The 53,981-nt window shown below is 71.7% G+C and carries 53 protein-coding genes and 1 tRNA gene (2 of these 54 only partly in view); 23 read left to right on the top strand and 31 right to left on the bottom strand.

Annotated elements, in window-relative coordinates:
- The 3 genes from glyA to WDZ95_RS12310 all read right to left on the bottom strand — a co-directional run.
- Positions 1 to 497, bottom strand: the 5' portion of a protein-coding gene (gene glyA, locus WDZ95_RS12320; protein ID WP_425778786.1) for a serine hydroxymethyltransferase. The gene continues 748 nt to the left of window position 1, outside the view; the window shows 497 of its 1,245 coding nt (coding positions 1-497); the start codon lies at positions 495 to 497; its stop codon lies off the left edge, out of view.
- Positions 498 to 731: 234 nt separating this feature from the next.
- Positions 732 to 1,595 (bottom strand): transglycosylase SLT domain-containing protein, encoded by an 864-nt coding sequence (locus tag WDZ95_RS12315; protein WP_425778785.1) that lies wholly within the window; start codon positions 1,593 to 1,595, stop codon positions 732 to 734.
- A 208-nt stretch (positions 1,596 to 1,803) separates the two neighbouring features.
- Entirely contained in the window at positions 1,804 to 2,100 is a 297-nt protein-coding gene (locus WDZ95_RS12310; protein ID WP_425778783.1) for a hypothetical protein, read from the bottom strand.
- Positions 2,101 to 2,270: 170 nt separating this feature from the next.
- Between WDZ95_RS12310 and WDZ95_RS12305 the strand changes: the two genes are divergently transcribed.
- Together WDZ95_RS12305 and WDZ95_RS12300 are read left to right on the top strand one after the other, a co-directional pair.
- Positions 2,271 to 6,029 carry a DUF748 domain-containing protein gene (locus WDZ95_RS12305; protein ID WP_425778781.1) on the top strand — a complete coding sequence of 1,253 codons (3,759 nt, stop codon included), beginning with the start codon at positions 2,271 to 2,273 and terminating at the stop codon, positions 6,027 to 6,029.
- 137 nt (positions 6,030 to 6,166) lie between these two features.
- Positions 6,167 to 8,821, top strand: a complete 2,655-nt coding sequence (locus tag WDZ95_RS12300; protein ID WP_425778779.1) for a DUF349 domain-containing protein — start codon at positions 6,167 to 6,169, stop codon at positions 8,819 to 8,821.
- Here the strand turns inward: WDZ95_RS12300 and WDZ95_RS12295 are convergent, their stop codons facing one another.
- Genes WDZ95_RS12295 through WDZ95_RS12275 form a run of 5 tightly spaced genes read right to left on the bottom strand, consistent with a single transcriptional unit; the run spans position 8,822 to position 12,114 of the window.
- A complete protein-coding gene (locus tag WDZ95_RS12295; protein ID WP_166225124.1) occupies positions 8,822 to 9,670 on the bottom strand; it encodes a zinc-dependent peptidase in 849 nt (282 codons plus the stop codon).
- On the bottom strand, positions 9,667 to 10,455 hold the full coding sequence (locus WDZ95_RS12290) for a UDP-2,3-diacylglucosamine diphosphatase (protein ID WP_166225127.1): 789 nt from the start codon (positions 10,453 to 10,455) through the stop codon (positions 9,667 to 9,669). Before WDZ95_RS12290 ends, WDZ95_RS12295 begins: the two co-directional genes overlap by 4 nt.
- An 8-nt stretch (positions 10,456 to 10,463) precedes the next feature.
- Positions 10,464 to 10,970 carry a peptidylprolyl isomerase gene (locus tag WDZ95_RS12285; RefSeq protein WP_166225130.1) on the bottom strand — a complete coding sequence of 169 codons (507 nt, stop codon included), beginning with the start codon at positions 10,968 to 10,970 and terminating at the stop codon, positions 10,464 to 10,466.
- 2 nt (positions 10,971 to 10,972) lie between these two features.
- Positions 10,973 to 11,551: a peptidylprolyl isomerase gene (locus WDZ95_RS12280; RefSeq protein WP_166225133.1), complete on the bottom strand. Its 579-nt coding sequence runs from the start codon at positions 11,549 to 11,551 to the stop codon at positions 10,973 to 10,975.
- An 11-nt stretch (positions 11,552 to 11,562) separates the two neighbouring features.
- Positions 11,563 to 12,114: a tetratricopeptide repeat protein gene (locus WDZ95_RS12275; RefSeq protein WP_425778776.1), complete on the bottom strand. Its 552-nt coding sequence runs from the start codon at positions 12,112 to 12,114 to the stop codon at positions 11,563 to 11,565.
- Positions 12,115 to 12,380: 266 nt separating this feature from the next.
- Here WDZ95_RS12275 and cysS point away from each other — a divergent pair, with 266 nt between their 5' ends.
- From cysS to WDZ95_RS12240, 7 genes are all read left to right on the top strand, one after another.
- On the top strand, positions 12,381 to 13,763 hold the full coding sequence (gene cysS, locus WDZ95_RS12270; protein WP_425778774.1) for a cysteine--tRNA ligase: 1,383 nt from the start codon (positions 12,381 to 12,383) through the stop codon (positions 13,761 to 13,763).
- On the top strand, positions 13,763 to 14,416 hold the full coding sequence (locus WDZ95_RS12265) for a DNA-3-methyladenine glycosylase family protein (protein WP_425778772.1): 654 nt from the start codon (positions 13,763 to 13,765) through the stop codon (positions 14,414 to 14,416). The genes cysS and WDZ95_RS12265 overlap by 1 nt, the downstream gene beginning before the upstream one ends.
- Positions 14,417 to 14,438: 22 nt before the next feature.
- Positions 14,439 to 15,425: an acetyl-CoA carboxylase carboxyltransferase subunit alpha gene (locus WDZ95_RS12260; protein WP_425778770.1), complete on the top strand. Its 987-nt coding sequence runs from the start codon at positions 14,439 to 14,441 to the stop codon at positions 15,423 to 15,425.
- Positions 15,379 to 16,404 (top strand): tRNA lysidine(34) synthetase TilS, encoded by a 1,026-nt coding sequence (gene tilS, locus WDZ95_RS12255; RefSeq protein ID WP_425778768.1) that lies wholly within the window; start codon positions 15,379 to 15,381, stop codon positions 16,402 to 16,404. The genes WDZ95_RS12260 and tilS overlap by 47 nt, the downstream gene beginning before the upstream one ends.
- A 66-nt stretch (positions 16,405 to 16,470) precedes the next feature.
- Positions 16,471 to 17,751 (top strand): aspartate kinase, encoded by a 1,281-nt coding sequence (locus tag WDZ95_RS12250; RefSeq protein ID WP_425778766.1) that lies wholly within the window; start codon positions 16,471 to 16,473, stop codon positions 17,749 to 17,751.
- Between the two features lie 42 nt (positions 17,752 to 17,793).
- Positions 17,794 to 17,886 (top strand) — tRNA-Ser (locus tag WDZ95_RS12245).
- Positions 17,887 to 17,956: 70 nt separating this feature from the next.
- Positions 17,957 to 18,853 carry a DMT family transporter gene (locus tag WDZ95_RS12240; RefSeq protein ID WP_425778764.1) on the top strand — a complete coding sequence of 299 codons (897 nt, stop codon included), beginning with the start codon at positions 17,957 to 17,959 and terminating at the stop codon, positions 18,851 to 18,853.
- A gap of 10 nt (positions 18,854 to 18,863) precedes the next feature.
- Here the strand turns inward: WDZ95_RS12240 and WDZ95_RS12235 are convergent, their stop codons facing one another.
- The 3 genes from WDZ95_RS12235 to WDZ95_RS12225 are packed head-to-tail and all read right to left on the bottom strand — an operon-like array spanning position 18,864 to position 21,381.
- Positions 18,864 to 19,295, bottom strand: coding sequence for an RNA-binding S4 domain-containing protein (locus tag WDZ95_RS12235; protein ID WP_425778762.1), 432 nt, complete (start codon positions 19,293 to 19,295; stop codon positions 18,864 to 18,866).
- Complete coding sequence (locus WDZ95_RS12230) at positions 19,292 to 20,716, bottom strand: sensor histidine kinase (protein WP_425778760.1); 1,425 nt, start codon at positions 20,714 to 20,716, stop codon at positions 19,292 to 19,294. Before WDZ95_RS12230 ends, WDZ95_RS12235 begins: the two co-directional genes overlap by 4 nt.
- Positions 20,713 to 21,381 carry a response regulator transcription factor gene (locus WDZ95_RS12225; RefSeq protein ID WP_425778758.1) on the bottom strand — a complete coding sequence of 223 codons (669 nt, stop codon included), beginning with the start codon at positions 21,379 to 21,381 and terminating at the stop codon, positions 20,713 to 20,715. The genes WDZ95_RS12230 and WDZ95_RS12225 overlap by 4 nt, the downstream gene beginning before the upstream one ends.
- A 131-nt stretch (positions 21,382 to 21,512) precedes the next feature.
- On the opposite strand from WDZ95_RS12225, the gene WDZ95_RS12220 reads away from it, so the two are divergent.
- From WDZ95_RS12220 to WDZ95_RS12200, 5 genes are all read left to right on the top strand, one after another.
- A complete protein-coding gene (locus tag WDZ95_RS12220; protein WP_425778756.1) occupies positions 21,513 to 22,472 on the top strand; it encodes a Bug family tripartite tricarboxylate transporter substrate binding protein in 960 nt (319 codons plus the stop codon).
- Between the two features lie 13 nt (positions 22,473 to 22,485).
- The gene (locus WDZ95_RS12215) at positions 22,486 to 23,007 is read left to right on the top strand and encodes a tripartite tricarboxylate transporter TctB family protein (RefSeq protein WP_425778754.1); all 522 of its coding nucleotides are present in this window, start codon (positions 22,486 to 22,488) and stop codon (positions 23,005 to 23,007) included.
- A 13-nt stretch (positions 23,008 to 23,020) separates the two neighbouring features.
- Positions 23,021 to 24,535, top strand: a complete 1,515-nt coding sequence (locus tag WDZ95_RS12210) for a tripartite tricarboxylate transporter permease (RefSeq protein ID WP_425778752.1) — start codon at positions 23,021 to 23,023, stop codon at positions 24,533 to 24,535.
- 103 nt (positions 24,536 to 24,638) lie between these two features.
- Positions 24,639 to 24,869 (top strand): hypothetical protein, encoded by a 231-nt coding sequence (locus WDZ95_RS12205; protein ID WP_425778750.1) that lies wholly within the window; start codon positions 24,639 to 24,641, stop codon positions 24,867 to 24,869.
- A gap of 31 nt (positions 24,870 to 24,900) precedes the next feature.
- Positions 24,901 to 25,167, top strand: a complete 267-nt coding sequence (locus WDZ95_RS12200; RefSeq protein WP_425778748.1) for a hypothetical protein — start codon at positions 24,901 to 24,903, stop codon at positions 25,165 to 25,167.
- Between the two features lies 1 nt (position 25,168).
- Here WDZ95_RS12200 and WDZ95_RS12195 read toward each other — a convergent pair whose 3' ends face one another.
- The 3 genes from WDZ95_RS12195 to WDZ95_RS12185 all read right to left on the bottom strand — a co-directional run bounded on the left by WDZ95_RS12195 (position 25,169) and on the right by WDZ95_RS12185 (position 27,168).
- Entirely contained in the window at positions 25,169 to 25,717 is a 549-nt protein-coding gene (locus WDZ95_RS12195) for a DUF6622 family protein (RefSeq protein ID WP_425778747.1), read from the bottom strand.
- A 114-nt stretch (positions 25,718 to 25,831) separates the two neighbouring features.
- Positions 25,832 to 26,644: a 2-keto-4-pentenoate hydratase gene (locus WDZ95_RS12190; RefSeq protein WP_425778745.1), complete on the bottom strand. Its 813-nt coding sequence runs from the start codon at positions 26,642 to 26,644 to the stop codon at positions 25,832 to 25,834.
- Between the two features lie 41 nt (positions 26,645 to 26,685).
- Entirely contained in the window at positions 26,686 to 27,168 is a 483-nt protein-coding gene (locus WDZ95_RS12185) for a hypothetical protein (protein ID WP_425778743.1), read from the bottom strand.
- 150 nt (positions 27,169 to 27,318) lie between these two features.
- On the opposite strand from WDZ95_RS12185, the gene WDZ95_RS12180 reads away from it, so the two are divergent.
- From WDZ95_RS12180 to WDZ95_RS12150, 7 genes are all read left to right on the top strand, one after another.
- Complete coding sequence (locus WDZ95_RS12180; protein ID WP_425778741.1) at positions 27,319 to 28,806, top strand: sigma-54 interaction domain-containing protein; 1,488 nt, start codon at positions 27,319 to 27,321, stop codon at positions 28,804 to 28,806.
- A gap of 162 nt (positions 28,807 to 28,968) precedes the next feature.
- Positions 28,969 to 30,165, top strand: a complete 1,197-nt coding sequence (locus WDZ95_RS12175) for a substrate-binding domain-containing protein (protein ID WP_425778739.1) — start codon at positions 28,969 to 28,971, stop codon at positions 30,163 to 30,165.
- Positions 30,166 to 30,202: 37 nt separating this feature from the next.
- The gene (locus tag WDZ95_RS12170) at positions 30,203 to 30,964 is read left to right on the top strand and encodes an ABC transporter ATP-binding protein (RefSeq protein WP_425778737.1); all 762 of its coding nucleotides are present in this window, start codon (positions 30,203 to 30,205) and stop codon (positions 30,962 to 30,964) included.
- Entirely contained in the window at positions 30,961 to 31,698 is a 738-nt protein-coding gene (locus WDZ95_RS12165; protein WP_425778736.1) for an ABC transporter ATP-binding protein, read from the top strand. The genes WDZ95_RS12170 and WDZ95_RS12165 overlap by 4 nt, the downstream gene beginning before the upstream one ends.
- Entirely contained in the window at positions 31,695 to 32,681 is a 987-nt protein-coding gene (locus WDZ95_RS12160) for a branched-chain amino acid ABC transporter permease (RefSeq protein ID WP_287468223.1), read from the top strand. The genes WDZ95_RS12165 and WDZ95_RS12160 overlap by 4 nt, the downstream gene beginning before the upstream one ends.
- Positions 32,682 to 32,695: 14 nt before the next feature.
- The gene (locus tag WDZ95_RS12155) at positions 32,696 to 33,793 is read left to right on the top strand and encodes a branched-chain amino acid ABC transporter permease (protein ID WP_425778734.1); all 1,098 of its coding nucleotides are present in this window, start codon (positions 32,696 to 32,698) and stop codon (positions 33,791 to 33,793) included.
- Entirely contained in the window at positions 33,790 to 34,653 is an 864-nt protein-coding gene (locus tag WDZ95_RS12150; protein ID WP_166225207.1) for an alpha/beta fold hydrolase, read from the top strand. Before WDZ95_RS12155 ends, WDZ95_RS12150 begins: the two co-directional genes overlap by 4 nt.
- A 24-nt stretch (positions 34,654 to 34,677) precedes the next feature.
- On the opposite strand, the gene kdsA is transcribed toward WDZ95_RS12150, so the two are convergent.
- From kdsA to hemH, 6 genes are all read right to left on the bottom strand, one after another.
- A complete protein-coding gene (gene kdsA / locus WDZ95_RS12145; protein ID WP_425778731.1) occupies positions 34,678 to 35,526 on the bottom strand; it encodes a 3-deoxy-8-phosphooctulonate synthase in 849 nt (282 codons plus the stop codon).
- 128 nt (positions 35,527 to 35,654) lie between these two features.
- Positions 35,655 to 37,043, bottom strand: coding sequence for a sensor histidine kinase (locus WDZ95_RS12140; protein WP_425778729.1), 1,389 nt, complete (start codon positions 37,041 to 37,043; stop codon positions 35,655 to 35,657).
- Positions 37,040 to 37,732, bottom strand: coding sequence for a response regulator transcription factor (locus WDZ95_RS12135; RefSeq protein ID WP_425778727.1), 693 nt, complete (start codon positions 37,730 to 37,732; stop codon positions 37,040 to 37,042). The genes WDZ95_RS12140 and WDZ95_RS12135 overlap by 4 nt, the downstream gene beginning before the upstream one ends.
- 35 nt (positions 37,733 to 37,767) lie before the next feature.
- Positions 37,768 to 39,294 (bottom strand): tripartite tricarboxylate transporter permease, encoded by a 1,527-nt coding sequence (locus WDZ95_RS12130; protein ID WP_425778725.1) that lies wholly within the window; start codon positions 39,292 to 39,294, stop codon positions 37,768 to 37,770.
- A gap of 24 nt (positions 39,295 to 39,318) precedes the next feature.
- On the bottom strand, positions 39,319 to 39,765 hold the full coding sequence (locus WDZ95_RS12125; RefSeq protein WP_425778723.1) for a tripartite tricarboxylate transporter TctB family protein: 447 nt from the start codon (positions 39,763 to 39,765) through the stop codon (positions 39,319 to 39,321).
- Positions 39,766 to 39,808: 43 nt separating this feature from the next.
- The gene (gene hemH / locus WDZ95_RS12120; protein WP_425778722.1) at positions 39,809 to 40,909 is read right to left on the bottom strand and encodes a ferrochelatase; all 1,101 of its coding nucleotides are present in this window, start codon (positions 40,907 to 40,909) and stop codon (positions 39,809 to 39,811) included.
- Between the two features lie 19 nt (positions 40,910 to 40,928).
- On the opposite strand from hemH, the gene WDZ95_RS12115 reads away from it, so the two are divergent.
- Both WDZ95_RS12115 and WDZ95_RS12110 read left to right on the top strand, forming a co-directional pair.
- Positions 40,929 to 41,678 carry an HAD family hydrolase gene (locus WDZ95_RS12115; protein ID WP_425778720.1) on the top strand — a complete coding sequence of 250 codons (750 nt, stop codon included), beginning with the start codon at positions 40,929 to 40,931 and terminating at the stop codon, positions 41,676 to 41,678.
- Positions 41,660 to 42,319, top strand: a complete 660-nt coding sequence (locus WDZ95_RS12110; RefSeq protein ID WP_425778718.1) for a glutathione S-transferase family protein — start codon at positions 41,660 to 41,662, stop codon at positions 42,317 to 42,319. Before WDZ95_RS12115 ends, WDZ95_RS12110 begins: the two co-directional genes overlap by 19 nt.
- A gap of 89 nt (positions 42,320 to 42,408) precedes the next feature.
- Here WDZ95_RS12110 and WDZ95_RS12105 read toward each other — a convergent pair whose 3' ends face one another.
- The 11 genes from WDZ95_RS12105 to WDZ95_RS12055 form a co-directional block, all read right to left on the bottom strand.
- The gene (locus tag WDZ95_RS12105; RefSeq protein ID WP_425778716.1) at positions 42,409 to 42,873 is read right to left on the bottom strand and encodes an SH3 domain-containing protein; all 465 of its coding nucleotides are present in this window, start codon (positions 42,871 to 42,873) and stop codon (positions 42,409 to 42,411) included.
- 59 nt (positions 42,874 to 42,932) lie between these two features.
- Complete coding sequence (gene hpnE / locus WDZ95_RS12100) at positions 42,933 to 44,261, bottom strand: hydroxysqualene dehydroxylase HpnE (protein WP_425778714.1); 1,329 nt, start codon at positions 44,259 to 44,261, stop codon at positions 42,933 to 42,935.
- Positions 44,258 to 45,124, bottom strand: coding sequence for a presqualene diphosphate synthase HpnD (gene hpnD, locus WDZ95_RS12095; protein WP_425778712.1), 867 nt, complete (start codon positions 45,122 to 45,124; stop codon positions 44,258 to 44,260). Before hpnD ends, hpnE begins: the two co-directional genes overlap by 4 nt.
- 70 nt (positions 45,125 to 45,194) lie before the next feature.
- Positions 45,195 to 46,925, bottom strand: coding sequence for an ArnT family glycosyltransferase (locus tag WDZ95_RS12090; RefSeq protein WP_425778710.1), 1,731 nt, complete (start codon positions 46,923 to 46,925; stop codon positions 45,195 to 45,197).
- A complete protein-coding gene (locus WDZ95_RS12085; RefSeq protein ID WP_166225241.1) occupies positions 46,922 to 47,611 on the bottom strand; it encodes a TVP38/TMEM64 family protein in 690 nt (229 codons plus the stop codon). The genes WDZ95_RS12090 and WDZ95_RS12085 overlap by 4 nt, the downstream gene beginning before the upstream one ends.
- Complete coding sequence (locus WDZ95_RS12080) at positions 47,608 to 48,963, bottom strand: glycosyltransferase (RefSeq protein WP_425778707.1); 1,356 nt, start codon at positions 48,961 to 48,963, stop codon at positions 47,608 to 47,610. Before WDZ95_RS12080 ends, WDZ95_RS12085 begins: the two co-directional genes overlap by 4 nt.
- A gap of 100 nt (positions 48,964 to 49,063) precedes the next feature.
- Positions 49,064 to 49,930: a hypothetical protein gene (locus WDZ95_RS12075; protein ID WP_425778705.1), complete on the bottom strand. Its 867-nt coding sequence runs from the start codon at positions 49,928 to 49,930 to the stop codon at positions 49,064 to 49,066.
- Between the two features lie 230 nt (positions 49,931 to 50,160).
- Positions 50,161 to 50,661, bottom strand: a complete 501-nt coding sequence (locus WDZ95_RS12070) for a Csu type fimbrial protein (protein WP_425778703.1) — start codon at positions 50,659 to 50,661, stop codon at positions 50,161 to 50,163.
- Positions 50,658 to 52,958, bottom strand: a complete 2,301-nt coding sequence (locus WDZ95_RS12065; RefSeq protein WP_425778701.1) for a fimbria/pilus outer membrane usher protein — start codon at positions 52,956 to 52,958, stop codon at positions 50,658 to 50,660. The genes WDZ95_RS12070 and WDZ95_RS12065 overlap by 4 nt, the downstream gene beginning before the upstream one ends.
- Positions 52,939 to 53,622 (bottom strand): fimbrial biogenesis chaperone, encoded by a 684-nt coding sequence (locus WDZ95_RS12060; protein ID WP_425778699.1) that lies wholly within the window; start codon positions 53,620 to 53,622, stop codon positions 52,939 to 52,941. The genes WDZ95_RS12065 and WDZ95_RS12060 overlap by 20 nt, the downstream gene beginning before the upstream one ends.
- 8 nt (positions 53,623 to 53,630) lie before the next feature.
- Positions 53,631 to 53,981, bottom strand: the 3' portion of a protein-coding gene (locus WDZ95_RS12055) for a Csu type fimbrial protein (protein ID WP_425778697.1). It continues 162 nt past the right edge of the window; 351 of the gene's 513 nt are visible here — the last part of the coding sequence; its start codon lies off the right edge, out of view; it ends in the stop codon at positions 53,631 to 53,633.

Genomic DNA, 53,981 nt, shown 5'->3' with positions numbered 1-53,981 from the left:
TTGGCCTCGTGGGCCTTGCGCTCCATGGCGTCGTAGTCGATCTCTTCCTTGTCGTTGAGGCCGTAGGACACCACGTTGAACCACTTGCCCGACATGTTCAGCGGCATGCCGTGCGTGAGGTGGCCGCCTTCGGCCAGGCTCATGCCCATGATGGTGTCGCCGGGCTTGAGGAAGGCCAGGAACACGGCCTCGTTGGCGGAGGCGCCGCAGTGGGCCTGCACGTTGGCGGCGTCGGCGCCGAAGAGCTGCTTCACGCGGTCGATCGCGAGTTGCTCGGCCACGTCCACGTGTTCACAACCGCCGTAGTAGCGCTTGCCCGGGTAGCCTTCGGCGTACTTGTTGGTGAGCTGGGTGCCTTGCGCGGCCATGACGGCCGGGCTCGCGTAGTTCTCGCTCGCGATGAGCTCGATGTGGTGTTCCTGGCGCGCGTTTTCGGCCTGGATGGCGGCAAACAGCTCGGGGTCGGTCTGTTCGATGAGGATGCGGCGGTCGTACATGGCAGTCCTGTGAGAGTGGAACCTTGCGCGGTGACAAGGGCTGCCCAGGCGAACGGCGGAACGCCCGGCCTTGCGGCGCGGGCAGCACGCTTCCCAGTGGTTGTCCCGGAGGGGGTGGCCGTTGGCCGTTCCGGGGGTCCACGTCAGCCGCCGACCCGCTCGCGCGGGTGGTGGCCTATCGCCAGTCGCGTACCGGCGCGTAGTTTAGCCGAGCACCGATGCCCGCCAGGGGCATCAGGACGGCAGGGCCGCGTGCGGCGCAGGGCGCACCTCGGCCTCGACCTCGACCGAGGGGGCCGGGGCGTTGACGGGAATGGCGCGTGCCGGCGGCACGTAGCGCTGCACGGGCTTGCCCATGGCCACGCTCTTGATGCGCAGGTGCTCGGCCATCACGCGGTCGATGTACCAGCCGCCGTCGCTGCTGACCGCGCCCACGTAGAGGCGCAGGCCGCCTTCCACCGAGCCGGCGCGCTTGACGGCGTCTTCGAGCACCTTGGCGCCCACGCGCAGGTTGGACAGTGGGTCGAAGGCCGCGAGCTCGCCGCCGAAGTCTTCGTATTTGTCGGTGTGCACCCGCGTGAGCACCTGCATCAGGCCCTGAGCGCCCACGGGGCTCTGCGCGAAGGGATTGAAGCGCGACTCGATGGCCATCACGGCCAGCAGCAGCGTCGGGTCGATGCGCGCGCGCTCGCCGATGTTGTAGGCCTCGGTCACGAGCGCCGCGAGCGGCTCGGGGGCCACGCGGTACTTGCGGCTGAGCCACTGGGTCACCTTGGCCTGCTGCTCGGTCAGGTCGCGCAGGCTGGTGGCGGTGACGCGCTCGATCGCGGTCGGTTCGACATCGACGTCGCGCTCGACCACCTGCTGCGCCTCCTGGCGCTGCAGCAGCCAGCTCAGCAGCCGCTCCTCGGCGCTGGCGCGCAGGTCGGCGCGCATGCCGAACACGAGCAGCGTGACCGCGGCGACCGTGCCGAGCAGGGCCAGGCCGTTCTGGGTGGTGTGCAGGAAACCCTGGTACACGTCGGACGCGGCGTGTTTCAGGGACGTTGCCAGGGCACTGGGCGTGCTCTTCTGCGGCGTCTGCGAGTTGGTCCTCATGGATCGCTCCTTGCTGGTCGGGCAGCGGCGCACAGGCACCGCCGACCGGTCGTTGGGGTCGCCATCGAACGCTTCATGGGGCAAAGCGTCGAGTTAGCCCTTGCGGGCAGCGTTGGGGGTTTACCCTCGCGTGGGCAAAAGTCGGCGGATGGTAGGGAGCGGTTAATAACAAGTCAATGTTTTAAACCTCGATCAAAAGAACAATTTGTCATTTGCGATTGCCGGCCTGCGTGCGTTTCGTCATCTTTCCGCTCGCGGGCCCAATGGCGACGCGGGCTTGCGCCACATGACGCCGTGATGACCGCTTGTCGGTTTGTGCCTGCCTTTCGGTTCGCGAAACGCGCATCCACCGCAACAAAATGGGCGAAACCGGCGCGATTGAAAAGTTCCATGACGGATCGACGATCGTGGCTTGAACCGCGGCCCGGGCCGGCGTAGTCTTCGCCTGCCGGGCTTGAAGTCCGGCATCTGCCGACAGCGCGGCGAACCGCAAGTCGGCCCCCATCGGGAGCAATCTCTTGCTTCCAGGCTGGCGGGACCCATACCCTCCCACCGCCAAAACCGACGGCAAGTGCCTTGTTGCCCGCCGTCCGCCCCGGCAGGTGCCCCCTGCCGGGGTTTCTGTTTCTGGGGCCGTCATGCCGGGCGGTGACGGCTTGCGCGACACTGCGCGCCATGGCCGCCGACCTGTCCTTGAATCCCGCTTCCCGTTCTGCCGCCCGCCGTTGGGCCCGCCGCCTGGCCTGGGCGCTCGCCTCGCTGCTGTTGTTGTGGGGGCTGCTCTGGCTGGCGTTGCCGCCGCTGTTGAAGTGGCAGCTCGAGAAGCAGGGCAGTGCGCTGCTGGGGCGCACGCTCACCCTCGATCGGGTCGACCTGCGGCCCTGGTCGCTGAGCCTGGCGCTCGAGGGCTTGCGGGTGGCGCGCGCCGCGGGCGATCCGGCCGATGTGGGCCCGCAGTTCGAGTTCAAGCGCCTGTTCGTCGATCTGGAGCTGCAGTCGCTGCTGCGCCTCGCGCCGGTGGTGGATGCACTGCGGCTCGAAGCGCCCCGCCTGCACCTGCGGCACCTGGGCGAGGGGCGGCTCGATGTGGACGACGTGATTCAGCGCCTGCGCGGGCCCGAGCGGCCCGGCGACGCCCAGCCCGAGCCCCTGCCGCGCTTCGCGGTGTTCAACATCGAGCTGGTCGATGGCGCGCTCGACTGGGTCGACACCCCGGTCGGCGTGACCCACCAGCTCGAAGGCCTGCACCTCGCGGTGCCGTTCCTGAGCAACCTCGGCTCGCGCCGCAACGTGGTGACCGAGCCGCGGCTGGCCTTCACGCTCAACGGCAGCGCCTTCGACAGCCGCGCCAGCACCACGCCCTTTGCCGACGACCACCGCACGCGCGTGCGGCTGCAGGTGCCCGGGCTCGACGTGCAGCCTTACCTCGCTTACTGGCCGCGTTCGCTGCCGGTGCAACCCACCGCCGCGCGGCTGAGCCTGGACCTCACCCTGGACTTCGAGTCGCACGCCGAACCAAGCCTGGTGCTCGCCGGGCAGATCGGCCTGTCGGACGTGCGCTGGGCCGAGGGCGGCCAGCCCGTGCTGGGCTGGCAGCGGCTCGACCTGGACCTGCGCCGCGCCGAGCCGCTGCGCCAACGCGTGGAGATCGCCCGCATCGCCTGGCAGGGGCCCTCGCTCGACGTGTCGCGCGATGCGCAGGGGCGCATCAACCTGCTGCGCCTGGCCGAGGCCGGTCAGCGCGGGGCGCCGCGGCCGGCCGCGGCGCCGGCGTCCGGCGCGCCCGCCGGCGCCCGGCCGGCCTGGCAGGTGGTGGTCGACGCGTTCAGCGTCGATGGCGCAACCGTGCGCTGGCGCGACGCGGCCGTGAAGCCCGCGGCCGACCTGGCGCTGACCGATCTGCGCCTGAAGGCCACGGGCCTGGCCTGGCCGGTGCAGCAGGCGGCCCCCGTCGAACTGCACGCCCGGCTCGGCGACACCCCGCTGAGCCTGCGCGGCAGCGCCACCGACCGCGCGGCCCAGGCCCGCCTGACGTTGGGCGAGCTGCCCCTGTCGGTGGCCAGCCCCTACCTCGTGCAGCAGCTGGTGCCCGCGCTCGACGGCCGCCTGCAGGGCGAGTTCGCGCTCGATTGGCGGGCGGCGTCCGGCGCCGACGCGGGTGCCCTGCGGCTCGACGCCACGCGCCTGCAACTGGCCGACCTGCGCCTGGGCCCGGCGCGCGCGCCGCTCGCGCGCCTGCAGGGCCTCACGGTTGCGGGCGCACAGGTCGACCTGCTTGCACGGCGCGCCGAGGTGGCGCAGATCGCCGTTCAGGCGCCCGATCTCGACGTGCTGCGCCGCGCCGATGGCCGCTGGATGGCCCAGGACTGGCTGCGCGGCGATGCCGCCACGCCCGACGCCCGTTCGGCCGATGCCGCCCGGCCCGCTGCCCCCGCGGCGCCCGCGCCCGACCCCTGGCGCGTGCTGCTCAAGGAGGTCCAGCTGCAGGACGGCCGCCTGCGCTTCAGCGACCAGAGCACGCCGCAGCCGGTGGCGCTCGCGGTGCAGGGCCTGTCGCTGCGCCTGCAGAACCTCGAGCCGATGGCCGTGCGCGCGCCGCCGGCGCCGATCAGCCTGCGCCTGCAGCTCGATCGCGGCGACCGCGGCCGCCGCGCCGCCGAGGGCGGGCGCATCGCCTTCGACGGCCAGTTGCAACTGCCTGGCCAGGGTGTGGGCGCGGGCGCGCGGGGCCGCGCGCAGGTGGAGCGGCTGCCGCTGCACGCCTTCATGCCCTACCTGGCCGACCGTGTGAACTTCGAGCTGCTGCGCGCCGACGCCAGCCTGCGCGGTGACGTGGCCGTGGGTCTGGCGGAGGCGGGCGCCACGGTCGAGCTCGCGCTGGAGGCCGCGCTCGAAGACCTGCGCGCCCAGTCGCTGAACCCCAACGAAGAACTGCTCGCCTGGAAGAGCCTGCAGGTGCGCGGCCTGCGCGTGCGCAGCGCGCCAGGTCAGGCCGCCTCGGTGCAGGTCGCCGAAACGGTGCTCAGCGACTACTTCGCGCGCGTGCTGATCGACGAGCAGGGACGCATCAACCTGCAAGGCCTGCTCAAGCCCCCGCCCGAAGCGCCATCGGCCGCCACGCCCCCGGCCGCCGCGCCGGCAGCCCCTGCAACGGCGGCACCCGCGACCGCGACCGCGACCGCCCCCTCGGGCCCCACGCCCGACATCCGCGTCGGCCCGATCAGCCTGGTCAATGGCCGTGTGCGCTTCTCCGACCGCTTCGTGCGGCCCAACTACACCGCCAACCTGAGCGAGGTGACCGGCTCGCTCAGCGCCTTCAGCAACCGCCCGCCCGCGCCCGGTCAGCCGCTGGCGCTGGCCGAGCTGTCGCTCAAAGGCCGCGCCGAGGGCACGGCCACGCTCGACGTGAGCGGCCAGATCAACCCGCTGGCCCAGCCGCTCGCCATGGACGTGCGCGGCCTGGTGCGCGACCTCGAGCTCTCGCCGCTGTCGCCCTACAGCGCCAAGTACGCCGGCTACGGCATCGAGCGCGGCAAGCTCAGCATGGACGTGCGCTACCGCATCCAGCCCGACGGCCAGCTCGATGCGAGCAACCAGGTCGTGCTCAATCAATTGAGCTTCGGTGAACGCGATCCCAACAGCAGCGCCAACCTGCCGGTCAAGCTCGCGGTGGCCCTGCTGGCCGACCGCGACGGCGTGATCGACATCAACCTGCCCATCAGCGGCTCGCTCAACGACCCGCAGTTCCGCCTCGGGCCGGTCATCGTGCGCGTGATCGTGAACCTGATCGGCAAGGCCATCACGGCGCCGTTCTCGCTCATCGCCAACGCCTTCGCCGGCGGCGGTGCCGACGCCAGCCAGATCGACTTCGAGCCCGGCCGCGCCACGCTCGACGACAACGACCGGCGACAGCTCGAGGCCGTGGCCCGGGCCCTGCAGAACCGGCCCGCGCTGCGCCTGACCATCCACGGCCATGCCGAGCTGGCGTCCGAGCGCGAGGGCTGGCAGCGCGCGCGCCTGGACAGCCTGCTGCGCGCCGAGAAGCGGCGCCGCCTGGCGCGCGCCGGCGCCGAGGTGCCGGCGGAGCCCGAGATCGCCCCGGCCGAGCGCGACGAGCTGCTGCGCGAGGTCTACCGCCGCGCCGACATCCCCAAGCCGCGCAACGCCATCGGCCTCGCCAAGGACATCCCGCCCGCGGAAATGGCCGCGCTGCTGGCCGCCTCGCAGGTGCCCGGCGAAGACGCCATGCGCGATCTCGCCGTGGCGCGCGCGGTGGCGGTGAAGGACTTCCTGCTCGGCCTGAAGCTGGGTGAAGACCGGGTGTTCCTGGGCGCACCGCGCCTGGGCCCGGTCAAGGCCTCGGAGGCCACGGAAACCACCACGCGGCCCCAATTGCCCTCGGCGCGCGCCGAGCTGCAGCTCGCGCCACGCTGATCGCTGCACCGGGCGCCGCACCGGGCGCCGCAATACCCGCCTTCACGCCGCCGCACCGCTGCGGCGACAATACGCGTTTTCCCGCGCGCGGCCCCGTCCGCGCGAACCGGTCGCCCCGACCGCCTCTGCCCCTCCACATGTCGCTGTTTTCCCTGCGCCAGAAGCCCGTCACCGAACCCGCCGTGAACACGCCCACCTCCCCCAAGCCCGCCAACGCCCATCCGCTGGACGCCCTCACCGGCGGCGTTTTTTCGGCCGCCACCTCGGGCGATCGCAGCGCGCGCCTGCGCGACTGGCTCGCCCAGGCGCCCACGGCCGAGCAGATGCAGGAGGTGTTCAAGGAGCTGAGCCAGCGCGACCGTGGCGCGGCCAAGCCCCTGAAGGAAAAGCTCGACGAGCTCAAACGCCAGAAGGCGCAGGAGCAGGCCGCCACCGAGTGGAGCGCCAAGGCCGAGGCCCTGCTGGGTGCGTCGCGCCTGAATCTCGCCGATGCCCTGGCCTGGCAGCGCGACGCCGCACGCGCCGGCGCCCCGCTGTCGCGCGAGCCGCTGGCCACGCTGCGCCAGCAACTGGCCGAGCGCATCAAGTCGATCGAAGACCTGCAGCACGCGGTGCAGGTCGAGCGCGAGGCCGCGGTGCTGATCGCGCAGCGCATCGAGGTCCTGTCCACCAAGCCCTGGCGTGAAGCGCAGCAGGCCGCCGACGCGCTGCGCAACGACGTGGCGCAGTGGCAACAGCAGGTCGAGGGCCTCACGCAGGACCCGCAATGGGCCAGCGTCGAGCCCAAGTTCCCGCCCATGCTCGACGCCTCGCGCCAGCAGCTGCAGCTGGTGTGGGAAGCCTTCTCGGCCGCGCTCGCGCAGGCCGTGGCGGCCGATGCCGACGCCCAGGCCCCGCTGCCCGCCGTGCCCGTGTGGGCCGACGAACTGCGCGTGGCGCGCGGTGAACCCGCCGCCGCCGCCGAAGCCGCCGCCGCCGCCGACGGCCAGGCCCAGACCGAGCGCCGCGAGCGCGCCAACGCCGAGCTCGAGGCCGCGGTGGCCGCGCTCGAAGCCGAGGTGGCCCAGGGCCATGGCAAGGCCACGCCCAAGGTCGCCAACGAGGTGCGCCAGCAGCTCAAGAAGCACGGCCGTCTGGTCGCGCCCGCGCTCGACGCGCGCGCGCAGGCCGCGCTGGCCCAGGCCGGCGAACTCGAAGGCTGGCAGCGTTGGCGCGCCGACCAGCTGCGCGAAGAACTCGTGGCCAAGGCCGAGGCGCTCACCAAGGCCCCCGAAGGCCAGCGCCTGGGCGGGCGCAAGCTGCAGGACACCCTGCGCCAGCTGCGCGAGCAGTGGAAAACCACCGACCAGGGCGGCGCGCCCAACCACGCGCTGTGGAAGCGCTTCGACGAGGCCTGCACCGAGGCCCACAAGCTGGTCGAGGTCTGGCTCACGCAGGTGCGCCAGCAGGCCGACGCCACGCGCGCCCAGCGCATGGCCATCATCGACGAACTCAAGGCCTGGACCCAGGCCCACGCCGAGAGCAGCGACTGGAAGGCCCAGCTGCGCGAACTGCACGCCTTTTCCGAGCGCTGGCGCCAGGCCGGCCACCTGAGCGAAAAGGCCTTTGCCGAGATCCAGCCGCAGTGGAAAGACGCGATGCACCAGGCCCATGCGCGCCTGGAGGCCGCACAGGCCGAGAGCACCGCGCGCCGCAAGGCGCTGATCGAAGAGGCCACGGCGCTCGCCGAGGCCCGGCCGCTGCGCATCGACGCGGTCAAGGCCCTGCAGCAGCGCTGGCAGGCCGAAGCGCATGCCGTGCCGCTCGACCGCAAGCAGGAACAGAAGCTCTGGGAGGCCTTCCGCGCCCCCATCGACAGCGCCTTCGAGCGCAAGACCCAGGAGCGCCAGCAGCACGGCCAGGCCCTGAGCGAGCACGACCAGCGCGTGCTCGACGCCGCGCGCGAACTCGAGGCGGCGAGCCAGTCGGGCGACGCCGCGCGCATCCGCGCCGCGATGGCCGCGCTCGAAGCCGCCACGCAGGCCGCGCCGGCTGCCGCCCCGGCCGCAACACCCGCACCGGCGACGCCGGCGGGCGAAGGCGAGGGAGCGGGTGAAGGCGCCGCCGCCCCGGCCCCGCAGGCCGCGCCGCGCAAGCTCGTGGCCATGCGCGGCGACGACCGTCCGGGCCAGAAGCGCGCCGAAGCGGCCCCGGCCGGCCGCGACGCCCGCCGCGACGGCAAGCCCGCGGGCCGTGGCGATGCGCGCGGCCCGCGCGAAGGCAACCGCTTCGGCCGCGACGACCGGGGCTTCGGCGACCGCGGCTTTGGTGGCCGCGACGACCGCGCGCCGCGCGGCCCGCGCCTGGGTGACGCCGCGTTCCGCGCGCAGCGCCAGGCCCTGGACGCCGCCCAGGCGAGCCTCAAACGCCTGGCCGAACAGGCGCATGGCGAGGTGCTCACACAGCTCGTGGACGCCTGGCGCGCGCGCGACGCAGAACAACTGCCCGCGGCCCAGGCCCTGGGCCCGCGCGTGGGTGCCGCGCAGCGCAACGCCTGGGGTGCGGCGCTGGCCAAGCCCGCGGCCGATGCCGGCGACGCGCTGCTGCGCCTGGAGATCGCGGCCGAGGTGCCCACGCCCGCCGAGCAGCTGAGCGAGCGCCGCCTGCTGCAGCTGCAGCTGCTCACGCGCCGCCACGAGGCCGCCCCGGCCGACACCTGGGCGCAGGACGTGGCGCGCGTGTTCGCGGGGGCGCACGACGAGCGCGCCGCGCGCCGCCTGCAGGCGGTGCTCAAGGCGCTGCTCAAGCGCTGATCAGCCCGCTTTCGCCGCGTTGAAGAAGCCGTCGTAGAGCGGCATCAGCGCCGCGAAGTCCTGCGCGAAGCGCTCGCGGTTCACGAAGTAGGCCTCGCAGGTCACGGCGAAGAACTCGGCCGCGTTGCTGGCCGCGTAGGCGTCGAGCCACGGGGGCTCGCCCCCGAAGCGCTCGGCCATGGCCACGGCCTCGCGAAAGCCCGCGTAGGCCTCGCCCATCACGCGCTGCCAGTGCGCGGCCGCGGCGCGGCGGTCGTTCAGGCCCAGGAATCCGTCGGGCAGCACGGGCGCGCCCTGCGGCTCTTCGCCCGGGCTCAGCTCGCGCATGTCCATCTTGTGCACGAACTCGTGGATCACCACGTTGTGGCCGATGGCCGCGCGCTCGCCCGCGCTCGCCACGTCTTCCCAGCTCAGCATCAGCGGGCCGCCGTCCATGGCCTCGCCGGCCAGGGCCTCGGTGTACTGGTGCACCACGCCCACGGGGTCGCGCACCTCGCGCCGCGCGAGCACCGCGCCCGGTTGCACCACGATGCCCACGAAGTCGCCGTACCAGTCGAGCCGGTCGGCGCTCTGGCGCACGGCGCGGCCGTCGGGGCCGTGCATGTGCAGCAGCGGCCGGCAGGCCTGGGCCGCGATCGACAGCGCCATGGCGTCGGTGATTTGCAGGCCGTTGGCGCCGGTGAATTCCTTCTCGGCCAGGAAGTGCGCGCACAGCCCGCGCAGCGTGTTCCGCTCGGGCGCCGACAGCGCCTGCAGGAACGGCAGCTGCTGCAGCGTGTGCGCCCACAGCGCGTCGGGCACCGGGGTGGGGCGGCGCCAGCGCCGCCGCAGCGACGACCACCAGCTCACAGCGCCACCCGCCGCGCGCCCGCGGCCGTCAGGCGCAACACCTCGGCACGCGGCGGGCTGGCCTGCAAGTCCCAGTCGCTGAGCACCAGGCGGCGCAGGCCGTCGCCCAGCGCGTGCTCGGCGGGGCGGTGCGTGTGGCCGTGGATCAGCGTGCCGGCGTTGGCCGCGCGCAGCGCCTGCCGCGCGGCGGCGGCGTCCACGTCGGCCCACAGGCCGGGGTCGTGGCCCAGTTCGCGCTTGCGCGCTTCGCTGCGCGCGCGCAGGTCGGCCGCAATGGTCTCGCGCGCGGCCAGGGGCCGCGCGAGAAAGGCCGTCTGCCAGGCCTCGCCGCGAACCTGCGCGCGGAACGCGAGGTAGTCGGTGTCGGCCAGGCACAGCGCGTCGCCGTGGCTGAGCAGCCAGCGCTGGCCGCCGAAGGCCAGCACCGTGGGGTCGGCCAGGCCGCGCATGCCGCTGGCCGCGAGCGCCTGCGTGCCGAGCAGGAAGTCGCGGTTGCCGGCCATGAAGAAGAGCGCCGCGCGCTTTGAGAAGCGGTGCAGCGCGGCCACGCAGTCGCGCACGAAGGCGCGCTCGGGCGTGTCGGCGTGGTCCAGCACATCGTCGCCCACCCAGACCTCGAACAGGTCGCCGAGGATGAAGAGCGCGTCGGGCGCGGGCGCGGCGTCGAGGTAGGCGAGCCACGCGCGCTGCGTGGCCGGCTCGGACGCTTGCAGGTGCAGGTCGGAGATGAGGTCGACCGTGCGCCAGGTGGACGGCGCAACGAGCTCGTCGGTGCGCTCACCCATGGGTGCGATCAGAGGGCGACGGCCTTCTCGATCACCACGTCGGCCTTGGGCACGTCGTCGTGGAAGCCCTTGCGGCCCGTGGCCACGCCTTCGATCTGCTTGACGATCTCGCTGCCCGAGACCACCTTGCCGAACACCGCATAGCCCCAGCCCTGCGCGCTCGGCGCGGTGTGGTTGAGGAAGCCGTTGTTGGTGACGTTGATGAAGAACTGCGCGGTGGCCGAGTGCGGGTCGTTGGTGCGCGCCATGGCCACGGTGTAGACCTCGTTCTTGAGGCCGTTGTTGGCTTCGTTCTCGATCGGCTTGTCGGTGGGCTTCTGGTTCATGCCCGGCTCGAAGCCCCCGCCCTGGATCATGAAGCCGGGGATCACGCGGTGGAAGATCGTGTTGTTGTAGTGGCCCTTGTTCACGTAGGCCAGGAAGTTGGCGGTGGACTTGGGGGCTTTCACCGCGTCGAGTTCGAGCGTGATCACGCCCATGCCGGCGATGTGCAGTTCCACTTGGGGGTTGGCCATGTTCATTTCTCCAGGCTGGCTTTGTTGATGGTGACGGGGGTGGCGGGCACGTTCTGGTGCATGCCGCGGTTGCCGGTGGGCACGGCGCGGATCTTGTCGACCACGTCCATGCCCGCGACGACCTTGCCGAAGACGGTGTAGCCGTAGCCATCGGGCGAGGGCGCGTTCAGGCCGGCGTTGTCGACGACGTTGATGAAGAACTGCGAGGTGGCCGAGTTCGGGTTCGAGGTGCGGGCCATGGCGATGGTGCCGCGGTCGTTCTTGAGGCCGTTGCCCGCTTCGAGCGGCACCGGCGCGCGCGTGGGCTTTTGCTGCATGTCGGCGGTGAAGCCGCCGCCCTGGATCATGAAGTTGCCGATGACGCGGTGGAACACCGTGCCGTCGTAGTGCTTCTCTTCGACGTACTGCAGGAAGTTCTCGACCGTCTTGGGCGCCTTGGCGGCGTCGAGTTCGACCACGATATCGCCCAGCGAGGTGCTGAGCTTCACGCGCGGCTTGGCGTTGGCGCCTTGCGCGTGCGCGGCGCCCGAGAGGGTGAATGCGGCCAGGAGCGCGAGCAGCGCGCGGCGGGAGAAGGTCATGGGCGAAGTCCTCAGCGGTTGGGGTTGGCGGGCATGTCGAAGATGCCCTGCACGGCCTTGAGCTTGGGTTCGAGCCGGCGGTTCCCGGCGTCGATCTGCTGCGCACGCTGCCAGGCGCGCTGCGCGAGCCGCGCGTACACGTCGCCCAGGTTCTCGTGCGCCACCGCGTACTGCGGGTTGGCGCGGATCGCACCTTCGAGCGCGGTGCGCGCTTCGTCGTAGCGGCCCGCGGCGGCGTGGATCACGGCGAGGTTGTTGTAGGGCTCGGGCAGTTCGGGGAATTCCTGCGTGAGTTGCGCGTAGGTTTCCTGCGCCGCGGCCACGTCGCCCTTCTGGTTCTGCGCCACGCCCACCAGGAAGCGCATCTGCGGGTCGCGCGCGTTGGTCTGCAGGTAGCGCTGTGCGCGTTCGATCGCCTGCTCGTACTGGCCGGCGCGCGTGAGGCGCGACACCTCGTCGTAGGGCGTGACGGTGGGCGTGAAGGTCGATTGCGCGAACGCGTGCGCGCTCGCGGCGAGCAGCCCGATGGCGATCAGACGGGGGAGGGGCAGACAACGGGACATCGGTGCGCCGCGGTCCGGCGGTGACGCTCGGTGGTACATGAAACCTCGTCGGCTGGGGCGGGCCGGCGTTCAGGGGGTGGCCGACCAAAGGCCCGGTCGCGCACGCTTGTGCGCGGTGGGCGTCGATATACTGGCGCGCATTGTATCTGAGGGGTACCGGCTGGCCGGTCGCATCAGACCGTGCCTGCGGGGCGCCGGACCCGTGAGGCGCCGCGCTTGCGGGCGCGGTGGAAGCGGCCGGCACCGCACCCGCCTTGCGCCTTGCGATGACCCTGCACATCCACAACACCCTGACGCGCCGGCTCGAGCCTTTTGCGCCCATCGAGCCCGGCCACGTGCGCATGTACGTCTGCGGCATCACGGTCTACGACCTGTGCCACGTGGGCCATGCGCGCTCCAACATCGCGTTCGACGTGGCGCGCCGCTGGCTCGAAGCGAGCGGCCTGCGCGTGACCTTCGTGCGCAACATCACCGACATCGACGACAAGATCATCCGCCGCGCCCTGCACAACGGCGAGACCGTGCGCGCGCTCACCGACCGCATGATCGCCGCGATGTACCAAGACTTCGACGCGCTCGGCATCGCGCGCCCCACGCACGACCCGCGCGCCACCGACTACGTGCCGCAGATGCTCGACATCGTGCGCACGCTCGAAGGCAAGGGCCTGGCCTACCGCAGCGGCGACGGCGACGTGAACTACGCGGTGCGCCGCTTCGCCGGCTACGGCAAGCTCTCGGGCAAGAGCCTGGACGAGCTGCACGCGGGCGAGCGCGTGGCCGTGGCACAGGGCAAGGAAGACCCGCTCGACTTCGTGCTCTGGAAGGCCGCCAAGCCCGAGGAGCCCGCCGACGCGCAATGGGACTCGCCCTATGGCCGCGGCCGCCCGGGCTGGCACATCGAGTGCTCGGCCATGGCCTGCGCGCTGCTCGGTGAAACCTTCGACATCCACGGCGGCGGCGCCGACCTGCAGTTCCCGCACCACGAGAACGAGATCGCGCAGAGCGAGGGCGCCAACGGCGTGCCGCTGGCGAAGGTGTGGATGCACAACGGCTTCGTCAACGTGGACAACGAGAAGATGTCCAAGAGCCTGGGCAACTTCTTCACCATCCGCGAGGTGCTGCAGAAGTTCGACGCCGAGACGGTGCGCTTCTTCATGCTGCGTGCCCACTACCGCAGCCCGCTCAACCACAGCGACGCCCACCTCGACGACGCGCGCGCCGCGCTCAAGCGGCTCTACACCGCGCTGTCGGCCGTGCCCGCGGCCGAGGTCGCCATCGACTGGGCCGACCCGTTCGCCGCGCGCTTCAAGGCCGCGATGGACGACGACTTCAACACCCCGGTCGCGCTGAGCGTGCTGTTCGAACTCGCGAGCGAGCTCAACCGCGGCAAGGATGCGCAGCACGCGGGCCTGCTGCGCGCGCTCGGCGGCGTGCTGGGGCTGCTGCAGGCCGATCCCGCGGCCTACCTGCAGGGCGGTGGCGCGGGCGCCTCGCTCGACGAAGCGGCCATTGCCGCCCAGATCGCCGCCCGCACCGCCGCCAAGCAGGCGCGCGATTTCGCCGAGGCCGACCGCATCCGCAAGGCCTTGCTCGAACAGGGCATCGTCCTCAAGGACGGCCCCGCGGGCACCACCTGGGAGCGCGCCTGATGGCCACCCACAGCCAGCTGCCCGAGTTCGGCCCCGACGCGCCCGTGTACTGGGGCGAGGCCTGCCGCCACCTGATCAAGCGCGACCGCGTGCTCAAGAAGCTCATTCCGCAGCACCCCGGCGCGTTCCTGCAGTCGCGCGGCGATGCGTTCGTGACGCTCGCGCGCAGCATCGTGGGCCAGCAGATCTCGGTGAAGGCCGCGCAGTCGGTGTGGGACCGCTTCGACGCGCTCACGCGCAAGATGACGCCGGCCCAGGTGCTCAAGCTCAAGGTCGACGACATGCGCGCGGCCGGCCTGTCGGCGCGCAAGGTCGAGTACCTGGTCGACCTCGCGCTGCACTTTGCCGACAAGCGCGTGCGCGTCAACGACTGGCCTTCGATGGACGACGAGGCCATCATTGCCGAGCTCGTGGCCATCCGCGGCATCGGCCGCTGGACGGCCGAGATGTTCCTCATCTTCCACCTCATGCGGCCCAACGTGCTGCCACTCGACGACATCGGCCTGCAGAACGGCATCAGCCGCGCGTACTTCTCGGGCGAGCCCGTGAGCCGCAGCGAGATCCGCGAGGTTGCCGGATCGTGGGCCCCGTATTGCAGCGTGGCCACTTGGTATATTTGGCGGTCGCTCGATCCGCTCCCCGTGAGCTATTGAGTCACCAGAGTAGGAGCCTGACATGGCCAAAAAGAACTTTCTCGATTTCGAGCAGCCCATCGCCGAGCTCGAATCCAAGATCGAGGAACTGCGTTACGTGCAGACCGAATCGGCGGTCGACATCTCCGAAGAGATCGACAAGCTCGCTTCCAAGAGCCTGCAACTCACCAAAGACATCTACAGCAACCTGTCGCCCTGGCAGATCACCAAGATCGCGCGCCACGCCGACCGGCCCTACACGCTCGATTACGTGCGCGAGATCTTCACGCACTTCACCGAGCTGCACGGCGACCGCCATTTCGCCGACGACCTGTCCATCGTGGGCGGGCTCGCGCGCTTCAACGGCCAGCCCTGCATGGTGATCGGCCACCAGAAGGGCCGCGACACCAAGGAACGCGGCCTGCGCAACTTCGGCATGACCAAGCCCGAGGGCTACCGCAAGGCACTGCGCCTCATGAAGCTGGCCGAGAAGTTCAAGCTGCCGGTCTTCACCTTCGTGGACACGCCCGGCGCCTACCCCGGCATCGATGCCGAGGAGCGCGGCCAGTCCGAGGCCATCGGCCGCAACATCTTCGAGATGGCGCAGCTCGAGGTGCCCATCATCTCCACCATCATCGGCGAGGGCGGCTCGGGCGGCGCGCTGGCCATCGCCGTGGCCGACCAGGTGCTGATGCTGCAGTACTCCGTGTACTCGGTGATCAGCCCTGAGGGCTGCGCCTCCATCCTGTGGAAAACCAGCGAGCGCGCGAGCGACGCGGCCGAGGCCCTGGGCATCACCGCCCACCGCCTCAAGGCCCTGGGCCTGGTCGACAAGATCGTCAACGAGCCCGTGGGCGGCGCGCACCGCGACCACAAGCAGATGGCCGCCTTCCTCAAGCGCGCGCTGGGCGATGCGTACCGCCAGGTGGCCGACCTCAAGGTGAAGGAACTGCTGGAGCGCCGCTACGCGCGCATCGACGGTTATGGCCGCTTCACCGACACCAAGGCCGAAGCGCGCGAGAAGCGCTGACGCCGCCGAAGCGGCGTTGCCCGGGGCCCAGGCGCTTGCCGACTGGGCCCTTCGTCATTGGGGGCCTGACGGCGTGCCCGAGGGCCCGGTGGCCGTCGCCTTCAGCGGCGGCGCCGACTCCACCGCCTTGCTGCTCGCGGCCCACGCCTTGTGGCCGGGCCGCGTGATCGCGCTGCACGTGCACCACGGCCTGCAAGCCGCGGCCGACGCCTTCGAGGCGCAGGTGCGCGAGCGCTGTGCGCGCCTGGGTATCGCCTGCCACGTGCGCCGCGTGAACGCGCAGGCGGCCCCAGGCCAGAGCCCCGAAGACGCCGCGCGCGGCGCGCGCTACGCCGCGCTCGCGGCGCTCGCGCGCGAGGCCGGCGCGGCCTGGGTGCTGCTGGCCCAGCACCTCGACGACCAGGCCGAGACCGTGCTGCTCGCGCTCTCGCGCGGCGCGGGCCTGCCGGGCCTGGCCGCCATGCCCGAGGCCTTCGAGCGCGGGGGCGTGCGTTTCGGCCGGCCCTGGCTGGGCGTGCGCGGCCAGGCGCTGCGCAGCGCGCTGATCGAACGCGGCGAGTCTTTTGTCGACGACCCGAGCAACGCCGACCTGCGCTTCACGCGCAACCGCATCCGCCACCGCCTGAGCCCGGCCTGGGCCGAGGCCTTCGAGGGGTACCGCGAGGCGCTCGCGCGCAGCGCCGCGCATGCCGCGCAAGCGCAGCGCCTGCTCGACGAACTCGCCGCGATCGACCTCGCGGCCACCGGCACGCCGCCGCGCATCGCGGCCTTGCAGGCGCTCTCGCGCGAGCGCCAGGCCAACGCCTTGCGCCACTGGCTGCGCCAGGCCCACGGCGTGGCGCCGAGCGCGGCGCAACTGACCGAACTGCTCGACCAGGTACAGGCCTGCAGCACGCGCGGCCACGCGATCCGGCTCAAGGTGGCCGCGGGGGTGGTGTGCCGCGAGGGTGTGCAGTTGGCGTATACCCCCTCGGTATAATCCCGGGGTTTTGCCCGGCTCCGGGCACCCGGCAGCGGTGATCGCTGCGCTTTCCCCTCCCTTCCAATGGCCTTGATCGTTCACAAGTACGGCGGCACCTCCATGGGGTCGACCGAACGCATCCGCAACGTCGCCCGCCGCGTCGCCAAATGGCACAAGGCCGGTCACCAGATGGTGGTGGTGCCCAGCGCCATGAGCGGCGAAACCAACCGCCTGCTGGGCCTGGCCAAAGAACTGGCCCCGGGCAAGCCCGGCAAGGCCTACGGCCGCGAGCTCGACATGCTCGCCGCCACCGGCGAGCAGGCCTCGTCGGCGCTGCTGGCCATCGCGCTGCAGGCCGAAGGCCTGGAGGCCGTGAGCTACGCGGGCTGGCAGGTGCCGATCAAGACCAACGACGCCTACACCAAGGCCCGCATCGAATCGATCGACGACGCGCGCGTGCGTGCCGACCTCGCCGCGGGCAAGGTGGTGATCGTCACCGGCTTCCAGGGCATCGACGAGGGCGGCAACATCACCACGCTGGGCCGTGGCGGCAGCGACACCTCGGCCGTGGCCGTGGCCGCGGCGCTCAAGGCGGCCGAGTGCCTGATCTACACCGACGTCGACGGCGTCTACACCACCGACCCGCGCGTGGTGCCCGAGGCGCGCCGCCTGGCGCGCGTGAGCTTCGAAGAGATGCTCGAGATGGCCAGCATGGGCTCCAAGGTGCTGCAGATCCGCTCGGTGGAATTCGCGGGCAAGTACCGCGTGCCGCTGCGTGTGCTCTCCAGCTTCACGCCCTGGGACATCGACCTGAATGAAGAAGCCGCCTCCGGCACCCTGATCACTTTCGAGGAAGAAGAAGCCATGGAACAAGCCGTCGTTTCCGGCATTGCGTTCAACCGCGACGAGGCCAAGGTCTCGGTGCTCGGCGTGCCCGACAAGCCGGGCATCGCGGCGCAGATCCTGGGCGCCGTGGCCGACGCCAACATCGAAGTCGACGTGATCATCCAGAACCTGAGCAAGGACGGCAAAACCGACTTCAGCTTCACGGTGCACCGCAACGACTACCAGAAGACGCTCGACCTGCTCAAGGCGCAGGTGGTGCCCTCGCTGGGCGCGGCCGATGTGGTGGGCGACAACCGCATCTGCAAGGTCAGCATCGTGGGCATCGGCATGCGCAGCCACGTGGGCGTGGCCAGCCGCATGTTCCGCTGCCTGAGCACCGAGGGCATCAACATCCAGATGATCTCGACCTCGGAGATCAAGACCTCGGTGGTGATCGACGAGAAGTACATGGAGCTGGCCGTGCGCGCGCTGCACCGCGAGTTCGATCTCGACCAGAGCGCCGACAAGATCGAGGCCTGACGATTTTCCCGCGTGTGCTTTGGGGCATAATGCGGGACTTCCGGAGTGATGACCGAGTGGCCGAAGGTGCTCCCCTGCTAAGGGAGTATGGGGTGTAGAGCCTCATCGAGGGTTCGAATCCCTCTCACTCCGCCACAGATCGCAACAAGGGCGCCCCTCGGGGCGCCCTTGTTTTTTGCCGATCGGCTTTCTATCGCGAACCGCCATGCCCCAGAGCCTCTCGCGCACCGCCTTCGCCACCTTGCTGCTCATCGCCTTCATGATGGGGGCGAACCACGTGGCCGCGCGGCTGGCCTTCGACCATGGCGTGACCGTGGCCACCGCGGTCACCGTGCGCAGCGGCATCACCGCGCTCGTGGTCGCCGCCATCGTGCTGTTCGCGCGCGTGCCGCTGCGCTTGCAGGCGCCCCACCGCAAGGCCTTGCCCGCCATCGGCCTGCTGGTGGGCGTGCAGAGCCTGTGCCTGTACGCGGCCGTGGCGCGGCTGCCGGTGGCGCTGGCGCTGCTGGCCTTCAACACCTACCCGTTGTGGACCGCGTTCTGGGCGCGGGTGATCTACGGCCACCGGCCCGCGCCGCACCTGCTCAAGGCCATGCCGCTGATGCTGCTCGGCCTGGCGCTCGCGCTCGACGTGTCGGGCGCGGCCTCGGGCCTGGGCGCGGGCGGGCACTGGGCGCGCATTGGCGTGGGCGTGGCCTTCGCGCTCGCGGCGGCCGCGAGCTTCGGGCTCGCGCTGGTGTTCACGCAGCACGAAACCGCGGGCCTCGACGGCCGCGTGCGCACCGCGAGCACCATGGCCATCGCCTCGGTGATCGCGCTGGTGGCCAGCACCACGCAGGGCGGCCTGCACTTTCCGAACGCCATGGCGGGCTGGTGGGGCCTGGCGGGTCTGACCTTTCTCTACGGCACGGCCTTCACCATCATGTTCACCGTGCTGCCGCGCCTGGGCGTGGTGGGCAATTCGGCCATCATGAACATCGAGCCGATCTTTGCGCTGGTGCTCGCGTGGGTGTTCCTGGGCCAGTCGATCGCGGCCATCCAGGTGGCGGGCGGCCTGATCGTGGTCGCCACGGTGATGTGGCTGGGGCTGCGGCGCGGCTGAGGCCGCGCCCTCACTGGTCGTCGAGCGAGGCGCTCCAGCGATCGCCCCAATCCTTGAGCGTGCGGCGGTCGCGCTTGGTGGGCCGGCCCTGCGTCTGGGCCAGCGCGGGCTCGGGCGCCAGTCGGCGCTGTTCGGCCGCGGCCGCGCGGCGCGCCAGGGATTCGGCGGTTTCTTCGTAGAGCTGCTGCGCCACCGGCGCGGGCCCGCGCACCGCGCTCAGGCCGCGCACCACCACCGTGCGCCATTCGTTGCCCTGGCGGAATTCGAGCGTGTCGCCCACGCGCGGCTCGCGCGAGGCCTTGGCCACCTGGCCGTTGAGGCTCACGCGGCCCTTGTCGATGGCTTCGGCGCTGAGGGCGCGGGTCTTGAAGAAGCGCGCGGCCCAGAGCCATTTGTCCAGGCGCACGCGTTCGGTCGGGGCTTCTCTGTCGGGCACTTTCATGGTTCGGTCGTGAGGGGCAGGCGCACCGTGGCGTCGAGGCCGCGCACGGTGCCGCCTTCGCTGCGGTTGTTCAGTTCGATCTGGCCGCCGAGCGATTGCACGATCTCCCGGCAAATCGCGAGCCCGAGGCCCGAGCCCGAGAGGCTGGGGCCGGCGCCGTGGTCGGTGGCGAAGGGTTGGAACAGGCGCTGGCGCAGGCTTTCGGCAATGCCCGGACCGCTGTCGCTCACGGTGAGCGCGGCGGTGCGCGCGTCGCGGTGCAGGTCCACGTGCAGCGCGCCCCCCTGGGGCGAGTGCTTGATGGCGTTGTGCAGCAGGTTGCGCGTGAGCTCGCGCAGCGCCCATTCGTGCGCCCGCACCGGTGCCTCGCCACCGAGCTCGAGCGCGAAATCGAGGTCGCGCTCGGCGATCAGCGCCGACAGGTCGAGCGCCACGGCGCGCACCACGCCGGCCCATTCGGTCAGGGGCACGTCGCGGTCCTGGCGCAGCTGCTCCACCTTGGCGAGCGCCAGCATCTGGTTGGCGAGGTCGGTTGCGCGGTCCACGGTGTGCGCGATCTCGTCGAGCGCCTGGCGCGGCTCGACGTCGCCGCGGCGCGCCGACTGCAGCTGCGTCTTGAGCACCGCGAGCGGCGTGCGCAGCTGGTGCGAGGTGTCGCGCACGAAGCGCTTCTGATGGTCGAGCAGCTGAGACAGCCGCTGCATGTGCTGGTTGGTGGCGTCGAGCAGCGGCAGCAGCTCGCGCGGCGCGTCCTGCGCGGGCAGCGGCGAGAGGTCGTTCTCGCTGCGCGAGGCCAGCGCGCTGCTGATGTCGCGCACAGGCCGCGTGGCGCGCTGCACCACCACCACCACCACGAGCGCGATCACCGCCAGCAGCGCGGCCTGGCGCCACAGCGTGTCGATCAGGATCTGGCGCGCCAGGGTCTGCCGCAGCTCCAGGGTCTCGGCCACCTGGATGGTGGCCACGCCCTGGCCCTCCACGCCGGCCACGGGCTGCAGCAGCACGGCCATGCGCACCTTCATGCCGCGGTACTGGTCGTCGTAGAAGTTCACCAGCGCGGCGTAGATGTTGTCCTTGGGGATGGTGCGCCGCGGCGTGGGCAGGTCGTCGAAACCCGAGACCATTTCGCCGTGAAATCCGGAGACGCGGTAGAACAGCCGGCTGCGGTTGTCGGCCTCGAAGGCCTCGAGCGCGGAGTAGAGCAGGGTGGCGTGCACCCGCGCGGCATCGCCGCGCCCCGTCACCTGCAACTGCTCGCCAAGCGATTTCGCCGTGGCCAGCAAGGTGCGGTCGTAGGCGGTGTCGGCCGCGGCCAGCGCCTGGCGGTACAGCACCACGGTGTTGAACACCACGTAGGCGAACACCGGCAGCAGGATGCCCAGCAGCAGGGTGCGTCGCAGCGAGAACGGGCGTGGGCTCACGGTGCCTTCAACAGGTAGCCCAGCCCGCGCAGCGTGACCAGTTGCGCGCCGGTGTGCGCGATCTTCTTGCGCAGCCGGTAGGCCACCACCTCGATCGCTTCGGTCTGCACCTCTTTCTCGCCCGGGAACACGAGCTCGAACAGCCGCTCCTTGGCGATCGCGTGGCCCGGTCGCGCGAGCACCGCGCGCAGCAGCGCGAGCTCGCGCGGCGTGAGCTCCAGCGGCGTGCCCTGGTGGTACACGGCGCCGCTCTCGGCGTCCACCGTCATGCCGCACCAGGCGGTCGAGGCGGGCGCGTCGCTGCCCGAAGCCCGGCGCACCAGCGCGCGCACGCGGGCCTCGAGTTCGTCGAGGTCGAAGGGCTTGGCGAGGTAGTCGTCGGCGCCGGTGTTCAGGCCCAGGATGCGGTCGCCCACGGTGCCGCGCGCGGTGAGGATGATGACGGGGGTGCGCAGGCCCGCGGCGCGCGCCTGGGCCAGCACCTCGAGGCCGTCCTGGCCCGGCAGCGAGAGGTCGAGCAGCACCGCGTCGGGCTGACTTTGCCGCCACACGCCCAGCGCGCGCAGGCCGTCGTCGCAGGTGAGTACCTGCAGGCCGCGGCGCTCCAGCGCGCGGCTCAGGGTCACCTGCATGGTGGCGTTGTCTTCGACCAGCAGCAGCTTCATGCGGCGGCCATTATCGGCAGCCGCCTGCACCGCCGCCCGTATCAGGGTTTTCCCCGGGGTGTCCGACAGCCAACTGACAGCCCGCCCGCCGAACATTCGGGCCGCCCCATCCACCCACAGGAGACAACGCCATGCGTCGCGACACCTTCCTCAAATCCCTGGCCGCTCTGGCCGCCGCGGGCGCACTGCCCAACGCCGCCTGGGCCAGCGCCAACATCAAGATGATGATCCCCGCCAACCCCGGCGGCGGCTGGGACGGCACCGGCCGCGCGCTCGGCGACGCGCTGCGCGACGCGGGCGTGGCCTCGTCGGTGACCTTCGAGAACAAGGGCGGTGCGGCCGGCGCGATCGGCCTGGCCCAGTTCTACAACGCCAGCAAGGGCGACCCGAACGCGCTGATGGTGATGGGCGCCGTGATGCTCGGCGGCATCATCACCGGCAAGCCGCCGGTGTCGATCACCCAGGTCACGCCGATCGCGCGCCTGACCACCGAATACAACGTGTTCGTGCTGCCGGCCGAGTCGCCGCTCAAGACCATGAAGGACGTGGTCGAGCAGCTCAAGAAAGACCCGGGCAGCGTGAAGTGGGGCGGCGGTTCGCGCGGCGCCACCGAGCACATCGCCGCGGCGCAGATCGCGCAGGCCGTGGGCGTGCCCGCCGCCAAGATCAACTACGTGCCCTTCCGCGGGGGCGGTGAGGCCGTGGCGGCCATCCTGGGTGGCAACGTCACCGTGGGCGGCAGCGGCTACAGCGAGTTCCAGCCCTACATCGAGAGCGGCAAGATGCGCGCCATCGCCGTGACCTCGGGCAAGCGCCTGGACGGCATCAACGTGCCCACGCTGAAAGAGCAGGGCATCGACGTGGAGATCGGCAACTGGCGCGGCGTGTACGGCGCGGCCGGCATCACCCCCGCGCAACGCGACGCGCTGGTGGCCATGGTCACCAAGGCCACGCAGAGCAAGTCGTGGCAGGAAGCGCTCAAGAAGAACGGCTGGACGCCCGCGCTGCTGACCGGCAAGGCCTTCGAGGAATTCGTCGACCGCGACTTCTCTTCGCTGCGCGCCACCATGGTCCGCGCCGGCATGGTCTGACGGACGCACGGCGATGAGCGAGACGCAGCAAGCCGCCCCGTCGCGCACGGGGCAGGTGGCGATCGGCCTGGGTGCCATCGGCGTGGCCGCGGTGCTCGCCGTGGGCGCCTGGCAGATCCCGTCCGACGCGGGTTATGCGGGCGTCGGCCCCAACTTCATCCCCTGGCTGATGTGCGGCCTGATGGCGGTGTGCGGCACGCTGCTCGTCGTGCAGGCGCTGCGCGGCGGCTGGAAGGACGTGGAGCCGCCCTCGGGCGCCGACCGCGCCGACTGGCCCGCCCTGCTGTGGGTGTGCGCCGGCGTGATCGCCAATGCCTCGCTCATCACCACCATCGGCTTCGTGCTCAGCTGCACGCTGTGCTACGCGCTGGCCGTGCGCGGCCTGCGCCAGAGCGAGGGCAAGCCCGCCGGCGGGCCGAAGACGACCGGGGTCGACTTCATCACCGGCGTGCTCATCGCCGCACCCGTGTACTGGGTGTTCACCAAGGTGCTGGCGGTGAACCTGCCCGGCATCAGTGCCAGCGGCTGGATCTGACACCGAGGCCTTCATGAGCGACATCCTCCACAACCTGCTCCAGGGCTTCGCCACCGCGGGCACGCCCATCAACCTGCTGTGGGCGCTGGCCGGCTGCGCGCTGGGCACGGCCATCGGCGTGCTGCCGGGCCTGGGCCCCGCGGTGACCGTGGCCATGCTGCTGCCCATCACCTCGCAGGTCGAACCCACGGCCTCGATGATCTTCTTCGCGGGCATCTACTACGGCGCGATGTACGGCGGCTCGACCACCTCCATCCTGCTCAACACGCCGGGCGAGACCGGCACCATGGTGACCGCGCTCGAAGGCTTCAAGATGGCCAAGAACGGCCGCGCGGGCGCCGCGCTCGCCACCGCGGCCATCGGCTCCTTCGTGGCCGGCACCATCGCCACGGTGCTCGTCACGCTGTTCGCGCCCGTGCTCGCCGAGTTCGCGGTGCGCCTGGGGCCGCCCGAGTACTTCTGCCTCATGCTGCTGGCCTTCACCACGGTGAGCGCGGTGCTGGGCAAGAGCGCGCTGCGCGGCCTGACCTCGCTGTTCCTGGGCCTGTCGCTGGGCCTGGTGGGCATCGACCAGATCACCGGCCAGGTGCGCTACACCGCGGGCATCCTCGAATTCATGGACGGCCTCGAGGTGGTGCTGGTGGCCGTGGGCCTGTTCGCGGTGACCGAGGCGCTCTACAACGCCGCCTACGAAGGCCGCATGGAAGCCAGCATGAACCGCCTGACCAAGGTGCACATGACCGGCAACGAATGGCGCCGCTCCTGGCCCGCCTGGCTGCGCGGCACGGCCATCGGTTTCCCCTTCGGCACCATTCCCGCGGGCGGCACCGAGATCCCGACCTTCCTGAGCTACGCCACCGAGCGCAAGCTCGCCGATCCCGAGGCGAAGAAGAGCTTCGGCACCACGGGCGCCATCGAAGGCGTGGCCGGCCCCGAGGCCGCGAACAACGCGGCCGTCACCGGCACGCTGGTGCCGCTGCTCACGCTGGGCATTCCCACCTCGGTGACCGCGGCCATCCTGCTGTCGGCGCTGCAGAACTACGGCATCAACGCGGGCCCGCAGCTGTTCCAGACCTCATCCACCCTGGTGTGGGCGCTGATCGCCTCGCTCTACATCGGCAACGTGATGCTGCTGGTGCTCAACCTGCCCATGGTGGGCCTGTGGGTGAAGCTGCTCAAGATCCCGCGGCCGCAGCTCTACGCGGGCATCACCATTTTTGCCACGGTGGGCGTGTACGGCATGCGCCAGAGCGCGTTCGACCTGTACCTGATGCTGGGCATTGCGCTGCTGGGCCTGTTGATGCGCCGCTTCGACTTCCCCGCCGCGCCGGTGATCGTGGGCCTGATCCTGGGCCCGCTGGCCGAGGCGCAGATGCGCAACGCGCTGTCCATCGGCGAAGGCAGCTGGCGCGTGTTCATCGAACGCCCGATGTCGCTGGGCCTGCTGATCGTGGTGGTGATGGTGCTGCTGCTGCCGCGCATCGTGGCCTACGTGCAGCGAGGGCGCGAAGCCCCGGCGTCGGCCTGAACGCCGCTTCTGATGATGGATTGAAGCCTTCCCCCGCCGGGGAAGGCTTTTTGTTCTTTCGGCTTACATTTTTTGCCCATCACATTCTTGAGGCAGAAGGTGCATGAAATCGGCCAACCACTGGATCGCCGAAGGGGGCCGATGGGTCTTGTGCTACGTCCTTGGCTGGCTGATGGTGTTCGCGGGAACGGCACTGTCCCTCTACATGTGGGCGGCACCGTTCGAGCACTGGGATGAGATGCTGTCGTTGCTGTTCTGGCAATCGTTCATCCCCGCGGCCCCCGTGTGCGTGATCCTCCGCGCATCCTGTTGGCGGCGTCGCTTCTGGCATTGATTCAGAGCGTTTTTCTCAGGAGAGGGTGACGATGGATGCCAGTGAATACGTGGCCACGACGCTGATGGCCACTGCGGTCGCGAGTTACCTGACCGATCTTTTCCGGTTCAGGAAAGCGACGAGGCGGAGCTGGCTTTGCCTGTTGCTCACCATGTGCTTTCTGTCGACCACGAAACTCATGCAAAGCGGATGGGCCATCACCCTGGGCACCGTCTCGAGCGTGGGGTCGACGGTGTGTTTCTTCTTCAGTGCTTTCGCGCACTTCCGGTCTGACAACAAGCCTGAGAAAAAGCCGTGACTCAGCCCACTTCCCCAGCCACGCGCGCAGGCAAGGCCAGCCGCACCAGCCCCCAGGCCCGGCCCATGAACAGGCCGGTGAAGCTCCCGTAGAGCCCGGCCACGGTGAGCGCGAAGGCGGCGTCGTTCGCCTGTTGCGGCGCCATGGCGAGTTCCACGCCCACGCCGTACTTCACGAGAAAGATGCCCAGGATCAGCAGCAGCGGCAACGCGCTGCCGGGCAGGCGGTAGCGGCGCTGCACCGGGTCGAAGCGGGCGGTGCTGCGGCGCTGCGCCATCAGCGCGAAGGCCGCGGCCGCGGCAATGAGCCCGGTGAGCGCGGCGGCGGGCGCGTGCGGGGAATGGCCCAGCGCCGACCAGGTGCCGAACACCGAGAACAGCGCCATGGCCGCGGGCAGTGCCGCCACCCGCGTGAGGCTGGCGCTGCGCGCGCGCAGCTGGCTCAGGCCCAGCGCGAGCAGGGCGGCGAACAGGCCCCAGACCCAGGGCGGGGTCTGGCGCACGATGGGGCCGATGGCCTCGGGGTGGGTGGCGAGCAGTTGCAGCAGCATGGCGGTCTCCGGTGGTTGGGCGATGCCGCACTGTGCGCGGCGCCCCCGCGGGCGGCCACCGGCTTGCGACGAAACACCGCGCGCGCGCCGCGAAACCGCGCGCGGGCGGTGCGCTCAGTCCGACAGGCCGAGCGCGATGGTGCCGAAGGCGCCGTAGTCGGCCACCACCCGGTCGCCGGGCTCGATCGCCAGCGGCACCATGCAGGTGCCGCACGAGGCCCAGTCGCCCTCGCGCAGGCCGATGCCCAGTGCCGAGAGTTCGTTGGCGAGCCAGGTGAGCGCGGTGCGCGGATCGCCGAGCAGGGCGCGGCCTTCGCCGTCGCGCGCGTACCGCAGGCTGCCGTCGGCGCGGCTCACCGTGGCGTGCACGCGGTGGGCGGCGAGGTCGGCGCTGCGCCAGGCCTCGGGCGCGGCCGGGCCGAAGGCGAAGCGGCCGCAGCAGGCGTCGTCGGCGATCAGTTGGGCCTGGCCTGCGCGCGCGAAATCGGCAAAGCGCGAATCGGGCACTTCAAAGGCCGGGTGCAGCGAGGCCACGGCCGCGAGCACCTCGTGCGCCGTGTAGGGCGCGGCGCGTGGCGGCAGGTCGGCGCCCAGGCGGAACGCGAACTCGGGCTCGACCACGCGCATGCGGTTGCCCGCGAGCGTGAGCGTGGCGCCCACGGGGTGCACGAAGCTTTCGAGGATGCGCCCCGGCAGCGGGCCGTCGACCTGGATGTGGGCCTGGCCCGCGGCGCTGGTGGCCGCGATCTTCCAGCCCACCACACGCTGGCCGGCCACCGCGGGCAGCGCGGCCTGCACGGCGTGGCCGGCCGCGGCGTCGGCCGGGCGCAGCGCGGGGGGCAGGGCGTCGAGGGCGGTGCCGGCCTGGCGGTGGGACCAGAGCAGGCGGGCAGCGGCCGGGGCGTCGAAGGTTTCAGGGGCAGACATGGCGTTTCCAGGGTTGGGCGCGCCATGTTGCCAGAGGCCGCTCAGTCCTTGCGAGGCGTGGGCGTGTCGGGCGGGTTGCGGGGCGGCTCTGGCTGCGGCCGCGGCTGCGCAGGCTGCGCCAGGGCCAGCAGCCGCTGCTGCAAGCCTTGCTGTTGCAGCAGGCGCAGCTGGCTTTCAAGATCCTGGTTCTCGGCCTGCAGGCGCTCGATCTCGTTCAGGTGGTACTGGGTGGCGGTGTGGGCCTGCAACGAGTCCTCGTGCATGTCCGCGAGATGCATCAGCTCTTGCTCGATCACCAGGGCCTGCTCGGGCGGCAGCCCGCCGAGTTGGTTGCTGAGCCTCAGCCGCTCTTGCGCGATCTGATCGATCAGTTCGTCGAGCGACATGTCGTCGAAGCCTTCTTCCAGGCCCTCGGGCGCCTCGTCGGGGTGGGCCAGCGTGGCCGATGGCTGCCCGGCGGCGGGGACGTTGCGGTTGGGGGTGGGGCTGGGCGAAGGCGAGTGGCTGCGGGATCTTTGGATCATGTTGAAAGCAGGGGTGAAGACACGGGGCGATGCGCTGCGGCCGGCCAGGGGCCCGCTGCACGCCCGGCCTGGGTGGCGCACCCGCGGCCCGGGTTGCCCCCGTGAAGGCTTCGTCACGCGGGCCGTGTCTGTATACCCACCCCGGGTACCATGCCGCCCATGACCCGCGACGACCGCCTGCCCCGCGACGCGCAGAGCATCCTCGAGCTCGCTGCGCGTTCCATGTTCGACCTTTTCGCCAACGCCAGCGAAGGCATGCTGCTGGTGGACCGCGACGCGCGCGTGGTGTGGATCAACGACCAGTACCGCCGCTTCCTGCCCGCGCTGGGCTTCGAGCGCGAAGAGGACTTCGTGGGCCAGCCCGTGAGCAACGTGGTGCACAACACGCAGATGCACCGCGTGCTGGCCACGGGCAAGCCGATCCTGATCGACCTGCTCGACAACCGCGCCGGCACCTTCGTGGTCACGCGCATTCCGCTGCGCGACGACCAGGGCGAGGTGATCGGCGTGCTGGGCATCGTGCTGTTCGACCACCCCGAGACCACGCTGCAGCCGCTGATCACCAAGTTCGCGCGGCTCGAACACGACCTGAAGGAAGCGCAGCGCCAGCTCGCCACGCAGCGGCGCAGCAAGTACACCTTCGCGAGCTTCGTGGGCACCAGCCCGGCCGCGGTGGAGGTGAAGCGCCAGGCGCGGCGCGCGGCGCAGTCGACCAGCCCGGTGCTGCTGCTGGGCGAGACCGGCACCGGCAAGGAGTTGCTGGCGCATGCCATCCACGCGGCCTCGCCGCGCGCGGGCAAGGCCTTCGTGGGCGTGAACATGGCGGCGGTGCCCGAGTCGCTGCTCGAGGCCGAGTTCTTCGGCGTGGCGCCCGGCGCCTACACCGGCGCCGACCGCAAGGGCCGCGACGGCAAGTTCCGGATCGCCGACGGCGGCACGCTGTTCCTCGACGAGCTCGGCGACATGCCCATGGCCATGCAGGTGAAGCTGCTGCGCGCGCTGCAAGAGGGCGAGATCGAGCCGCTGGGCTCGAACCAGCTGGTGCGCTGCGACGTGCGCGTGGTGGCCGCGACCTCGCGCGACCTGCCGCAGCTCGTGCGCGAAGGGCGCTTCCGCGAAGACCTGTATTACCGCCTCAACGTGCTGCCGATCCGCGTGCCACCGCTGCGCGAGCGGCGCAGCGACATCCCGCAGCTGATCGAGGCGCTGTGCGAGGACATCGCCGCGCGCGGCGGCGGTGCGCCCATGGACATCGGCCCGCAGGCCCAGGCCCTGCTCGCCGCGCAGACCTGGCGCGGCAACATCCGCGAATTGCGCAACGTGCTGGAGCAGCTCGCGCTGCGCACCGACGACGCGCTCATCACCGCCGACGACGTGGACGCCATCCTGCGCGAGGCCGGCCTGCCCGCGCTCGCGCCGCTCGAGGCCGCGCCCGCCAGTGCGCCCGCGGGCGCCGAAGACCTGCGCCCGCTGCCCGAGCAGATCGCCGAGCTCGAGCAGCGCGCCATCGCCGCCGCGCTCGCGCGCACCGGCGGCAACCGCACGGCCGCGGCGCGGCTGCTGGGCATCTCGCGCGCGAGCCTGTACGACCGGCTCGCGGCCTTGCCCGGACTGTCTGAAATCCAGACGGCCGACTGAAATTCAGACGCTTGCGGGTTTCGGGGCGTCTGACGTTCAGACGATCGTCGCCGCGGCGACGGCGCGCCTCCTTGTGAATCAAGCACTTGCGCGGCTGGCACGGCCTGTGCAAAAGGGGTGCACGGCGCGCCGCGCCGCGACCCACCCACAAGGAGACAGCCCATGTTCCACGCCACCCGCCGCCTGGCGGTGATCGCCCTGGCCTGCACCGCCAGCCTGGCCTTTGCCCAGTCCAGCAAGAGCGAGATCCGCATCGCCCACATCCACAGCAAGACCGGCCCGCTCGAGGCCTATGCCAAGCAGACCCACACGGGCCTGATGATGGGCCTGAAGTACGCCACCGGCGGCACCATGATGGTGGGCGGCAAGAAGATCGTGGTGATCGAGAAGGACGATCAGGGCAAGCCCGATGTGGGCAAGAGCCTGCTGGCCGCGGCCTATGCCGACGACAAGGCCGACATCGCCATCGGCCCCACCGCCTCGCCGGTGGCGCTGGCCATGCTCCCCGTGGCCGAGGAGTACCGCAAGATCCTGCTGGTGGAGCCCGCCGTGGCCGACTCCATCACCGGCGACAAGTGGAACAAGTACATCTTCCGCACCGGCCGCAACAGCAGCCAGGACGCCGCCGCCAACGCCGTGGCCCTGGACGCGCCGAACAACGTGATCGGTGTGCTCGCCAACGACAACGCCTTCGGCCGCGACGCCGTGAAGGCGTCCAAGGACTTCACCAAGAAGGCCAAGATCGTGCACGAGGAGTACCTGCCCGTGGGCACGACGGACTTCACCGCCGGTCTGCTGCGCCTGGTCGACAAGCTCAAGGACCAGCCGGGCAACAAGTACATCTCGGTGGTGTGGTCGGGTGCGCCCACGCCCTTCGCCAAGATCGCCGAGATGGAGCTGGACAAGCGCTACGGCATCAAGCTCGCCACGGGCGGCAACATCCTGCCGGCCATGGTGGCCTACAAGCAGTTCCCGGGCATGGAGGGCGCGCTGTACTACTACTTCGGCATCCCCAAGAACCCGATCAACGAACACATGGTGGCCGAGCACTACCGCGAGTTCAAGCAGCCGCCCGACTTCTTCACGGCCGGCGGCTTCAGCGCCGCGATGGCCGTGGTGACCGCGCTCAAGAAGACCAACGGTGACACCAACACCGACAAGCTCATCCAGACCATGGAGGGCATGAGCTTCGACACGCCCAAGGGCACCATGACCTTCCGCAAGGAAGACCACCAGGCCCTGCAGAGCATGTACCACTTCAGGATCAAGGCCGACCCGGCCTTCGCCTGGGGCGTCCCCGAGCTGGTCCGCGAGATCAAGCCCGAGGACATGAACATTCCCATCCGGAACAAACGCTGACCCTGGCGGGCGCCCCGCGCGGGGCGCCCGAACCCCCATGCTGCAAACCTCTAACCTCACGGTCCGCTTCGGCGGGCACGTGGCGGTGAATGCTGTGTCCTGCGCGTTCGAGCCGGGCACGCTCACCGCCATCGTCGGCCCCAATGGCGCGGGCAAGACCACCTACTTCAACCTGATCTCGGGGCAGATCAAGGCCACGGCCGGCTCGGTCACGCTCGACGGGCGCGAGCTCACGAAGCTGCCCGCGCCGCTGCGCACCCGCGCCGGCCTGGGGCGGGCGTTCCAGCTCACCAACCTGTTTCCGCAGCTGAGCGTGCGCGAGAACGTGCGCATGGCGGTGCAGGCGCGTGCGGGCGCGGGGCTGGATTTCTTTCGCGTCTGGAGCGACCGCAAGGACCTGATCGAACAGGCCGACCGCATCCTCGAGACCGTGGCCCTGATCGACAAGGCCGAGGCGCGCGCCGCGAGCCTGCCGCACGGCGACCAGCGCAAGCTCGAGGTCGGCATCCTCATGGCGCTCGACCCCAAGGTCTACATGTTCGACGAGCCCACCGCGGGCATGAGCGTGGACGAGGTGCCCGTGATCCTCAACCTGATCCGCCAGCTCAAGCAGGACCGCAGCAAGACCATCCTGCTGGTGGAGCACAAGATGGACGTGGTGCGCGAGCTCTCCGACCGCATCATCGTGCTGCACAACGGCGAGCTCGTGGCCGACGGCGAACCCGAGGCGGTGATCGCGTCGCCCGTCGTTCAGCAGGCCTACCTCGGCGTGAACCCCGAAGAAGCGGTGGCGGCATGAGCGAACCCCTGCTGAAACTCGAGGGTGTGCACACGCACATCGGGGCGTACCACATCCTGCACGGCGTGGACCTGGCGGTGCCGGCGAACGAACTCACCATGCTGCTGGGCCGCAACGGCGCGGGCAAGACCACCACGCTGCGCACCATCATGGGCCTGTGGAAGGCCAGCCAGGGCCGCATCACGCTGGCCGGGCAGGACATCTCCGCGCGCGCCACGCCCGACATCGCGCAGAGCGGCGTGGCCTACGTGCCCGAGAACATGGGCATCTTCTCCGACCTCAGCGTGAAGGAGAACATGCTGCTGGCCGCGCGCGGCGCGCGCACGCTCGACGACGTGGACACGAAGCGCCTCGAGTGGATCTTCGACATGTTCCCCGCGATGAAGAAGTTCTGGCTGCACCCCGCGGGCAAGCTCTCGGGCGGGCAGAAGCAGATGCTCGCGGTTTCGCGCGCCATCGTCGAGCCGCGCCAGCTGCTGCTGATCGACGAGCCCAGCAAGGGCCTGGCGCCGGCCATCATCCAGAACATGATCGCGGCCTTCAAGGCGCTCAAGGCCGCGCAGACCACCATCCTGCTCGTCGAGCAGAACTTCAACTTCGCGCGCCAGCTCGGCGACCACGTGGCCGTGATGGACGACGGCCGCGTGGTGCACAGCGGCGCGATGGCCGAACTGGCCGAGGACACGGCGCTGCAGGCGCGCCTGCTCGGCCTCTCGCTCGGAGCGCATCAATGAGTTTCCTCAAAGACTTCGACTGGCGCCCCGTCGCCCTGGTGCCGCTGCTGGCCGCGCTCGCGCTGCCCGCGGTGGGCAGTCCCTCGACCTGGCTCACGCTCACGGTGGCGGGCCTGGCCATGGGGCTGATCGTGTTCATCATCGCCTCGGGCCTCACCCTGGTGTTCGGCCTGATGGACGTGCTCAACTTCGGCCACGGCGTGTTCATCGCGCTCGGCGCCTTCGTGGCGGTGAGCGTGTTCGGCGGCCTCAACGCCTACGCCATCGCCGACAGCTTCTGGCTCAACCTGGTGGCGCTGGTGCCGGCCATGCTCGCGGCCATGGCGGTGGCGGGCGCGCTGGGCCTGGTGTTCGAGCGCGTGATCGTGCGGCCCGTGTACGGCCAGCACCTCAAGCAGATCCTCATCACCATGGGCGGCATGATCATCGGCGAGGAGCTGATCAAGGTCATCTGGGGCCCGGGCCAGCTCGCGCTGCCGCTGCCCGAAACCCTGCGCGGCAGCTTCCTGATCGGCGACGCCTCGATCGAGAAGTACCGCCTGCTCGCGGTGGCCGTGGGCCTGGCGGTGTTCGCCGCCATGGTGTGGACGCTCAACCGCACCAAGGTCGGCCTGCTGATCCGCGCCGGCGTGCAGGACCGCGAGATGGTCGAGTCGCTGGGCTACCGCATCCACCGCCTGTTCGTGGGCGTGTTCGTGGCGGGCAGCGCGCTCGCGGGCCTGGGCGGCGTGATGTGGGGCCTGTACCAGCAGACCGTGCTGCCGCAGATGGGCGCTCAGGTCAACGTGCTGATCTTCATCGTCATCATCATCGGCGGCCTGGGCTCCACGCTCGGCGCGCTGGTGGGCGCATTGCTGGTGGGCCTGATGGCCAACTACACCGGCTTTCTCGCGCCCAAGGTGGCGCTGTTCTCCAACATCGCGCTGATGGTCGCGATCCTGTTGTGGCGGCCGCAGGGTGTGTACCCGGTCGCGAACCGCTGAGAGGAACACCCGCCGTGTTGTCCCGTCTGCTCTCCCACGACCTGCCGCGCAGCCGCCCGCTGGCGGTGCTGCTCGCGCTGCTGGTGCTGGGCCTGGCCTTCGCGCCCTTCCTGTTTCCGGGCGTGAAGGCGCTCAACGTGGCCGCTAAGGTGCTGATCTTCATCGCCCTGGTGGTCAGCTTCGACCTGCTGCTCGGCTACACCGGCATCGTGAGCTTCGCGCACACCATGTTCTTCGGCATCGGCGCCTACGGCATCGCCATCTCGGCCACCGCGCTCGGCCCCACCTGGTGGGCGCTGATCGTGGGCGCGCTCGGGGCCCTGGTGCTGTCGCTGCTGCTGTCGCTGCTGATCGGCCTGTTTTCGCTGCGGGTGCGCGCGATCTTCTTCGCCATGATCACGCTCGCCGTGGCCTCGGCCTTCCTCACGCTGGCCTCGCAGCTCTCGGACATCACCGGCGGTGAAGACGGCCTGACCTTCCGCCTGCCCGAGCTGCTCTCGCCCGGCTTCGCGCTGATGGAAGACGACTTCCAGGGCCCGTTCGGCCCGGTGGCGCTCAACGGCCGCTTCATCACCTACTACCTGCTGTTCGTGTGCGTCACGGCCATGTTCCTGGTGATGCTGCGCATCGTGAACTCGCCCTTCGGCCGCGTGCTGCAGGCGATCCGCGAAAACGACTTCCGCGCCGAGGCCCTGGGCTATCGCACGGTGGTGTACCGCACGCTCTCCAACGTGATCGCCGCCTCGTTCGCCACGCTCGCGGGCTGCCTGCTGGCGCTCTGGCTGCGCTACAACGGGCCCGACACCTCGCTGTCCTTCGAGATCATGCTGGACATCCTGCTGATCGTGGTCATCGGCGGCATGGGCACGCTCTACGGCGCGATCATCGGCAGCGTGGTGTTTCTGGTGGCGCAGAGCTACCTGCAGGACCTGCTGCGCTGGGCCGGTGCGCTCACCGAAGGCGTGCCGCTGCTGCCCGCCCTGCTCACGCCCGACCGCTGGCTGCTCTGGCTCGGCCTGCTGTTCGTGCTCTCGGTCTACCACTTCCCCACCGGCGTGGTGGGCAAGCTGCGCGAGCGCGCATCGCTCAAAGGCACGAAGGAGGGCGCATGAACCTCGCCACCCCCGAACCGCGTTCGCGTTACCTCGTCTGCGAGGGCCGCGAGATCCACTTCACCGACTGGGTGCCCGCGCAGGCCGGCGGCCCGGTGGTGATCGCCTGGCACGGCCTGGCGCGCACCGGGCGCGACATGGACCCGCTGGCCGCGCACCTGTGCGCCCAGGGCTGGCGCGTGATCTGCCCCGACACGCTCGGACGCGGCCTGTCGCAGTGGAGCCCCAAGCCGCAGGAAGAGTACTGCCTGTCGTTCTACGCGCGGCTGGCGCGTTCGCTGGTGGACCAGCTCGGCCTGCAGCGTTTCCACTGGGTGGGCACGTCCATGGGCGGGGCGATCGGCATGGTGTGCGCGGCCGGGCCGCTGCAGGGCCGCATCGAGCGCCTGGTGCTCAACGACATCGGGCCGCAACTGGCCGCGCCCGCGGTGGCGCGCATCCGCGCCTACGCCGGCAACCCACCGGCCTTCGGCACGGTGCACGAGCTCGAGCAGTTCTTCCGCACCGTCTACAAGCCCTATGGCTACCTGCCCGACGCGCAGTGGCGCCAGCTCACCGAGAGCTCGCTGCGCCGCCTGCCCGACGGCCGCGTGACGCCGCACTACGACCCGGCCATGGTGCAGCAGTTCGAGCACCACCCGCAGGACTACGAGCTCTGGCCCACCTTCGACCGCATCGAGGTGCCGGTGCTGTGCCTGCGCGGCGCGGAGTCCGACCTGCTGCTGGCCGACACCGCCGAGGCCATGCGCGACCGCGGGCCGCGCGCGCTGGTGGTGACCATTCCGGGCTGTGGCCACGCGCCCGCGCTCAACGTGCCCGACCAGTTCGATCTGGTGCAGCGGTTCCTGAGCGGGCACTGAATCCGCGCGCGCGCCCGCGCGCGTTCAGCGGATGTCCAGCGGCGCGAAGGACTTCACCAGATCGTCCACCGCCTTCACCTGCGCGAGGAAGGGCTCGAGCTTGTCGAGCGGCAGCGCGCTCGGGCCGTCGCACTTCGCGCGGTCCGGGTCGGGGTGGGCTTCAAGGAACAGGCCGCCCAGGCCCACAGCCATGCCGGCGCGCGCGAGGTCGACCACCTGCTGGCGCCGCCCGCCCGAGGCCGCGCCGCCCGCCTCGCGCTGCTGCAGCGCGTGCGTCACGTCGAAGATGATGGGCAGGTTGCCGGTGGTGCGCTTCATCACGCCGAAACCCAGCATGTCGACCACGAGGTTGTCGTAGCCGAAGCTCGCGCCGCGCTCGCACAGCAGCACCTGCGCATTGCCCGCCTCGCGGAATTTTTCGACGATGTGCACCACCTGCGAGGGGCTCAGGAACTGCGGCTTCTTGATGTTCACCACGCGCCCGGTTTGGGCCATGGCCACCACCAGATCGGTCTGGCGCGCGAGGAAGGCGGGGAGCTGGATCACGTCGGCCACCGCGGCCACGGGCTCGGCCTGCCAGGGCTCGTGCAGGTCGGTGATCACGGGCACGCCGAAGCGCTCCTTGACCGCGCGCAGGATCTTCAGGCCATCGTCGAGGCCCGGGCCGCGGTACGAGTGGATGGACGAGCGGTTGGCCTTGTCGAAGCTGGCCTTGAACACGTAGGGGATGCCCAGGCGCTGCGTGACCTGCACGTAGTGCTCGCAGACCTGCAGCGCCAGGTCCATGGACTCGAGCACGTTCATGCCGCCGAAGAGCACGAAGGGCAGGTCGTTGGCGCAGCGGACGGTGGGGGTGATGGCGATGGTGGTCATGGGGCGGTCGGCAAAGGGGCGAGGGCCCGGCGGCAGCGGCGGGCAGGCGCGTATTGTCGTGCGAGTTGCCTCGGTCGCCCGGGTCGCCCGGGTCGCCCGGGTCGCCCGGGTCGCGCGGCCCGCGAGCCTCAGGCCAGCGGCAGGCACAGGCTGGCCCGCAGGCCGCGCCCGTGCTCGTCGGCATCGAGCCGCAGCGTGCTGCCCAGCAATTGCGCATAGCGCGCCACGATCGACAGGCCCAGCCCCGCACCCACGCGCTCGCCGCTGCGTTCGCCGCCCTGCGACCAGCGCTTGACCAGCTCGCCGCGCGCCGCCGGGTCCATGCCCGGGCCGTCGTCCGCCACCGCGAGCGTGCAGTGCCCTGCGGCGCGGTCCGCGTCGAGCTCGATGGTGAGCGTGGTGCCGCCGTGGCGCAGCGCGTTGTCGATCAGGTTGTCCAGGATGCCCTCGATCAGCACCGCGTCGGCCATCACGTACACCTCGTCGGCGCCGTCGTCGAGGCCGCGCGCGCCCAGGTCCACGCCCTGCGCGTCGGCGCGGTCGAGGTGGCGCAGCACCGCCTGGCCCACGAGCGGTGCGAGCGCCAGCCGCTGCGGCTTGAGTGCGAGCGCGGCTTCGTCGGCGCGCGCGAGGTCGAGCAACTGGTGCACCAGCCGGCCCGCGCGCTCGGCGCTGTGCGCGATCTGGCGCAACTGCTCGCGCGTGGCCGCGGCGTCGGGATGCGCCAGGCCGTAGTCGGCCAGTGCGCGGATGCGCGCGAGCGGGGTGCGCAGCTCGTGCGCCACGTTGCCCGCGAACTCGTGCTGGGCGTGCACGCTGCGACCCAGGCGGTCGAACAGGTCGTTGACGGCATGGCTCAGGTGTTCGATCTCGCGCGTGGACGGCGCGATCGCCACCGGCGTGAGGTCCTTGGCGTCGCGGTGCGCGAGCGTGGCCTGCAGCCGGCCCAGCGGCGCGAGGTCGCGCGAGATGCTGCGCCAGATCGCCAGGGCCAGCAGGCCCAGCAGCAGCAGCAGGGGCAGGGCGCCGTACAGGAGCAGCTGGTGCAGCAGCTCGTTGCGCACACGCGTGGTGTGCGCCATCACCACGTGCAGCGCCTGATCGCCGACTTCGTGGCGCAGCACCACGCCACGCACCACGCGGCCGTCGTGCAACGCATTGCCGTAGCGAAAGCTCTGGCCCGGCAAGGGCGGGCGCAACGCGGGCAGCGGTGTGCCCGTGAGCGTGGAGCCGTCGGGCCGCAGCACCGCGTAGTGCACGAACTCGGCCTGGTCGAACAGGGCGGCTTCGAGCTCGCCCGGCGAGAGCTGCAGCGCCACTGTGCCATCGGGCTGGGCCTGCAGGTGCGAGGCGATTGCGTAGGCGTCGTCGAGCAGTGCGCGGTCGAAGGCGCGCTCGGTGAAGTGGCTGGCCACGCCCAGCGTGGCCACGGTGCCGATCAGCCAGCTCAGGGCCAGGGGCAGCATCACGTGCCGCCACAGGCGCGCGCGCAACGAGGGCGCGGGCGTGCGGTTCATGGCGCCTCGGGTTCGACGCGGTAGCCGATGCCGCGCAGCGTGCGGATCGCCGCGCCGCTGCCCGCGAGCTTTTTGCGCAGGCGCGAGATGAAGGCCTCGAGCGCGTTGTCGGCCAGCGCTTCGTCGAAGTCCGAGAGCTTGTCGGACAGCTCGCGTTTGCTCACCGCGCGGCCCGGCGGGCTCATGAGCTCCCACAGCACCTCGAACTCGCGCGCGGGCAGGTCCAGCGGCTGGCCCGACACGCTGAACTGGCGTGCGCGCCGGTCGAGCTCGAGCGCGCCGAGGCGGGTGAGGTCGTCGCTGCCGGTGGCGCGGCGCACCAGGGCGCGCAGCCGGGCCTCCACCTCCGCGAGGTCGAAGGGCTTGCCCAGGTAGTCGTCGGCGCCGCTGTCGAGGCCGGCGATGCGCTCTTCGGTGCGGTTGCGTGCGGTCAGCACCAGCACGGGGGTGCGGTCGCCGCGCGAGCGCGCCTCGCGCAGCACGGCCAGGCCGTTGCCCATGGGGCTGCCGGTGTGCGGCCGCTGCGGCAGGTTGAGGTCGAGCAGCACCGCGTCGAAGGGCTGCACGCGCCACAGGTGGGCGGCGGTTTGCGCGCTGGCCGCTTCGTCCACCCGGTGCCCGGCATCGGCCAGGCTGCGCGCGATCACCTCGCGCAGCACCGCATCGTCTTCCACCAACAGGATCCGCATCGGTCCGAGGCTAGCAGACGGCCGTGGTGGCGCCCTCAATCGGCCGCGGCCTGCAGCGCGGCGAGCTGCCGCCTGGCGCGCAGGTTGCCGCGCAGCGTCGACCACAAGGCCCACAGCAGCAGCGCCGCCGTCATGGCCAGCAGCGTGGCGCTGATGGGGCGCTCGATGAACACCATCGGGTCACCGCGCGAGATCAGCATGGCGCGACGCAGGTACTCCTCCATCAGCGGGCCCAGGATGTAGCCCAGCAGCAGCGGCGCGGGCTCGAAGCGCAGCACCATGAGCAGGTAGCCCATGACGCCCAGTGCGGTCACGAGGTAGATGTCGAAGCCGTTGTTGTTGACGCTGTACACGCCCAGGGCCACGAACACCAGGATCGCCGGGTACATCCACGCGAACGGGATGCGCAGCAGCGCGACCCACAGGCCGATGGTGGGCAGGTTGAGGATCACCAGCATGATGTTGCCGATCGCGAAGCTCACCACCAGGCCCCAGAACAGCGCGGGCTGCTCGCTGATGAGCATGGGGCCGGGCTGGATGCCGTGGATGATCAGCGCGCCCAGCATCACGGCCATCACCGCGTCACCGGGGATGCCCAGCGACAGCGAGGGCACGAAGGCGGTCTGCGCGGCCGCGTTGTTGGCGGATTCGGGCGCGGTGATGCCCTCGATGGCGCCTTTGCCGAAACGGCTGGGGTCGTGCGCCACCTTCTTCTCGATGGCGTAGGCCATGAAGGCCGCGATCGACGGCCCCACACCGGGCAGCGCGCCCAGCGCCGAGCCCAGCGCCGAGCCGCGGGCCATGGGCTTGACCGTGGCCCTGAACTCCTCGCGCGAAGGCGCCATGGAGCGCAGCGAGATCTTCTCGATCTTGCGGTTGGCGTCGGCCGACTTGATGCAGCGCACCACCTCGGCGATGCCGAACAGGCCCATGGCCAGCGCCACGAGGTTGATGCCGTCGGTGAGTTCGGGCACGTCGAAGGCGAAGCGCGCCACGCCGGAATTGATGTCGGTGCCGACCATGCCCAGCAGCAGGCCGAACACCATCATGGCCAGGCCTTTCGGCGCCGATCCCGAACTCACCGAGGACGCGGCGACCAGGCCCAGCAGCATCATCGAGCAGAACTCCGCGGGGCCGAATTTCAGGCCCACCTCGGCGATCACGGGCGAGAACAGCGTGAGCAGCACCAGGCCCGACATCGCGCCCGCCAGCGAGGCGATGGTGGTGACGAACAGTGCCACGCCGGCCTTGCCGTTGCGCGCCATCGGGTAGCCGTCGATGCAGGTCACGGCCGACGAGGGCGTGCCCGGCAGGTTCAGCAGGATGGAGGCGGTGGAGCCGCCGTACTGCGCGCCGTAGTACACGCCCGCGAGCATGATGATCGCTGCCGTGGGCGGGATGTGGTACGACAGCGGCAGCAGCAGCGAGATCGCCGCGAGCGCGCCGATGCCCGGCAGCACGCCGACCACGGTGCCCAGAAAGACACCGAGGAAACAGTAGAGCAGGTTGATGGGATCGGCCGCGACCTGCAGACCGAACCAGAGGTTGTTGAGCAATTCCATGGCAGGGTTCTCGCTGGGGCGGGCTCAGGGGCTCCAGGGCCAGATCGGCAGCACCATCTGCAGGCCGATCGGGAAGATCAGCGTGGTGAGCAGCGCCACCACCGCGCAGACCGTGAGCCGCGTGCGCCACGCCATGGCCGTGGGCGTGAGCGAGATCAGCGCGGTGGTGAACGAGGCCAGGACCACGCCGAGCCCGTGCAGCGTGAACGCGAAGACCAGCAGGCTCAGCACGCACCAGAACAGGCTGCCCCATTCCACGGCAATGGCGCTGCCGCGGCGCCACCAGGCGGGCAGGGCCACCAGCAGGCCGAGCGCGGCCAGCGTCCAGCCCAGCACCACCGGGAAGTAGCCCGGGCCCATGCGGGCCGTGCTGCCGAAGTCGTAGGCGCTGCCGTGCAGCGCAAAGAAAAGGCCGATGGCGGTCATCAGACCGCCGCCGACCAGGTCGTGGGTGTCGCGGGTGATTTTCATGGCCGCGAGCCTAGGTGCCGGTGCCTGACCGGAACCTGATCGCTCAGCGGCGCGCGCCCTGGGCGATTGCGCGTTGGCGGCTGTCCTCGAGCGCCTGGGCGGTCACGGGCTCGCGCGTGGGCCAGCCCTGCAGGTGCTGCTCGGCGATGTCGGTGAGCGCCTGGATCCACTCGGGCCGGTCGTTGAGGCAGGCGATGTACTCGAAGCGCTCGCCGCCGGCCTGGGTGAAGGCCGCGCGCGCTTCCATGTCGATCTCTTCGAGCGTTTCGATGCAGTCGCCCGTGAAGCCCGGGCAGATCAGCTGCACGCTTTTCACGCCCTGCTGCGCCATGGCCACCAGCGTGGGTTCGGTGTAGGGCTCGAGCCACTTGGCCTTGCCGAAGCGGCTCTGGAAGGTCACGCGGTAGCCCTTGGCGTCCAGGCCCAGGGCCTGCGCGAGCAGGCGGCCGGTCTTGAGGCACTCGCAGTGGTAGGGGTCGCCCAGGTGCAGGGTGCGTTCGGGCACGCCGTGAAAACTCATCACCAGCTGTTCGGCCTGGCCGTGGGCCTGCCAGTGCGCGCGCACCGAGCGCGCGAGCGCGGCGATGTAGCCCGGGTGGTCGTGGTAGCGGTTCACGAAGCGCAGCTCGGGCACGTGGCGCTGGCGGGCGCTCCAGGCCGTCACGGCGTCGATCACGCTCGCGCTGGTGGTGCCGCTGTACTGCGGGTAGGCCGGCAGCAGCAGGATGCGCGTGGCGCCCTCGGCCTTGAGCGCGTCGAGCACCGAAGCGATCGAGGGGTTGCCGTAGCGCATGGCGTAACGCACCTGCACCTGGTGGCCGCGCTCGCCCAGGTACCCGCCGAGCAGCTTGGCCTGCTTCTCGGTCCAGACCTTGAGCGGCGAGCCCTCGGGCGTCCAGATGCTCGCGTACTTGGCGGCCGACTTGGCCGGCCGCACGCGCAGGATCACGCCGTGCAGGATGGGCAGCCAGACCAGGCGCGGGATCTCGACCACCCGCGGATCGGACAGGAACTCGCCCAGGTAGCGGCGCAGCGCGGGCGCGGTGGGTTCGTCGGGGGTGCCCAGGTTGCACAGCAGCACGGCGGTGCGGGCCGGGCTGCCGTGGGCGTATGGGGGTTCGGGCGCAAACGTCGGGGAGGGCATGCGCTATTCTCCCGCACGCATGAACAAGACCCCGAGCCCGACCCACGAGCCCCTGCGATCCGCTGTGCTTCAGGCCCTGGATGCGGGCCGCATCAAGGCCATCAGCCTCGACCTGGACGACACGCTGTGGCCGATCTGGCCCACCATCGAACGCGCCGAGGCCGCGCTGGCCGCCTGGCTGCGCGAGCACGCCCCCGCCACCGCGGTGCTCGCGGGCAACCCGCAGGCGCTGCGCGAGGCGCGCCACTACCTGCAGATCAAGCGGCCCGACCTCTCCAACGACCTGAGCGCGCTGCGCCGCGAGTCGATCCGTTTCGTGCTGCTCAAGGCCGGTGACGACCCCGAGCTCGCCGAAGAAGCCTTCGAGGTGTTCTTCGAGGCGCGCCACCGCGTCGAGCTGTTCGACGACGCGCTGCCCGCGCTCGAATGGCTGGCCGGCCGCTACCCGGTGGTGGCGCTGTCCAACGGCAACGCCGACGTGCACCGCGTGGGCCTGGGTCAGCACTTCCACCACAGCATCAGCGCGCGCGAGTTCGGCGTGGGCAAGCCCGACGCGCGCATCTTCCACGCCGCGGCCGAGGCCGCGGGCGTGCGCCCCGGCGAGGTGCTGCACGTGGGCGACGACGCCCAGCTCGACGCGCTCGGCGGCCTGATCGCGGGCCTGCAGGTGGCCTGGGTCAACCGCGACGGCCGCGAGTGGGAACACGCCCCGCTGCAGCCGCACCTGACCGTGCCCGACCTCATGAGCCTGTGCAACCAGCTGGCCTGACCCTGCACGGCATCGCCGCCTCGCGCGCGCTGCGCCCGCTGTGGGCCGCGACCGAGCTCGGCCTGGCCTTCACGCACGTGCCCACGCCCTACCTGGGCGGTGCCACGCGCACGCCCGAGCACCTGGCGCTCAACCCCAACGGCCACATCCCGGTGCTGGTGGACGCGCGCCCCGAGGGCGAGGTGGTGGTGTGGGAGAGCATGGCCTGCGCGCTCTACCTCGCGCGCGTGCACGGCGTGGCCGATGGCCAGGGCATTGCACCCGCCAGCCCGCGCGAAGAGGCCGAGGCCTTGCGCTGGAGCTTCTGGGCCGTCAACGAATGCGAGGCCGACGCGCTCACCGTGCTCGCGCACCGCGTGGCCATGCCCGAGCCGCGCCGCAAGCCTGCGCTGGCCGACGCCGCCGAGCGCCGGCTCGCGGTGCCGCTGCGCGTGATCGAGGCACACCTGCAGCGCCAGCAGGCCGCCGGCCAGCAACACCTCGCGGCGCAGCGCTTCACCATCGCCGACCTGTGCGTGGCCAGCGTGCTGCTGTGGGCGCGGGCCTCGGGCCCGCTCATGGCCGAGCACCCGCTCACGCACGCCTGGCTCAAGGCCTGCCTGGCGCGGCCCGCGTACCGCGCGGTCAAAACCAGGTATTGAGCCCGATCCGGCGCCGGGCCGCCCCAAGCCGGATCAGCCCCCTCGGGGGGCAGCGACCCGCGCAGCGGCGGAGCGTGGGGGCTGGATGCCTAGAACCCCCAGACCAGGCGGCGCGAAACCCAGCCCGTCTCGCCGCTCGCGCGCTCCACACGCACCCAGTCGCGGCGCTTCTCGAGCGTCTTGAGCAGCTCGCCGCGCGCCATCTGCGCGACCACCGCGCTCGACGTGCTGGGCGCGCTGCGCAGGTTCAGGGTCGGGCTCTTGACGATGTGGTGCGGTGCCTTGCCGGTCATCGAGCGCGCGACCCAGCCGGTGTCGCCCTCGAAGTCCTTCACCGCGAGCCAGCTGCCGCGCCGCCCGGTCACCTCCAGCGGGTAGCCGCGCTGCAGTTCCCAGAGCACGGTGCTGTCCAGCGTGGGGGCCTCGCGCATGTTCACCGTGCTGCCGCTGATGCTGACCATGGTCTGGGCGTTGGCGCCCGCGAGCGCCGCGAGCGACAGGGACAGGGCGATGAAGCCGCGGGAAAAGGGTCGTGCAACGGTGGCAGCCGCCATGGGGTACTCCTCGGTCTGGTGGTGAACGGTCTTGGACCTGAGGGACCGCGGCCCGGGGGCTAGGTTCCCCGGTCCGCGCGCACGGGCTTGCCCAGCGCCCGCTGGGCGGCCTCCAGGCCGCTGCGCACCGCGCCTTCGAGGGTGGCCGGGTAGGGGCCGTCGACGTGGTCGCCCGCCGCCCACAGGCCCTCGGCCACCACGGCCGGCGGCCGTTGCAGGCCGGGTGTGCAGGCGAAGGTGGCGCGTTTTTCGGTCACGGTCTGCAGCGGCAGCAGGTGGATGCCCAGCTGCGCGCCGGCCTGCGCGATCGCCGCCGCCTGCAGCGCCTCGCGCTCGCCTTCGCTGGCGCTGAGCACCAGCGCCATCACGCCCTGCATGGCCGGGTCGCGCGGGCTCAGCGCCCCGCGGTCGAACACGAACTGCGCCGGGCCCCCGCGCAGCGCGAGCACGGGCGCCGCCAGCCGCGCCGCGGGCGCCCAGGCGTAGACCGTGGTGATCGCGGTGTGCTGCAGCGCCTCGGCGCAGCGCGCCCATTCGGGCGCCACGGCGGCCAGGGCACGCGCGGCCGCGGGCGCGCCCGTGGCCCAGACCACGCGCTGGAAATGCGCTTCGGTGCCGTCGCTCGTTTGCAGCTGCCAGCCCGCGCCGTCGCGCGCGATGCGCTCGACCCGGCGGCCCGTGTGCACCGACTGCCCGCGCTCGAGCAGCCAGCGCTCGGCCGCGTCGGGCAGCAGGGCCGACAGGTCCACGCGCGGCAGCAGCAGCGCCGCGGGCGCGATGCCCGCCGTGGCCTGGCCGAACAGCGCGTCGCGCAGCACGCGCAGGAACACACGGCCGCTGGCCTGCGCGCTCGGCAGGTTCAGCGCCGACACGCACAGCGGCTCGATCAGTTCTTCCATGGCGCGCGCCGACACGCCGCGGCACAGCGCGGCCACGCTGGCCTCGGGCGGGCAGTCGAAGTTCGCGGCGCGCCAGCGCAGCGTGGCGCGCAGCAGGCCCAGGCGGTCGCCCCAGCCCCAGCCGCGCGCGGTGGCGATGGCCGCCAGCGCGTCCAACGGCGCGCGCCAGGACCGCGCCCAGTCGGGCACCTGCAGGCCGCGGCCGTCGGCGAAGCGCAGCGACAGCGGCATCGCGTGCAGCACATCGAGCGGTGCCACGCCCAGGTGCTGCATCAGGCCCAGCGTGTCGCTGTAGGCGCCGATGAGGATGTGCTGGCCGTTGTCCAGCGTGCAGGCGAGGCCATCGCCGCGGTGCAGCACCAGCCGGCGCGCGCGCCCGCCGAGCGCGTGCGCGGCCTCGAACAGCGACACCTGCTGGCCGTTCTCGGCCAGGGCCACGGCCGCCGCCAGGCCGGCCCAGCCGCCACCGACCACCGCGACCCGGTTCACAGGCGCCCCAGCGCCTGCACCTTCCAGGCGAGCCAGAACTTGCGCAGCGGCGTCAGGCTCACGCGCTGCGTGAGCACGGCCATGGGGTCGGCCGCGATCTCGTGCAGCAGGGTGCGGTAGATGCTGGCCATCATGAGGCCCGGCTTTTGCGCGCGCCGGTCGGCGTCGGGCAGCAGGGCCAGGGCCTCGGTGTAGGTGTCGAGCGCGCGCTGGCACTGGAAGGCCATGAGCGCGCGAAAGCGCCGCTCGAAGTCGGCCGCGTCGCCGCCGGGTGCGGCGCCGCGCTTGAGCAGCTCGTGGGCCTTCACGTCGAAGCGCTGCAGCTCGTCGATGGGCAGGTAGATGCGCCCGCGCATCGCGTCTTCGCCCACGTCGCGCACGATGTTGGTGAGCTGGAAGGCCAGGCCCAGGCGGTGCGCGTAGTCGGTGGTGCGCGCATCGGTCTGGCCGAAGATGCGCGCGGCCACCTCGCCCACGATGCCGGCCACCAGGTGGCAGTAGCGCTGCAGGTTGGGGAAGTCGAGGTAGCGGCTTTGTTCGAGGTCCATCTGGCAGCCCTCGATCACCGCCAGCAGGTGGCGCGATTCGATGCCGAAGGTGGGCGCGAGCGGCATCAGCGCCTGCGTCACCGGGTGCGTGGGCTGGCCCTGCCAGGCGCGGCCCACCTCGCTGCGCCACCAGGCCAGCTTGGTCTGCGCCACGCCGGCGTCGCTCACCTCGTCGACCACGTCGTCGACCTCGCGGCAGAAGGCGTAGAAGGCCGTGATGGCCGCGCGGCGCTCGGGGGGCAGGAACAGGAAGGCGTAGTAGAAGCTGCTGCCCGAGGCGGCGGCTTTCTGCTGGACGTAGTCTTGCGGGCTCATGGGTTGCGGCGAGTGTACGCACTCGATGGCCGCGCCCGCGGTGCCCGGGCGCGGACCCGGACGCCGGCGCTCAGCGCAGGATGTCCAGGCGCTGCGGGCGCCAGCTGTAGCGGCGCACCACGCGGGGCGCTTCGCAGTCGGGTCGCATCGCGCCGGCGTCGAGCAGGCCCCAGTCCTCGCCGTGCGCGCTGCCCAGCACCTGCAGCCGCGCCATGTCGAAGCATTCGAGCCGCAGCGAGTCGGGCACCAGCAGCACGCGCGTGGGGTCTTCGCGCAGCCACTGCCAGGCGTTGCGCTCCTGCTCGGCCAGCGGCGCGAGCACGCTGAAGTGGTGCAGCGGCCGGCGCGAGAACAGCAGGAACTGCTCCTTGAACTGCAGCAGGCCCACCTCGCGCGTGGGCTCGAGCCGCTGTTCGAGCCGCTCCATCACGGCGCGCGGCGTGCGGTGCGCGTCCATGGCCGGCCACAGCCACAGCGAGAGCGCGAGCCAGCCGGCCAGCGACACCAGCACGCCCTGTTCGAGCACCTCGCGGCGCCAGGTGAGGGCGGTGGCCGCGAGCAGCCCCAGACCCAGCAGCAGCATCGGGAGGGACAGGCCCGCCAGCGCATCGCCGTAGTCCTCGAGCCGCGGCCCGAACAGGCCGGGCTTGAAACGCGCCACCGCGCCGAGCACCAGCACCGCCAGCCCGGCCAGCACCAGCACCGCGCGCAGTGCGATCGTGGTGGTGCGGGTGTTGCCGGCCTCGCGCGCGCGCTGCCAGAGCACGCCCGCGGCCAGGCTCAGCATGGGCAGCGCGGGCAGGATGTACACGATGCGCTTGCCGCGGCTGAGCGAGAAGAACACCAGCACCATCAGGGCCCAGGCCATGAGCACACGCACCGTGCGGTCCTGGCGCAGCAGCGCCGCGAGCCGCCGGCCCTGCGTGGCGAACAGCAGCAGCAGCGGCAGCCACACGCTGGGAATGGCCGCGGTGAACAGGTAGTGCCAGGCGTTGATGTGGCCCCAGGGGTTGGCGTAACGGCCGGCGGTCTGGCGCAGCAGGATGTCGTCGCGGTAGGCGCGCAGCGCCTCGTCGCCCGAGGCCTGCACCGCCCACAGCATGGGCCCCAGCCACAGGGCCAGCACGCCGAGCAGCACGGCCAGGCCCAGCCAGCTGCGCGCGCCCCAGAGCCGGCCGCCTTCTGCGCCCGTGCGCGCGCCCCAGGCGGCGAGCGGGATCAGCATGAACAGCGGCAGAAAGCCCACGCCCTTGGTCATGATGCCCAGGGCCATGGCCGCGAAAGCGCCGAGGTACCAGCCCCAGCTCGGCCCGAGCACGAAGTGCCGCAGCAGGCCGTAGCAGCCCAGCGTGATCCAGAAACACACCAGCGCGTCGAGCTGGGCGCCCTTGGCCTGCAGCAGGAACTGCGGCGTGAGCAGCAGCACCAGCACGGCGTTGCGCGCCGCCTCGGCGCCCCAGATGCGCCGGCCGATGTCGTGCACCAGCCAGACCGTGCCGGCGCCCGCGAGCGCGCTGGGCAGCAGGAAGGCAATCTTGAGCTGGCCGGTGGCCAGGTAGAACAGCGCCACCAGCCAGATGAAGAGCGGCGGTTTGTCGGGGTAGGGCTCGCCGCCGCGCATCGGGAACAGCCATTGGCCCGACTCGACCATCTCGCGCGCGATCTGCGCGAAGCGCGGCTCGTCGGCGGGCCAGGGCGAGCGCAGCCCGATGCCGGCGGCAAGCACCAGCAGGGTGGCGATCATCAGCACGGCGATGCCGATGGCGCGGCCCGCGCGCGGGGCGGTGTCGGGGGCGTTCATGTCGGGGGGGCGGCGCGCCGCAGGGTGTCGAGCCGCTCGCGCAGGCCGCTGCGGTACAGGTACAGGCCGATGCCGGTGCACACCAGCAGCGTGGCCAGGCTGGCCCAGAGCTGGGTGCTGCTGTGCAGGGCCAGGCCCGAGCCGGCGTAGCTGAACATCACCATCTGCGGCAGGTAGCCGATGGCGCTGCCCAGGGCCACTTCGGAAAAGCCCAGGCCGGCCAGGCCCGCGAGGATGTTGGTGGCCAGGTTGCTGCCCACGGGCAGCAGGCGCAGCAGGCAGATCCACAGCCAGGTGTCTTGCGCCAGCAGCTGCTGCAGGGCCTGCACGCGCGCCGCGTGGCGCTGGCGGATCCAGTTGCCCGTGAAATGGCGCACCACCGCCATGGTGAGCAGCGAGCCCGCCACCGTGAGCAGCGTGCTCACCGCGGCGCCCTGCCAGCCGCCCATGAGGTAGCCGCAGCTGAAGGCCAGCACCTGGCGCGGCCCGCCGAGCGCGGTGTAGACCACGGCCGCCACGCCGAAGACCGGCCAGGCCACGCTCCAGTGGTGCAGGAACAGCCGGTGCAGCAGGTCTTCTTCGGTGACCGGGCCCCACCAGCCGTAGTGCAGCGCGAGGAAGGCCAGCGTGATCACGCCCGTGAACACGAGCGGCTTCACGACCAGGGCCATCAGCGTCTTCGTCATGGCGCCGGTTCGCCCACGGTCTGCTTGTCGCTCAGCGTGGGGCGCTGGCTGCGCCGCATCAGCCAGCGCACGCCGACCATGTCGACCAGCCCCACCCACAGCCGGTTCCAGGCGGTGTACTTGGAGATGCCCGCGCGGCGCGGCCGGTGGTTCACCGGCACCACCGCCACGCGCCCGCCGATGCGCTGCACCAGCGCGGGCAGGAAGCGGTGCATGTGGTCGAAGTAGGGCAGGCTGAGCCAGGTCTGGCGCGGGATGAGCTTGAGGCCGCAGCCGGTGTCGGGCACCCCGTCGTCGAGCACGCACCGCCGCACCGCGTTGGCGATGCGCGACTGCAGCTTCTTCCAGCGCGTGTCCTGGCGGTGGCGGCGGTGGCCCGCGACGCAGAAATCGGGGCCGCCGCTCAGGAGCCGGCGGGCCTCGGCGATCAGGGCGGGGATGTCGGCCGGGTCGTTCTGGCCGTCGCCGTCGATGGTCACCAGGAAGCGCCCGTTCGCGTGCCGGGCCGCGGTGAGCAGCGCGGTGCTCTGGCCGCAGCTGTGCTCGTGGCGCAGCAACTGGCCGCGCACGCCGCTGCGCCGGCACTGGTCGAGGAAGACCTCGCCGGTGGCGTCGCGGCTGCCATCGTCGACCAGCACCACCTCGAAGCCGATGTGGGGGTTGAGGGCGGCGGCGATCTCGGCCACCAGCGGACCGATGTTGTCGGCCTCGTCCTTGGCCGGGATGAGGACGGAGACTTCCAGGGACGTGCCAGTCATGGGCGTGCTCCTCGGGGTGGCGGTGGGGACGGTGGCGGCGGCCAGGGGCGCGCCGGGAAACCAGCGGGGCAGGGCCGTGGGCGCTGCGGCGCGGGGGCGCGGGGCCAGCGCGAAGGCGCTCAGCCCGCCCACCGCGATGCCCGCGAACACGTCGAGCGGAAAGTGCAGGCCCAGGGCCACGCGGCTCCAGGCCACGGCCGCGGCCAGGCCCAGACCGGCCAGCGCGAGCCAGCGGCGCGGGGCCGTCAGCAGCGCAGCCGCGCCGAGCGCCGCGGCCACCGTGGCGTGCATGCTGGGCCAGGTGGACGAGTGGCCGTGCGGCATCCATTGCGTGCCCAGGCCCAGCGCGGCGGGACGGGGCATGGGCCAGGCCGCCTGCAGGCCCCGGGCCAGCAGCCAGGCCAGGGCCATGGCGAGCAGCATGTGCCGCGCGGCCACCCGCCAGGGGCCGCCGGCCAGCACCAGCGCGGCGACCGCCGCGGCCGCGGCCCACGGCAGGCTGTCGCTGGCCAGCCGCGCCAGCAGCGCCAGGGCCGGCGGCGCAGACGGTGGCAGGTTCCACCAGGGCATGAGGAGCTGGTTGATCGCGTCCATGGAAGGCGCCCGCGCGGGCGGCGGGCGGGCTTGCGGGCAGGGCAGGCCGGCGATCAGAACGGGCCGGGATTAACTGGACATTAGTCCGGGCCCGCGGGGGTCAGGCCAGGCGGGCCTCGCGTTCGAGCACCAACCGCAATTCGTGCCGGGCCACCGCTTTCAGCAGCAGGTCCGGATCGGTGATGCCTGGTGCCCAGGCCTCGTGCAAGGCGCCGAGGATGGCCCGGCCATCGGTGGATGTCAGGGCCTGGCCAAAGCCCATGGGGTCGATCAGGGCCAGGGCGCACTCGAACAGGGTTTCCATGCCCTGCGTGGACGTCATGCCCGGGCCGGTCCGGGCCCCGGCGGTGACCAACGCCAGCACGGCGAGTTCGGCGGCCGCCTGCCGCTTGGCCGAACGCTGGCCCTCGCCCACGCGCGAGGCGAGCAGGGCGGCCTTCAGGCGGTCCGCCTGCCGCCCGGCGGCCTTCTTGCGTGCCCGCTCCGGGACGGCGGCCCCCACGATGCGCCGGACGTTGTCGACCGGAGGGCCGTCGAGCACATCCTTTTCCATCCAGGCCCTGGGCACCACCTCGGACGGGAGGATGCCAGGGTGCTGGTCGGCGGCTTCGGCGTACCAGCGCATTTCCTGCAGGACCCAGTCGGCCTTGAGCTGGGCCAAGTCGTTCGACGAGGTCTGCAGCAGCTCGACCGCGCAGGCATACAGGCGCTCGCGCGCGCCAGGCTTGTTCAGGCCGTCTTGTTCGCCGGGTGGCGCCGTCTTGATGGCCATCATGGCCAGCATGGCCGCGGCCCGGGCCTGCTTGAGGCTATGGGGTCGGCCGGGCACGCGCCGTCGGGCCAGTTGCCTCACGTCGTCGAGCATGGCCTTGTATTCGCGGCGGCTCACGTGCAGATCGGCCCAGGCCTGCTGCAGCGACTCGGCTTTGCAAGGCAGCCGCCGCAGCAGCGCGGGCAGGTAGGACATGGGCGGGCGGGCCGGCCGGGCAGGCGCGGCCTTTGATGCCGGCAGCTTCGCCGGGTGAGCCGCGGGGATGGCGTGCGAGTATCGGATTTCGGACAGCGGGGTCATGGGCAAGGGGGAAGGGGCTTCGCCCGGGATGGCGCAAGCAGGCCGTGGGTGGTCGGTTCGCACGGCCTGTTCCCCGGGTCGGCCACCCGTCTGCGCGCCCTCGGCCAAACAGCCGGTCCGCCGCCTCAATAGGTGATGGTGAGCACCACCGTGTCGCCGTAGCTGCCCGCGGGCACCACCTGGTTGGCGGGGATGCGCGCGTAGACCGTGTGGTTCTTCGCCCCGGCCAGGCAGACCACGCCCAGCCCCAGCAGGTTGGTGCTGATGGTGCCGCCCACCCCGGGCCCGCCCGCGCCGCCGTCGCCCCAGGCGCTCTGGCGGTTGCTGTCGCTGTAGAGGCCGTAGCCCAGGCGGCCGCTGCCGGCGGCCATCTGGCGGTTGCCGGGGCTGCCGTTGCTGCCACTGGAGAGCGTGAGCGTGTAGCTCACGCTGCAGGCGAGCAGCAGGTAGGTGGGGGTGCAGGTCACGGTGACGCCGGCCTGGCTGTCCACGCGCGCGCCGCCCGGCGAGGTGTAGGCGCCGAAGGCCAGCGGCGTGGCCGCGACGCTGCAGGTGTGGGCCTGTGCGCCCGTGTTCAGGGCCAGCCAGAGCAGTGGCAGGGCGAGCCAGCGCAGCGCGGGGGTCATGAGGGCAGCTCCGGGGTGCAGGTGAGCGGGCCGAGGGTGGCCATGGGCAGGTCCTCGGGCAGGGTGAACTTCAAGTGGCACAGGCCCTGCGGGCCTTCGATGCGCAGCACGTTCTGCGCCGCGGCGTCGGCGATCCAGACCTGACCGCCGTGGGCGAAGGGCGCGCCTGCCGAGCCTTCGTCGCCCAGGCGCGTGGCGCGCGAGCCGGCGGCCACGTAGGCGCCATCGGGCCGCAGCACCACCAGCAGCGCCGAGCGCGTGCGCTGCGCCGGAAAGCGCACGCGCACCGCGGTCTGGGCCGGTGCGCGCACGTTGAGCGTGGGCACGGTCACGGCCACGTCCAGCGGCAGCACGTCGGCGGCGATGCCCACGGTGTTGTCCTGCCAGGGCAGCAGGCCCCAGACCCAGGCGTGGCCGCGGGCGTCGGTCACGGCCACGTCGCGGTGGTTGAGCTGCACGCCCACGCCGGGCAGGCCGTCGAGCTCCACGCGCGCGGCCGCGGTGTCGCCCAGCGGCCGGCCGACCACGGGCGCCCCTCCGAACCACAGCACACCGCCCTGCGCGGTGGCGCGCCAATGCGTGGACGGGTCGTCGCGCCAGCGCGCGGCCTGCAGCTCGACCCGGCCGGCCTCGCCGAGCCAGCTCAGGCCGGCCAGGCCGCGCAGCGCTTCGTTGCCGCCCTGCACGCGCCAGCCCAGGCCACCGGTGGTGGGTTCGTTGCGCTGCGCCTGCGCGGTCAGGCCGGGCTGGTCGCCGCCCTGCACGCGCACCGCCACCGAGGTGCGCGGGTCGAGCGCGCGCGTGAACAGCACGGCCACACTGGTGCTGCCCTCGCGCCGGAACAGGCTTGCGCCCAGGTGCCACTGCGCGCCCAGGCGGCGCTGCACGCCGGCGGTGAGCACGCGGGCGGGGCGGTCGAGGGCGTCGCGCTGCCAGATGGCGCCGCCCGACCAGGTGGTCTGGCCGACCGAGGTGCCCGCGAACAGGCCGATGCGCCGGCGCGGCGGCGCGCTGCCGTCGAGCAGCCGCAAGCGCGCGCCGTTGGCCTCGGCCGTGAGGTTGAACGTGCCGCGCCGCCCGATGCGCTCGAAGCCGAGCACGCTGCGCTGGCCGCGGCCCAGGCCTTCGGTGTCGCTGGTGGCGAACTGGGCGCTGAACACGCCCAGGCGCGCCGGCACCCAGTGCAGGCCGGCGCTTGCGGTGCGCGCGTGGCGCGCGAGTTCGGCGCGCCCGAGCAGGGTGAGGTCGTTGCGCAGGCCGTGGCGCAAGGCGCCGGCGACGAAGCCGTCGCGGTAGGTGTCGGCGCTGGTGGCGTAGCCGCGGCGCAGCACGCCGGCCTCGGCGCAGCCATCGGACAGGCCTTCGCGCAGCAGGCGCGGGCTCACGTAGTAGGGCACGGTCTGCACCTGCTCGACGCCGAGCACGTCGCGCTGCACCACGCGGATTTCGCCCGCGCCGGTCACACCGGGCAGGGCGTCGAGCGTGTAGCGGCCCGGCCCCACGCTGGCCGTGCCCGCGGCGCGGCCGTTGACCAGCAGGTCCACGCCGCTGGGCACCTGGGCGCTGCCTTGCACCGCGGGCAGGGGCTGGGTGATCAGGTCGGGCCGCAGCGCGAAGTCGGTGCCGTGCTGCACGCCGGCAAAGCGCAGCGCGGGCGCGAGTTCACCGCCGCAGGTGATGCTGTCGCCCACGGTGGTGCGGCGCAGGCCCTGGGGATCGGCGTGGGTCCAGGCGGTGTCCAGGCGCTGCCAGCGTGGAAGGTGTTGCAGATCGGCGCCGCCGCGCAGCACGCCGCTGCTGCGCAGCAGGCCGCCCGCGCTCCAGCCAAAGGCGCGCACGTCGAGCAGGGTGGCGTGGCGGCTGCCGCCGCGGTCGGACTCGAGGTTGCTCGAGTAGTCGAGCGCCACGCCGGGCAGCGGCTCCACGATGGGCGTGCGGGTCGCCGGCGCGCCGTCGATCTGCAGCCGCTGGGGTTCGAAGTCGGCGATCGGCGCGTCGAGCACCAGGCGCTGCGCGGCCACGTCGAACAGCGGGTTCCAGGCGTCCAGCCGGTGGTGGGCGGCGCCCTCGATCCAGCGCGGCGCATCGACCGGGCGCAGCCGCCACTGCTGCAGCACCGCCCGCGGTGCGTACCAGGCGCCGGCCTCTTCCATCAGCGGCGCGTAGGTGTCCACGCGCTGGCCATTGAGCCAGACCTCGATCAGGCGCGGCGCGGGCTGCGCGTGCACCGCGGCCGGCCCCAGCAGGGCAAGCCACAGCAGCAGGCGCCACAGGCCCTCAGAGCGGCGACGGCGCATCGAGCGCCCCGGCCAGCGGGCCGGCATCGCTGTCGGCTTCCCAGCGCAGCGCGCCCGGCGTCCAGCCCGCGGGCAGCGCCCAGCGGCACAGGCCGGCGGGCAGGGCGTAACACGGGCCCAGCGTGGCCTGGCGGCCGTCGGAGGCGGTGAGCTTGAGCGCGCGCACCTGCAGGTGGCGCAGGCCGCTGTTGCGCAGCTCCACGCCGTTCTCGCCCAGCTTCCAGTGCGGCTGCGGGCCGGGCGTGCCGGCGCCCGTGACGAAGACCGGCAGGCTCACGCGCATGAGCAGCTGCACGCCGCTTTCGAGCAGTTCGGGCGTGGCGACCTGGGTGAGCCAGAGGCGGTAGCTGCGCTCCACGCCGGCCTCCACCGGGCCGCGCAGGCCCACGCGCACCACCTGCGAGGCGCCCGGGGCGATCTCGAGGATGGGCGGGTTCACGATCAGCGCGGTCGAGGGGCGCAGCTCGTCGCCGGCCTCGGCAGGCTGCGACCAGTCGAACACCTCGGCCTGCAGCAGCAGCGGACGCGGCGTGGGGTTGTGCACCATGAGCTGGGTGGCGGCGGCGCGGCTGCCCAGGTCGACGCGCACCGGGCGCACCTGGAAGGCCTGTGCGCTCTGGGCGAACAGCAGCCCCGCGAGGGCGGCGACGAAGGCGGCGTGCACGGCCGGCCTCAGTAGGTGGCGGTGACGGTGATGGTGTCGAGGTAGACACCCACCGTGGCCGTGGCGCTCGAGGGCACGCGGCCGTAGACCGTGAAGCTCTGCGACAGGCCGGTGCCGGTGGACGCCACGGTCGACGAGCCGCCCGTGCCGTCGCCCCAGGGCTGGGTGCGGCCGGCGTCGCGGTACAGGCCGTAGACCAGGGTGTCGGCGCCGCTGGTCATGCGGCGCTGGGTCATGGTGGCGCCGGTGCCGGTGCCAGCGCTCAGCGAGAGGGTGTAGGGCGTGCCCACGGTGCAGATGGCCGTCACGTTCACGCTGCCGTCGGACTGGTTGCCGGGCGTGACGATGCCGAAGGCCAG

The sequence above is a fragment of the Hydrogenophaga sp. T2 genome (assembly GCF_049843535.1).
Taxonomy (GTDB): domain Bacteria; phylum Pseudomonadota; class Gammaproteobacteria; order Burkholderiales; family Burkholderiaceae_C; genus Hydrogenophaga; species Hydrogenophaga crocea.
This window is presented reverse-complemented; position numbering and strand designations above follow the sequence as displayed.

What these genes read in the sequence shown, in the direction of transcription:
- WDZ95_RS12280 (WP_166225133.1), bottom strand. Translation starts at nt 11,551, where the DNA reads ATGACCTTCTCCCGCCGCGCGCTGCTCGCGCTCCTGGCCGCATTCACC.
- WDZ95_RS12195 (WP_425778747.1), bottom strand. Translation starts at nt 25,717, where the DNA reads ATGCTGCTGCAACTGCTCGCCACCCACCCCGAGGCCATCGGCCCCATC.
- WDZ95_RS12235 (WP_425778762.1), bottom strand. Translation starts at nt 19,295, where the DNA reads ATGAAAGTGCCCGACAGAGAAGCCCCGACCGAACGCGTGCGCCTGGAC.
- WDZ95_RS12220 (WP_425778756.1), top strand. Translation starts at nt 21,513, where the DNA reads ATGCGTCGCGACACCTTCCTCAAATCCCTGGCCGCTCTGGCCGCCGCG.
- WDZ95_RS12070 (WP_425778703.1), bottom strand. Translation starts at nt 50,661, where the DNA reads ATGACCCCCGCGCTGCGCTGGCTCGCCCTGCCACTGCTCTGGCTGGCC.
- WDZ95_RS12065 (WP_425778701.1), bottom strand. Translation starts at nt 52,958, where the DNA reads ATGCGCCGTCGCCGCTCTGAGGGCCTGTGGCGCCTGCTGCTGTGGCTT.
- WDZ95_RS12205 (WP_425778750.1), top strand. Translation starts at nt 24,639, where the DNA reads ATGAAATCGGCCAACCACTGGATCGCCGAAGGGGGCCGATGGGTCTTG.
- WDZ95_RS12305 (WP_425778781.1), top strand. Translation starts at nt 2,271, where the DNA reads ATGGCCGCCGACCTGTCCTTGAATCCCGCTTCCCGTTCTGCCGCCCGC.
- WDZ95_RS12210 (WP_425778752.1), top strand. Translation starts at nt 23,021, where the DNA reads ATGAGCGACATCCTCCACAACCTGCTCCAGGGCTTCGCCACCGCGGGC.
- WDZ95_RS12260 (WP_425778770.1), top strand. Translation starts at nt 14,439, where the DNA reads ATGGCCAAAAAGAACTTTCTCGATTTCGAGCAGCCCATCGCCGAGCTC.
- tilS (WP_425778768.1), top strand. Translation starts at nt 15,379, where the DNA reads ATGGCCGCTTCACCGACACCAAGGCCGAAGCGCGCGAGAAGCGCTGAC.
- WDZ95_RS12175 (WP_425778739.1), top strand. Translation starts at nt 28,969, where the DNA reads ATGTTCCACGCCACCCGCCGCCTGGCGGTGATCGCCCTGGCCTGCACC.
- WDZ95_RS12130 (WP_425778725.1), bottom strand. Translation starts at nt 39,294, where the DNA reads ATGGAATTGCTCAACAACCTCTGGTTCGGTCTGCAGGTCGCGGCCGAT.
- WDZ95_RS12115 (WP_425778720.1), top strand. Translation starts at nt 40,929, where the DNA reads ATGAACAAGACCCCGAGCCCGACCCACGAGCCCCTGCGATCCGCTGTG.
- WDZ95_RS12190 (WP_425778745.1), bottom strand. Translation starts at nt 26,644, where the DNA reads ATGTCTGCCCCTGAAACCTTCGACGCCCCGGCCGCTGCCCGCCTGCTC.
- WDZ95_RS12090 (WP_425778710.1), bottom strand. Translation starts at nt 46,925, where the DNA reads ATGAACGCCCCCGACACCGCCCCGCGCGCGGGCCGCGCCATCGGCATC.
- WDZ95_RS12290 (WP_166225127.1), bottom strand. Translation starts at nt 10,455, where the DNA reads ATGGGTGAGCGCACCGACGAGCTCGTTGCGCCGTCCACCTGGCGCACG.
- WDZ95_RS12310 (WP_425778783.1), bottom strand. Translation starts at nt 2,100, where the DNA reads ATGGGGGCCGACTTGCGGTTCGCCGCGCTGTCGGCAGATGCCGGACTT.
- WDZ95_RS12150 (WP_166225207.1), top strand. Translation starts at nt 33,790, where the DNA reads ATGAACCTCGCCACCCCCGAACCGCGTTCGCGTTACCTCGTCTGCGAG.
- WDZ95_RS12165 (WP_425778736.1), top strand. Translation starts at nt 30,961, where the DNA reads ATGAGCGAACCCCTGCTGAAACTCGAGGGTGTGCACACGCACATCGGG.
- WDZ95_RS12135 (WP_425778727.1), bottom strand. Translation starts at nt 37,732, where the DNA reads ATGCGGATCCTGTTGGTGGAAGACGATGCGGTGCTGCGCGAGGTGATC.
- WDZ95_RS12200 (WP_425778748.1), top strand. Translation starts at nt 24,901, where the DNA reads ATGGATGCCAGTGAATACGTGGCCACGACGCTGATGGCCACTGCGGTC.
- WDZ95_RS12080 (WP_425778707.1), bottom strand. Translation starts at nt 48,963, where the DNA reads ATGGACGCGATCAACCAGCTCCTCATGCCCTGGTGGAACCTGCCACCG.
- WDZ95_RS12265 (WP_425778772.1), top strand. Translation starts at nt 13,763, where the DNA reads ATGGCCACCCACAGCCAGCTGCCCGAGTTCGGCCCCGACGCGCCCGTG.
- WDZ95_RS12275 (WP_425778776.1), bottom strand. Translation starts at nt 12,114, where the DNA reads ATGTCCCGTTGTCTGCCCCTCCCCCGTCTGATCGCCATCGGGCTGCTC.
- WDZ95_RS12085 (WP_166225241.1), bottom strand. Translation starts at nt 47,611, where the DNA reads ATGACGAAGACGCTGATGGCCCTGGTCGTGAAGCCGCTCGTGTTCACG.
- WDZ95_RS12225 (WP_425778758.1), bottom strand. Translation starts at nt 21,381, where the DNA reads ATGAAGCTGCTGCTGGTCGAAGACAACGCCACCATGCAGGTGACCCTG.
- WDZ95_RS12160 (WP_287468223.1), top strand. Translation starts at nt 31,695, where the DNA reads ATGAGTTTCCTCAAAGACTTCGACTGGCGCCCCGTCGCCCTGGTGCCG.
- WDZ95_RS12315 (WP_425778785.1), bottom strand. Translation starts at nt 1,595, where the DNA reads ATGAGGACCAACTCGCAGACGCCGCAGAAGAGCACGCCCAGTGCCCTG.
- WDZ95_RS12240 (WP_425778764.1), top strand. Translation starts at nt 17,957, where the DNA reads ATGCCCCAGAGCCTCTCGCGCACCGCCTTCGCCACCTTGCTGCTCATC.
- WDZ95_RS12250 (WP_425778766.1), top strand. Translation starts at nt 16,471, where the DNA reads ATGGCCTTGATCGTTCACAAGTACGGCGGCACCTCCATGGGGTCGACC.
- WDZ95_RS12170 (WP_425778737.1), top strand. Translation starts at nt 30,203, where the DNA reads ATGCTGCAAACCTCTAACCTCACGGTCCGCTTCGGCGGGCACGTGGCG.
- hemH (WP_425778722.1), bottom strand. Translation starts at nt 40,909, where the DNA reads ATGCCCTCCCCGACGTTTGCGCCCGAACCCCCATACGCCCACGGCAGC.
- WDZ95_RS12185 (WP_425778743.1), bottom strand. Translation starts at nt 27,168, where the DNA reads ATGATCCAAAGATCCCGCAGCCACTCGCCTTCGCCCAGCCCCACCCCC.
- hpnD (WP_425778712.1), bottom strand. Translation starts at nt 45,124, where the DNA reads ATGAGCCCGCAAGACTACGTCCAGCAGAAAGCCGCCGCCTCGGGCAGC.
- cysS (WP_425778774.1), top strand. Translation starts at nt 12,381, where the DNA reads ATGACCCTGCACATCCACAACACCCTGACGCGCCGGCTCGAGCCTTTT.
- WDZ95_RS12075 (WP_425778705.1), bottom strand. Translation starts at nt 49,930, where the DNA reads ATGTCCTACCTGCCCGCGCTGCTGCGGCGGCTGCCTTGCAAAGCCGAG.
- WDZ95_RS12300 (WP_425778779.1), top strand. Translation starts at nt 6,167, where the DNA reads ATGTCGCTGTTTTCCCTGCGCCAGAAGCCCGTCACCGAACCCGCCGTG.
- WDZ95_RS12215 (WP_425778754.1), top strand. Translation starts at nt 22,486, where the DNA reads ATGAGCGAGACGCAGCAAGCCGCCCCGTCGCGCACGGGGCAGGTGGCG.
- WDZ95_RS12125 (WP_425778723.1), bottom strand. Translation starts at nt 39,765, where the DNA reads ATGAAAATCACCCGCGACACCCACGACCTGGTCGGCGGCGGTCTGATG.
- kdsA (WP_425778731.1), bottom strand. Translation starts at nt 35,526, where the DNA reads ATGACCACCATCGCCATCACCCCCACCGTCCGCTGCGCCAACGACCTG.
- WDZ95_RS12140 (WP_425778729.1), bottom strand. Translation starts at nt 37,043, where the DNA reads ATGAACCGCACGCCCGCGCCCTCGTTGCGCGCGCGCCTGTGGCGGCAC.
- WDZ95_RS12105 (WP_425778716.1), bottom strand. Translation starts at nt 42,873, where the DNA reads ATGGCGGCTGCCACCGTTGCACGACCCTTTTCCCGCGGCTTCATCGCC.
- WDZ95_RS12285 (WP_166225130.1), bottom strand. Translation starts at nt 10,970, where the DNA reads ATGGCCAACCCCCAAGTGGAACTGCACATCGCCGGCATGGGCGTGATC.
- WDZ95_RS12180 (WP_425778741.1), top strand. Translation starts at nt 27,319, where the DNA reads ATGCCGCCCATGACCCGCGACGACCGCCTGCCCCGCGACGCGCAGAGC.